Raw genomic sequence first — 56,022 nt, 5'->3', positions numbered from 1 at the left:
GGCGGCCCTGGCCAAGGGCGTCACCGTGGAAGGCGTGAACTACGGGCCGGTGGAGGCGAGCCTGGACCAGCAGACCGGCGCCAACGCCTGGCTGACCGTGGGCCTGCGCGAGGGCAAGAACCGCGAGGTGCGTAAGATCTGCGCCCACCTGGGCCTCGCCGTGAACCGCCTGATCCGCGTTTCCTACGGCCCCTTCACTCTCGGCAAGCTGCCGAACCGCGGCCTGGAAGAGGTGCCGGCGCAGCGCCTGCGCCAAGCGCTCGGCCTGGAGAAGAAGGAAAAGCAGAAACGCGGCAAGGGCTTCGCCAAGGCCAAGCCGAAGCCCAACCGCCCGGGATCGCGCCGCGGATTCAAGAAACCGGAGCATGGCGAAAGCGGCGACAGCGGGCCGCAGAGAAAAGGCGCCGCCGCCAAGAAGACGGGCACAAAGAAGACGGCTGCAAAGAAACCGGGAGCGAAGAAGGCGGTTTCGAAAGCGGGCGCAGGACGGCGCGGACCCAAAGCCGCCAAGTCCAAGTCGACTCAGCTGAAGTCGAAATCCTCAAAGCCCAAGTTTACCAAATCCAAGTCGGCCAAATCGAAATCGGCCAAGTCCAGGTCCGTAAAGGCCAGATCCAAGAGCCATGCGAATCGTCGCCGGCCGTCATAGGGGCCGCAGCCTCAAGACCCCCGCCGACCTTGCCGTGCGGCCGACCGCCGACCGCACCCGCGAGGCGCTGTTCAACATTCTGACCAGCGGTAAGCTGAGTGAAGAAGGTGGCCAGCGCCTGCCCGGGGCGCGGGTTCTGGACGCCTTCGCCGGCACCGGCGCCCTGGGGCTGGAAGCGCTTTCGCGCGGTGCCGCGCAGGTCACTTTCATGGAGAACTACGCCCCGGCCATCGAGATCTGCCGCGCGAACATCAAGGCACTGGGAGAAGAAGAGCGCGCGGACCTGCTGGCCTGCGACGTGCTGCACCCGGTCCGCCCGCCCGCGCCCTGCGACCTGGTCTTTCTCGATCCGCCCTACAATCAGGGGCTTGCCGAAAAGGCCCTTGTCGCCCTCGACAAGGCCGGCTGGATCGCCGGGGAGGCGCTGGTCTCCGTCGAGTTGATGAAGACCGAGGACTTCGCCCTTCCGCAGGGCTTCACCGAATTGGACAACCGCACCTACGGCAAGGCCCGCCTGGTGTTCCTGAAGTCCGACCCCGCACCGCCGCACGACTGACGCATTGAAAAGAACGCAGGAAGGACGGCAAGACGCATGGCGACCCTGGACCCCGCAACCATCGCACCCCCGGATCTGGGAGAGATCGAGGCCGCGGCGGAGCGGCTGAAGGGCCGCATCGTCGAAACGCCGGTGACGCCGCTGACCGCCGGGGTGCTGACGCCCTTCCTGCCCGCCGGCGCGGAGGTGCTGGGCAAGCTGGAGCTTTTCCAGCAGGCCGGGTCCTTCAAGGCGCGCGGCGCGCTCCTCAACCTTCTCGACTTCAGCGAAGACGAACGCGCCCACGGCGCGACGGCGGTCAGCGCCGGCAACCACGCGCTTGCGGTCTCCTGGGCCGCGGCTCAAAGGACCGTGCCCGCCAAGGTGGTGATGATGAAGTCCGCGGACCCGGTCCGGGTCGCGGGCTGCAAGGCGCTGGGCGCCGAGGTGGTGCTGGCGGACGACATCCACGGCGCCTTCGCCGAGGTCGACCGCATCGTCGAAACCGAGGGGCGGCGCTTCGTCCATCCATTCGAGAATCCGCTGACGGTCCTCGGCACCGCCACCTGCGGGCGCGAGTGCGCGCTGCAGATGCCCGACCTCGACGCCATGGTGATCCCCGTCGGCGGCGGCGGCCTGATCGCCGGCATGGCCCGCGCGATCAAGCTGCTGCAGCCCAAGTGCCGGGTCATCGGCGTGGAGCCGACCGGCGCCGACAGCCTGAGCCGCAGCTTCGCCGCCGGCAGCCCGCAGAGCCTGGAGCGGGTCGACACCATCGCTGACAGCCTGGGCGCGCCCAAGGCTCTGCCCTATTCGTTTTCTGTTGCCCGCGACCACGTGGACGAGATGGTGCTGATCGAGGACGCGGAGATGCTGCGCGCCATGGCGCTGATCTACGACGCCATGAAGCTGGCGCTGGAGCCGGCCGGCGCTGCCGCCACCGCCGCCGTCATGGGGCCCCTGCGCGATGCTTTGGCGGGCAAGCGGGTCGGCGTCATCTTCTGCGGCAGCACCATCGGCGAAGCGCGCTTCGCCGAACTCGTCGCCAAGGGGCGGGCGCTCTAGGCCCCCCTCACCCTCCCACGGACGCCACTCTGCATCCGTCCGCATCAGGCACGCACCGACACCAGCCTCACGCACTCCCCGTCATGCTCGGGCTTGACCCGAGCATCCATGGAACCGGCGATCCCGGGTCCCTCCGCCAAGGGTTCCAGCGGGCGGCTCGATGGACCCTCGGGTCAAGCCCGAGGGTGACAACCAAAGAGAAAGAGTCAGCTCCCCGGAGTTGTTCCGCAGTCCCTCTCCCCTGGTGGGAGAGGGTTGCCCAGGCTTGGTGAGCGCAGCGAGCCTAGCCGGAGCTGGGTGAGGGGGACATGCGTGCGATGCAGTTGCGGTTCATCGCAGTCTCAATCTTCCGGACAACGGCTCCCGGGAATCGGATAGCCGTTGCGGTCGATCAAGCATCCATCCGAACACACAACAACATACGGTCCCTGCTTCGCCGGAACAGGACTGGCAGGATCGCCCTTGTAGAACCGGACGCTGTTGCCGCTGTTCTGCGGGTCTTCCCAGCACCACCCATCGCCGCCGCGCAACGCGCGACCGCGCCAGGTTTCCGGTATCTGCGCAGGTCGGGACCTGCCGGTCCAAGGGTCGTCCATGCCGTTCAAAACCGTCCTTGCCAGCTCACCGCCGGCCGAAGAGCTTTTCGCCAGCGGCGAAATCCCAGATTGAACGTGAGCGTCGATCTGTCGCCCATATCGTCCCTCGGTTTTGCTAGCATCCAGCGAGAGCAAACCAAGTTTCGCATTTAGTTTAAACCAAGATAACTGTCGCCAAGTGGGACAAGAACCATGATCTACGTCCTTCGGGTCGCCATCGTACTCCTCAGCGCATTGGCTGCAACAAGCTACTCGCTTGGGCTCGCGAGTGATCGCCTTAACGAGCATCCCGATCCACTTATCGTCCTGATCGAACGAGATCCCTCGCTAATGGTCATCGGATCCGATTCTCCTACCTTCGCGCTCTACGCCGATGGCATGGTCATCTTCCGCGATGAGTCTTACGCATACTTCTCCGTCCACCTTGATGAGCAACAGAAGAATACGCTGCTCGCAGAGATCACTCCCAGATCGATCACGGGCCTCAGGGAATACTATCAGACGGTGTATGCGTTCGGCGTACCTACAAACGAGCTATATGTCTGGGTTGACGGCAGGCGAACGCGTGTCGACGTCTATGGCGTCCTCCGGTCAGACACAAATAACCCACGCTCCGATGAGTGGGCACCGTATCTGGACAGACCGCCGGCAGCCTATCTCCGGGCCTTCGATGCGATTGTAAGCTTCGCACCAGAAGCCTCCCCCTGGTTGCCGGAGCGAGTTGAGGTGATGATTTGGCCCTTCGAGTACTCGCGCGAAGAGCCTCTTGCCTGGCCGGCTGATTGGCCACCCTTCGAAAGTGCTGAGCGCGCAATTGGATCAGAGTTGCACCGGCTGTACTTGCCAGCCTCCGAGTTCCAAAGGCTCCAACGGCTCATCAAAGAGATGAGCCCCAGTCAGGCCGTCGAACTCGGCGGCAGGAAGTGGTCAATCGCATACCGCTTTCCATTCCCCAATGAGAGTACCTGGATGCGTTAAGGGGAAAAGCGCCGATAAGTCACCGCCGGCCGAAGAGCTTTTCGATGTCGGCCAGCTTCAGTTCCACGTAGGTGGGCCGGCCGTGGTTGCACTGGCCGGAATGGGGGGTCTCTTCCATCTGGCGCAGCAGGGCGTTCATCTCCTCGACGTTGAGAATGCGCCCGGCGCGCACCGAACCATGGCAGGCCAGGGTGCCGCAGACGTGTTCCAGGCGGTCGCGCAGCGCCAGCGCCTCGCCCAGCTCCGCCAATTCGTCGGCGAGGTCGCGCACGAGACCGGGCACGTCGACGGTGCCGAGCAGCGCCGGCACCTCGCGCACGACCACGGCGCCAGGGCCGAAGGCTTCCAGCACCAGACCGAGTTCCGCCAACTCCTCGGCGCGGGCGACCACACGCGCTGCCGCGGTCTCTTCCAGTTCCACCACCTCCGGCAGCAGCAGCATCTGCCGGGCCACGCCGGTCTCGCCGAGCTGTTCCTTCATGCGCTCGTAGACGAGGCGCTCGTGGGCGGCGTGCTGGTCGACGATGACGATGCCATCGCCGGTCTGCGCCACGACATAGGTGCCGTGCACCTGGGCGCGGGCGGCCCCGAGGGGAAAGCCGTCCCCCGACGGCTCCGTTTCTGCATCGCTGTGGAGGTCCGGCGCTGCCGCAACGGGCGCCTGCGGCAGACCCGGCAGAGTGCCAACCGACGGCGCCGCAGAGTTCAGAGGTGCCTGGTAGTGCGCCGTCGCTTCAGCCAGCCCCCTGGGCAGACGAGTCCCCTGCGGCTGTCCCCAGGACACGCCCCCAGTCGCCCCGCTGCCCATTCCACTGCCGATCCCACTGCCGGGACGCAGCGCGCCGAGCGCAAGGTCGGAGACCGAGGTGGATGCCCGATGGCCCGCCTCGGCGAGGGCGTGTTTGGCGGCGGAGACGATGAGGCCGCGCACCAGACCCGGATCTCGGAAGCGCACCTCGGCCTTCGTCGGGTGCACGTTCACGTCAACCTGCTCCGGCGGCAGGGTGACGAACAGCGCCACCAGCGGATGGCGGTCGCGGGCGAGGAAATCCTGGTAGGCGCCGCGCACGGCGCCGTAGAGCAGCTTGTCGCGCACCGGACGGCCGTTGACGAAGAGGTACTGCTGCTGGGCATTGCCGCGGTTCAAGGTCGGCAGGCCGATGTAGCCGGTCAGGCCGATCCCCTCCCGCTCGGCGGAGATCGGCAGGGCGTTGTCGGCGAAGTCTCGGCCCATGACGGCGGCCAGGCGCTTCAGGCGGGCATCGAACAGCGCCCCTTCCGCCGGCGCCAGAGAGATCAGCTTGCGCTCCCCGTCGCTGAGCGTGAAGCCCACCTCCGGATGGGCCATGGCGAGGCGGTTCAGCGTGTCCTGCGCGTGGGAAACTTCGGTACGCGCGGTCTTCAGGAACTTGAGGCGCGCCGGGGTGGCGAAGAAGAGGTCGCGCACTTCCACCCGCGTGCCCTTGGGGTGGGCCGCCGGCTGCGGTTCCCCCACGCGCCCACCTTCGACGGAGAGGGCCCAGGCCTCTTCGGCCTCGGGCGGGCGGCTGGTGACGCTGAGACGCGCCACCGCACCGATGGAGGGCAGCGCCTCGCCGCGGAACCCGAGGGAAGCGATGTGCACGAGGTCGTCGTCCGGCAGCTTGGAGGTGGCATGGCGCTCCACCGCCAGCAGCATCTCCTCCGGCGTCATGCCGCAGCCGTCGTCGGTGACGGCGATCAGCGCCCGCCCACCGTCGCGCAGCACCACGTCGATGTGGCGCGCGCCGGCATCGAGGGCGTTTTCCACCAGTTCCTTGACGGCCGCCGCCGGCCGCTCCACCACCTCGCCGGCGGCGATCTGGTTCACCAGGGTTTCGGGCAGACGGCGGATGGGCATAGGACGCAGGTCTTTCGGGCAATCATGGATTTGTGACGCCTGAAACCATACCAGACCCGGCCGAGTCGCGGGAAGGCGGAGCGCTCCGGGCGGATCCGCCAGGCCTCACGCGCGGCGGGCGTTTCGGCCGCTGCCGAAGCCTGCAGAAACGGGGCGTCCGAACAGCGCTGGACCACGGCCATTCCCGCCCGCGGAAGGTTCCGCGGGCGGGTCACGGCCATGCTTGTCCCCACGCTTGTACACGATTGCGGGAGATCACCCTTGCAGGGAAATCGAGCCCGCCAAGGACAAACGCCGGTTCCGGATGTTGCTAGTTCCGGGTGCCGTTCTGGGTGCCGTTCTGCCAGCTGCCGCGCTGGTACTTCTTCAGAACGGAGGGGTCGGGCAGCGGCGACTGCTCGACATGGCGCTTCAGGTAGGTGGGGTTGACCCGGTCTTCGCGGCCCATTTTGCAGTTCGAGCCACCTTCCATCATGCAGGATCCGTACTTCTGCACGGACTCGACCGTGGTATCGCTGGGGTAGAGCCAATCGCAGACCGCGTGAACGACCCCCCAACAGCCCGTGCCCGCGTATGCCGGGGTTGTGAAGCCGACGCCGAGAGCCAGGGCGGCAGCCAAGGCAAAGGATGCTCTGTTCATGGTGCTTTTCCTTCTGTGCACAAATCAAAGAAAGCGGCACCGCGGCGGTCTGCAGCGCCCACGTTGCTTTAGTGGGTTGCGCAGGCGGGAAGGTTCAATTCCATCCCGATCAGGATCGAACGCGGCCGGGGGGATACCCCTCATGAATGCGTGGGATACCCCTCATGGATAAGGTGCCCGCAGCAGCCGGCTCCGGCCCGGGCGTTCACGAAAGCCGTCGCGCAATCCCGGCTTCAGGCCGTGCGGAGATTGACGCGGATCAAGGCAGGGGATCCCCGCCCGCGATCAGACTGGCACCAACGATCCCCACCCCTGATGCGAGGTTACGATGGTCGAGCAATCCCACACCGCCGGCTGGTGGCCGCGGCTCTACGAACCCTTCCAGGCCATGGGGCAGAAAGTGGCCGACTGGGTCGCCCCGCGCTCCGACGCCTCGACCCTGGAGAACGCATACGAGATCAACGTCGAACTGCCCGGCGTCAATCCCGACGACGTCGACGTTTCGATCCACAACAACAACCTGATCGTCCGCGGCGAGAAGCGCCATACGCGCCAGGAGAAAGGCCGCACGTTCTTCTTCTCCGAGCGGGAGTACGGCCTGTTCCAGCGCTCTTTCCGGCTGCCGCCGGATGCCGATGCCGACAGCATCGACGCCAGCTTCAGCGACGGCGTGCTCTGCCTGAAGATCGCCAAGCAGTCTCCCTCCAAACCGGCCGGCAAAAAGATCGAGGTCCGCCGCGGCTAGCGGGAGCCAGTCCGACCTTCGGGCGCACCATCAGACACCGCGCCGCGCCGTCAGCGCGGCGGGACGAGGTGCTCGAAATAGGCGCTGGGCGGCACGCCGAGGGCTCTTTTGAACATGGTGGTGAAACTGCTGGGGGTGCGGTAGCCAAGATCGAGGGCCACCGTGGTGATCGCCTCGCCCGCCGCGAGGCGTTCCAGAGCCACCACCAGGCGGAGCTGCTGGCGCCAGGCCCCGAAAGACATGCCGGTGTCCAGGAGGAAGCGGCGCGCCAGCGTCCGCTCGCTGAGATGCACGGCCTCCGCCCAGCGGTCGAGCGGGCGGTTGTCGGCGGGGTTGGCGCGCAGGGCATGCATGACCTTGCGCACCTGGGCATCCTCACCCTCCGGCAGGCGCAATGGCGTCGCGGGCAGCGCGACCAACTGGTCCAGCAGAACCGTCATCAGGCGGTGTTCGCGGCCGTCGGGCGCATAGTCCCAAGGCAGGCGCGCGGCGGCATCGATCAACTCGCGGGTCAGCGGGTCGATCTGCATCACGGTGGTCTGGCCGGGAAGCCCGTGGCAGTGGTCCGGGGCGACGAAGAGGCCGCGAAAGGCAACTTCGCGCGGATAGTCGACGGCATGCGGCGTTTCAGGGGGCAGCCAGACGGCCCGGTGCGGCGGCACCACAAAGAGCGCATCGCGGGTCCGCACCGAGGCACAGCCGCGCAACGCGTAGACCAGTTGGCCGCGGCGATGGCTGTGCCAGGCAAGGCTGCGCGGGCCCGGGTCGTCCCAGTGCTCACCGACGATCGGCGCAGTGGCAAGGTCCGCCGGATGGTCCGCCAGGTCATAGTCTGAACCGTCGCGGTCTGAACCGTCGTGCATGGCTGTAAATCCAAAGACATTGACCGGTTCTCGAAAGCCAGATGGGGACCCCGCCCCCAGATTCAAGCGGAACGGCGCGGTCAAGCGCGATGACACCGCCGGCAGCGATCCGCCGGCAGATCTCAGGAGCGATCAAAGTGGGAGCGAACGGGATGACTGGGATTAAACAGAGCAAACGGATAACCGCCGGGGCTTCCGCTCTGGCGGTCTGGCTGGGGGCGGCCGCAGTCTCAGCACCGGCGGGCGCCCAGACAACAGCCGGCGACGCTGCCGCCGGCGAGCTCGTCTTTCGCCAGTGCGCGGCCTGCCACACGGTCGAACCCGACCGGCACAGGGCCGGTCCATCGCTCTATGGCGTCTTCGGCCAGCAGGCCGGAGCGGTGGAGGGCTTTCGCTATTCGCGGGCCATGCGGGAGGCCGACGTCGTCTGGGATGAAGAGACCCTGACCGCCTATCTGGCCGATCCGAACGGCTTCCTTCCCGGCACCTCCATGCGCATTGCCTTGCGCAACGCCGAGGACGCCCCCGATCTCATCGCCTACCTGCGGACTCTGGGCGCCGAGTAGCGGCCCACAAACCGGGAGACCACCATGATCGACCTCACCGTCAATGCGCGCCCCGTCCAGATCGACGCGTCGGAAGACACGGCGCTGCTGTGGGTCCTGCGCGAACACCTGGGCCTCACGGGCACCAAGTTCGGCTGCGGTGCCGGCATGTGCGGCGCCTGCACGGTCCATGTCGACGGCATTCCCACCTTTGCCTGCCTGACGGCCGTTGGCGACGTTGCCGGCGCCGCTGTGACAACGATCGAGGGCCTGGGCGCAGGTCAGGGCGCAGGTCAGGGCGAGGAACCGGAGGGAGAGGCGGATCATCCCCTGAAGCGGGCCTGGGTGGCCGAACAGGTGCCGCAGTGCGGCTATTGCCAGTCCGGCCAGATCATGCGGGCGGCGGCTCTGCTGGAGGAGAACCCCGATCCCAGCCGGCAGGAGATCCTCGAGTCCATGAGCACCAACCTCTGCCGCTGCGGCACCTACAACCGGATCGTCAAGGCGGTGCAGCGCGCCGCGCGGGAGGCCTGAGATGCGGCGCAATAACAACACAGAGACGGTCTCTGCAACGCCTGCACTGTCACGGCGCGGCTTTCTTGCCGGTACCGCCGCCCTCACCTTCGCGATCGGCAGCGGCGGGCTCGTCGCCGTCGCCCGGGCAACCGCCGCGGCAGCGGACAAGACGCTGAAGCCCAACGCCTGGCTCACCATCGCCGGCGACGAGACCGTCACCATCGTCTTCCCGTCCACGGAGATGGGTCAGGGCAGTTCGACCGCACTGCCGCTGATCCTCGCCGAGGAACTGGACGCGGACTGGGACCGGGTCGTGATCGACCAGCTCGACCGCGACGACCGCAACTTCGGCAACCCGATCTTCGGCGGCGTGCTCTACACCGCCGGCAGCACCGGGGTCTATGGATACTTCGATACCCTGCGCAAGGCGGGCGCCCAGGCACGGCGCCTGCTGATGCAGATCGCAGCGGATGCCTGGTCGGTGCCGCTGGACAGCGTCGCCACCGAACCGGGCGCCGTCATCCACAGCGCAAGCGGACGAAGGTTGAGCTACGGCGAGATCGCTGCCCTCAATGCGCCTCTGCCCGCCGTCGCCGAGATCGGCGAGGAGGATCTGAAGCCGCGCTCGGCCTATCGCCTGATCGGCCAGGACCTGCCGCGCCGCGACGTGCCGGCCAAGAGCAACGGAAGCGAGCGCTACGCCATCGACGTATGGGTGCCGGGCATGGCCTACGCCGCCGTGCTGCGCAGCCCGGTGGAAGGCGAGACCGCCGTTGAAGTCGACGATGCCGCCGCCCTGGCGGTATCAGGCGTCCTGCAGACGGTGCGCCTGCCCGACGGCATCGCCGTTGTTGCCGAACGCCTGGAGGCGGCGCTGGCCGCCAAGGCCCTGCTGGAGGTGACCTGGAGCGAAACCGCCGCGGCGCGCAGCTACGACAGCGCGGCCGACCTCTCCGGCTATGCGGCAGCCGCAGCGGACAGCGCCCGCGAAGGCGTCACCTGGGCCGCCAAGGGCGACGCGCCGGCGGCCATCGCCGGAGCCGCCCGAGTCGTCGAGGCCGACTATCGCTCCGACTATGCCTACCACGCCCAGATGGAACCGATGGCGGCAGTGGCCGCGGTCGATCCGGACGGCAGAGGCGCGGAGGTCTGGGTCGGAACCCAGACCCAGAGCTGGACAATGCGCACCATCACCGAAGTTCTGGACACGACCGCCGACCGCATTCGCCTGCATATGATGACCATGGGCGGCAGCTTCGGCCGGCGCACCGCCTTGACCCAGGAGTATCTGCGCGACGCGCTGCTGACCTCAAAGGCAGTGGGCAGGCCGGTCAAGGTGGTCTGGACCCGCGAGGATGACGTGAAGTTCGGATGGTTCCGCCCGGCGACCGCCCAGCGCCTGCGCGCCGGACTGACGGCGGAGGGGCGGCTGAGCGGCTGGCACCACCGTGTGGCGACACCCTCGGTCATCGCCTACTTCAATCCGCTGCGCTGGGATCAGGTCGAACCGAAGGACATCATTTCGATGCGCGGTTCGGAGAACAAATTCTACGGCATTGCCGATCTCCACGCCGAGCACGTGGTCACCGAAAGGCATGCGCGCCTGGCGCCCTGGCGCGCCATCGGCGCCAGTTACACCAGCTTCGCCGCCGAAGCCTTCATGGACGAACTGGCCGAGGCTGCCGGGAGCGATCCTCTGGACTTCCGCCTCGGCCTGCTGGACGACAATCCGCGCGGGCGCGAACTGTTGCAGCGCGTTGCCGGAATGGCCGGCTGGGGCCGCGCCCCAGGGGAGACCGCATTGGGTCTCGCCTTTGCCGGCTACGGCGACTCCATGGCCGCCGGCATCGCCGAGGTGTCGCTCGACCGCGACAGCGGGCGGCTTGCGGTGACGCGCTTTTGGGCGGCGGTGGACGCCGGGCTGATCGTGGCGCCGGACAACGCCCTGGCCCAGATCGAAGGCGGCATCGTCTTCGGGCTCAGCAGTGCGCTGAAGGAACGCATCACCGTTGAGGGTGGCGAGGTCGTGCAAAGCAACTACTACGACTACGAGATTCTGCGTGCCGACGAGGTGCCGGAGATCGATATCCAGCTCCAGGTGAGCGACGGGCCGCCGACCGGGATTGGCGAGGTCGGCACGCCCATGGTCGCCGCCGCCGTGGCCAACGCCTTCCACGCGCTGACCGGGCGGCGCCTGCGCCACCTGCCCTTCACGCCGGAACGGGTGCTGGAGGCGCTGGCTTAGCGTCCGGCGGTCTGGGCACAGTCAGTCAGGGCATCGCCGTCCAAGCGGTAAAAGACCTTATGCCGCAGTTGCTGGGCGCCCAGGCGGTCATAGAATGCCAGAGCTCCCGCATTGGCGTTGTCGGTCGTCCAGTCGAGCCGCTCGCACCCGCGGTCGACGGCGATCTGCGCCGTTGCTCTGAGAAGCAGTTCGCCGATTCCCCGGGAGCGAGCATCGGCAACGACGAAGATGTCCTTCATGAACAGCTCGGAGCCCACGCCATTGGCCGGCAGCAACATGGAGAAGGTGGCAAAGCCAAGCGGCACCTGCCGCTGAAGGGCAATCAGGATCTCGCATCCCGGCCAGGCTTCGACGATCGCGGCAACCTGATCACCTGCCTCGCCGGGAACACAAGCTCTCTGAGGGAAGTAGTGCTGCACCATGGCGGTGAAGAGGATGTCCAGAGCCTCGCGATCCTCATGCGGGCTCGCCAGACGAATCTCTACGTCGCTTCCCGTGTTCATATCCTAGGCGTTCCTTCCGATGTTTGCAGGATCGGCGGGAACGAAAGGGTAGCAGCAAAGACGACGCTACGCCCACCATCCGACTCATCGAACGGCGGGGCGCAGAGGCGCGGACGAACTCTTCTTTGAGCTCAACTGCCGCCGGTCGGCGCCTCGCGGGTTGCCTCGACGCCGGCAGGGGCGCCGACGACCACGACCGTCAGGTCGTCCGGGCGATAGACGCGCTTGGCCACCCGGCGGGCATCCTCCAGCGTCACCGCCTCAATGAAGCTGTTGCGCTGGTCGAGGTAGTCGATGCCCAGGTCCTCAAGCTGCATGCCGACCAGCATGCCGGCAATGCGCCCGGAGCTTGAGAAGCGCAAGGGGAAGGATCCGGTCAGGAAACGCTTTGCCGCATCGAGTTCCGCCTCGGTCGGCCCCGCGTCTGCCATGCGTGTCCATTCCTGACGGATCAGGTCCAGCGACTCGCCGACCCGCTCGTTCTGGGTCGCCACGCCGCCGGCGACCAGGGCGCCATGGTCGAGGGGGCTGAGATAGGAATAGACCGAGTAGGCCAGCCCGCGCTTCTCCCGCACCTCCTCCACGAGGCGCGAGGAAAAGCCGCCGCCGCCCAAGATATAGTTCACCACATAGGCCGCGTAGTAGTCAGGGTCGTCGCGCTTGATCCCGCCCTGGCCCAGCGACACCACCGACTGGGGGATGTTCTTCTCGATCACCACCAGATCGCCCGCATTGCCGATGGCCGCTTCCGGAATGGAGAAGGGCTCGGCCGCCGCAGGCAGCGGCAGGAAGGTGGAGTCGAGCAACGTCTCCAGTTCACTGGCGGTGATGTCGCCGACGACGCCTACAATCAGTTGGTCGCGGGCGAAGCGGTCGCGCACAAAGCCGCGCAGGTCTTCGACGGTGATCGACTGGATCGCGTCCTCCGTGCCCCTTGTCGGCCGGGCATAGGGATGGTCCGGGAACATCAGCTGCCTGAGCGTACGGCTGGCGATCATGTCCGGGTCTTCTGCTTCGCGGGACAGCCGCGCCAGGATCTGGCTGCGGATCCGGTCCACCGGCTCGGCGTCGAAGCGCGGCGCGGTGATCGCCAGGCGCAGTAGTTCGAACGCGCGATCACGGTTCTCAGTGAGCGTGGTCAGCGATCCGGTGAAATTGTCCAGGCCGGCTTGGAACCGCAGGCCGATGGAAAGATCGTCCAGCGTCCCCTGAAAGGCCTGGGAATCGAGCGGCCCTGCCCCTTCGTCGACCAGCCCCGAAACCATATAGGCCAGACCCGGCTTGCCTTCGGGGTCCAGCGACGCGCCGCCGCGGAACACCAGCTCCAGGGCGATGATCGGATTGCTGTGATCTTCGACCAGCCAGGCCTCGATTCCGCCCGGGCTGACAACCCTCTGCACCTCTACGGCACGGGCTTGAGCGGCAACAAGGAGCGTTGCCAGAGCCACCAGGCCAGCCACGGCTAAGGCAAACCAGGAGGGGCCGGCGGACGCTGCGACAAGAACCCGTGCCGCAGGCCGGTCCTGTGAGGGGTGCCGCCTGGCGGCCAGAAACGTCTGATGTCGGTGCATGGGCTTCGGCCTCGTCAGGTGGTCGGCTTCGGCAGGAGATAGCCGGTGACCGATTGCTCTTCGCGGAAAACACTCTCTAGCAGGCCGTTCACGTCCTCGGCGGTCACGGCGTCGATGCGCTCCGGCCAGGCCTCGATGTCTTCAAGGCTGCTACCGGTGGTGAGCGCCGTGCCGATGACGCGCGGCGCAGTGCTGAGGTTGTCACGTGCGTAGACGGCGCCGGCGACCAGACGCTTCTTCGCGGCCATGACCTCTTCCTCGCTGACGCCGCTCTCAAGCAGCGTGGCGATCGCTGCACGCAGCCCCTGCTCCACCGCATCGATGTCTCCGCCCGGCCGCGGGGAGCCATAAAACGTGAAGGTGGCATAGTCGTAGTTCATCGGGTTGTAGCCCGACCCGGCGGAGGCGGCGATGCCCTGCTCGACGACAAGGCTGCTGTAGAGCCGGCTGGTGGCGCCGCCGCCGAGGATCTCCGACAGCACCTGCAGGGCGTAGGCTTGCGGTCCCCCGGCCTGACGGTAACTGGGCGCCAGATAGCTGATCGAGAGGCTCGGTTGACGCACGCGCGGGCTGCGCAGCGTCACCTCGCGCGCACCGTTCTGGGGCGGTTCCGCCACCCGTTCGCGCGGCGGAAAGTCGCCGGCCGCAATCGGACCGTAATAGGTCTCCGCCAAGCGCCGCACTTCCTGCGGATCAACATCGCCGGCGACGATCAGAATGGCGTTGTTGGGCGCATACCAGCGCTTATAGAAGCGCAGCGCCGCTTCGGTGTTCAGCTGCTCGATCTCATGATCCCAGCCGATGATGGGAATGCGGTAGGGGTGGTTGAGGAACTGGGTCGCACGAATCATCTCGCCCAGCTGCCCGCGCGGCTCGTTGTCGATGCGGCTGCGCCGCTCCTCGCGCACCACATCGCGCTCCGGCGCCACCACGTCGTCGGTCAGCACCAGGTTGGCCATGCGATCGGCCTCGTGGCGCATCATGATCTCCAGGCGGTCGGCCGCGACGGTCTGGAAATAGCCGGTGTAGTCCCAGGACGTGAAGGCGTTCTCGCGACCGCCGTTGGCGGCGATGATGTCGGAAAACTCCCCGGGCGCCAGAGACTCGGTGCCTTTGAACATCAGGTGCTCGACAAAGTGGGCCAGGCCCGATTCGCCGGCCTGTTCGTCAGCCGCGCCGACGCGGTACCAGACCGAGTGGTGCACGATCGGTGCCCGCTGGTTCACCACCACGACCACCTGAAGGCCGTTGTCGAGCGTGAAGCTGACCGGATCGAAAACCTTGGCCTGAACCGCGGGAGCAGGCCCGCCGACCTGGACGGCAACAGCCAGAACGCCGATGACCAGCAGCCGATAAGCGTTTTTCAGGACCTTCATGAGCGCATGCCCCTCATCTGATGGCGAGCCTGGAACGGACCGTCATGAGCTTCTATATGGCGCGCAAGCAGAGGCCCGCAAGCAGCGGCACCGCCTGCGGACATGAACTTTCGGTCACAAAACCGTTCAGAAACCCCCTTCGGAGGCCACCCATCCGCTGACCGGCCCTTGGAGCCGGCCTCCTGATGACCGCCTGTGCCCGCCGTAAGCCAACAGTCTGGGAAGCAGGGCTTAAAAAAAGCCTTCCCTAAAAGATGCCCTCCAGGGGCGCCCGGCGGCGGCGCTCGATCTGCGGGGTCGGGCCGGTCGTCGGCGGCTGGCCGAGGGCTGCGTTTTCCTGCAGGCGGCGCAGCTCAGCCTGGGGATCGACGATGGTTCCGGCCGGCACCTGGTCGTTCCAGAAGACCAGCAGATCGACGAATCGCTCAGACTCTGCGTTGATCTGATTGGTTTCGCGATCAACGAGAAGGCGAATATTAGGCTCGGCGTTTTGCGCCCCTGCGGCACTCAGCAGCGACTGCTCGCCGGGGGAGCGGTTGGGGTTGATCGCGGTCTGGGTCACCACGGTCGGCTGACCGGCGGAATTGCGGAAGACCGCCCGCTCGGCCTGCTGCGCCGGCGTGCCTTCCTGCGGCCGCGGCGCGCCCGGCTCCGGCGGACGCAGCGAAAAGTCCGGCGGCACGGTCAACGGCGCCCGGGACACCACGCGGAATTCGTCAGGAGACTGCTTGGTCAGGCCCAGCTGCTCGCGGAACCCGCCACAGGCGGCCAAGCCCAGCATAAGACTGCCGACAACAAGTAAACGGAAAGTCATCGCTCGATCCATCGTTGACTACCTCCCTAACCCCGGCCCCCTATTTACTCTTCCTGCCCATTTCGAACAAGCCATCAACAACAATCAACGCTGCACCGCACACAATTGCACTGTCCGCAACATTGAACGCGGGCCAGTGCAACTCGGCCAAGTGGAAGTCCAGAAAGTCGACCACGCCGGGCTGGTGCATGCGGTCGATGACGTTGCCAATCGCGCCGCCGACGACGAGGCCGATCCCATAGGGCAGCAGGCCGACCGGCTGGCGCTTGACCCAGACCAGCAGGGCAGCCACCACCGCGAGGGCCAGGCCGGACAGCAGATAGGGGCCCCAGGGGGAGTCGTTCTGCAGCAGCCCGAAGCTGACGCCGGTGTTGTAGGTCAGGACCAGGTTAAAGAAGCCGGTCACCTCAACGACGCTGCCGGGGCCGGGCATGGTGGCGAGGATCGCCGCCTTGGTGATCTGGTCCAGTACCAGAATGACCGCCGCGAGGCCGAGGGTCCGCTGCATGGGCGCCGTGAATCCTGCGGTCCGCTACTGCGCCGCGGCGCCGAGGTATTGCACGGCGTCGGCGCAGCGCCGGCAGGTGCCGGGCGCTTCGGGGATGCTGCCCACCTCCGGCAGCACCTTCCAGCAGCGCTCGCACTTCTTGCCCTCGGCCAAACGCACTGCCACCGCAACCCCGGCAACCTCGTCCAGGCGAAAGGCGTCGGCGGGGCCTTCGCCCTCGGTGAGCGTAATCGCCGAGGTGATGGCGATATCAGCCATGTCGACCCCGGCCACGGCGGCCAGCAGGTCCGGCCGGGTGACGAAGACCTCCGGATGCGCTTGCAGGCTGGAGCCGAGGCGTTTGTCGGCGCGTTCCAGTTCCAAGGCGCCGGTGATCACCCGGCGCAGGTCGCGCACCTTGGACCACTTGGCCGCCAGATCCTCGTCGAGCCACTCGCCAGGCACCTCCGGGAAGGTGCGCAGATGAACGCTGGCCTCAGGCCCCTTGCCGCGGGTCCACCAGGCTTCCTCGGCGGTGAAACACAGGATCGGCGCCAGCCAGGCGGTGAGGCAGGAGAACACCTCGTCCAGCACCGTGCGGCAGGCCCGCCGCCTCAGCGAGTCCGGCCGGTCGCAGTAGAGCACGTCCTTGCGGACATCGAAGTAGAAGGCCGAAAGGTCGACGGCGCAGAAGGTGTAGACCGCCTGGTAGAGCGCGTGGAAGTGAAAGCCCTCCACATTCCGTCGGACCTGGCGGTCCAGCTCCGCCAGGCGATGCAGCACCCAGCGCTCGAGCTCCGGCATCTCCGCGGCATCCAGGCGCTCGCTCTCCTCGAAACCGTCGAGGTTGCCGAGTAGAAAGCGCAGGGTGTTGCGCAGACGGCGATAGGCGTCGCCCTGGTACTTCAGGATTTCCGGGCCGAAGCGCAGATCCTCCTCGTAGTTCGAGGCGACCACCCAGAGGCGCAGGATGTCGGCGCCCTGGTTGTCCACCACGTCCTGCGGGGAAAGAGCATTGCCCTTCGACTTCGACATCTTCTCCTTGCCCTGCTCCTCCAGGATGAAGCCATGGGTCAGCACGGCGTCATAGGGCGCGCGCCCGCGCGTGCCGGCGGATTCCAGCAGCGAGGTGTGGAACCAGCCGCGGTGCTGGTCGGAGCCTTCGAGATAGAGGTCGGCCGGCCACTTCAGTTCGGGTCGCGCCTCCAGGACAAAACTGTGGGTGGAGCCGGAGTCGAACCAAACCTCCACCACGTCGGTGATCTGCTCGTAGTCTTCGGCCTTGTACTCGTTGCCGAGGAAGCGCTGCGGATCGCTGGAGAACCAGGCGTCGCCCCCCTCTTCTTCGAAAGCGGAGGCGACCCGTTCGATCACCGCCGGGTCGCGCAGCGGCTCGCCGGTCTTCTTGTCGACGAAGATCGGCAGCGGTACGCCCCAGAGGCGCTGGCGCGAGATGCACCAGTCCGGGCGCTGTTCGATCATGGAGCGCAGGCGGTTGCGGCCGGTCACCGGCACGAAGCGGGTCTCGTCGATCGCCTTCAGCGCCTTTTCCCGCAGCTCGTTGGTCTCCATGGAGATGAACCACTGCGGGGTATTGCGGAAGATCAGCGGCGCCTTGGAGCGCCAGGAATGGGGGTAGCTGTGCTTCAGCCTGCCCCGGTGCAGCAGCCGGCCCGCTTCGGCCAGGGCCGCGATGACGCGCCCGTTGGCGTCGCCAGGCTTGCCGTTCTCGTCATAGACCACGGCGCCGCCGACCAGAGGCACGTGGTCGTAGAAGACGCCGGTGCCATCGACGGTCTGGGGGATCTCGATGCCGTGCTGCAGGCCGAGCGCCCAGTCGTCGGCGCCGTGCCCGGGCGCGATGTGGACGAAGCCCGTGCCCTGCTCTGTGGTGACGAACTCCCCGGCCAGCACCGGAACGTCGAAGTCGTAGCCGCCGGCCGCAGGCGCGAAACCGCGCCAGGGGTGAGCGCAGAGCGCGCCGGTCAGGTCTGCGGGCGAGAGATCGCCCAGATGCTTCCAGGACTCGATCTTCGCATCGGCCTTGACGGTTTCCGCCAGATCCTTGGCCAGCACCAGCTTCTCGCCGAGCTGGGCATGACTGTCCTCGCCCAGGGCTTCGACCTGCCATACGCCGTAGGCGATCTCCTCGCCGAAAGCGACGGCGCGGTTGCCGGGGATGGTCCAGGGCGTGGTGGTCCAGATCAGGACGCTGGCACCCTCCAGCAGCGGCGTCTCGCTCCGCACCACCGGGAAGCGCACCCAGATCGTCTGCGAGACGTGGTCGTGGTACTCGACCTCAGCATCGGCCAGGGCCGTGCGTTCCACCACCGACCAGAGCACCGGGCGCGAGCCCTTGTAGATGCCGCCGTTCTGCAGGAACTTGCCGATCTCCCGGACGATCTGCGCCTCGGCATCGAAGGACATGGTCAGATAGGGCCGCTCGAAGTCGCCCAGAACGCCGAGGCGCTTGAACTCCTCGGTCTGCACCTTCACCCACTTGTCGGCGAAGTCGCGGCACTCGCGTCGGAACTCCAGCGCCGGGACGCTGTCCTTGTCCTTCCCGGCGGCGCGGTACTGCTCTTCGATCTTCCACTCGATGGGCAGGCCGTGGCAGTCCCAGCCGGGCACGTAGTGCGCGTCCTTGCCCAGCATCTGATGGGCCCGGTTGATGACATCCTTCAGGATCTTGTTGAGCGCGTGGCCGATATGGAGATGGCCGTTGGCATAGGGAGGACCGTCGTGGAGGATGAACTTCTCCCGCCCCTCGGACTGCTTGCGCTGTTGCTCGAAGAGGTCCATCTCCTGCCAACGCGCCAGGGTCTCCGGCTCTTTCTTGGCCAGGCCCGCGCGCATGGGAAAGTCGGTCTTCGGCAAAAAGACTGTCGGTCGGTAATCAACGCTCATCGCGTGCTTCTTCTTCGTCGGTTCCAGGCCCAGGCTGCCGGCGCGCCGCGCCTCCGGGCCAATCGGTATGCGGCCCGCCTGCAGCGTCTGGCGCTGGGATGGGGCTCCGGCCAGGGCGGCCCGCGGTCAGTTCGGGCCGATCTGCCCCAGGACCGCGCGGGCCTGATCGCAATCGAGGGCGATTTGTGCCCGCAAAGCGTCAAGCCCGTCAAACTTCTTTTCCGGGCGCAGGTAGTCGATAAAGCGGACCCGCAGGGTTTCGCCGTAGAGATCGGCATCCTGGTCGAAGAGGTGAACCTCCAGACGCAGGTCCTCGCCGGCCACCGTGGGACGCCGGCCGAGGTTGGCAACGGCCGGAATCCACTGGGTTTCCGCACCGTGTTCCACCCCCGGATCGCGGCCAGCATAGACCGCATAGACCCCCAGTGCCGGGCAGAGATAGTCGCCGAGGGCGAGGTTCGCGGTGGGAAACCCGATCGTGCGGCCGCGCTGATCGCCCTTCTCCACCCGCCCCTCGATCTCCCAGGGCCGGCCGAGCAGCTCGGCGGCCCGGCGCGGAGCACCGTCCCGCAGGTGCTGGCGGATGATGGAGGAGGAATAGACCGCCCCCCCATGGGTCATGACCGGATCGACCGCCGTGACGCCGAAGCCGAGCTTGGCGCCCATCGATTTCAGCAGCGCGACGTTGCCCTGGCGCTTGTGGCCGAAGCAGAAGTCCCAGCCGACCACGACGTGCCGGGCGGCCAGATCCGCCACCAGCACCTGCTCCACGAAAGCCACGGCCGGCCGCAGGGAGAACGCCTTGTCGAAGTGCAGCACGAAGAGGTGATCGACCCCCTGCTCCTGCAGGGCGTGGGCCTTGGACCGCAGGGAAGTGAGACGGAAGGGCGGCTGGTCCGGCGCAAAGACGGACCGCGGGTGCGGCTCGAAGGTGAGAACCGCCAGAGGACAGGACAACGCCGCCGCCTGGTCGCCGGCGTCCGACAAAAGCGTCTGGTGACCGCGGTGCACCCCGTCAAAGTTGCCGATCACCACGACGCTGCCCCGGGCCTCGTCGGAAATCTCTGAGCTGTGTCGGAAAATCGCCATGAGCAGGCCGGACTGACGCCTTTTTTCGAGAAGCTTTGCGGTGCCGGAAAGGGTGGTCGAAGGACTCGGAAATCTACAGGGGCCGGGGTTGGATTGACGCGGCTTACCGCCGCCGGACGACGCAAACGGCAGGATCGGGAACTAAACGCAAATCTGCGGCCAGTCCAGCCGATTTACCGTCGCGCGGCGAAGATAGCGCGCGGAGGCTTTAGTGAACAGGCCGCGGAACGCGCCGCGCGCCGCCTCGCCCCAAGGCCTAGGAACCGGCCTGGGCCTCTGAGTTTGGTCTGGAAACTGCGGACTGACCCGGGCCGGCGGCAATCCGGCTGAAGGCGCTTACGTGGCCGCCTCTTACTCGGCCGCCTCTTACTCGGCTGCCTGGGTCTCCTCGGGTTCGGCCTCGGGCAGGTCCTTGCGGCTGGCCACCATCAAGGTCGCCTCCCCCTCCAGAACCACCGTATCGCCGACCGTGCAGACGGTGTCGAAGATGACCCGCTTCTTTTCAGACTGAATCTCCCGCACCGTCACACGGGCTTCAACCGTATCGCCCACCTTGACCGGCGCCTTGAAGCGCAGGTCCTGGCGCAGGTAGATGCAGCCCGGGCCCGGCAGACGGGTTCCGAACACCGTCGAGATGAAGCTTGCCGACAGCATGCCGTGGGCGATCCTGCCGGAAAACATCGTCTTCTCGGCAAAGCTTTCGTCCAGGTGAACCGGGTTGGTGTCCCCGGAAATACCGGCAAACATCGTGATATCGGCCTCGGTCACCGTCTTGGCGAACACCGCCGTCATCTTCGGCGACAGGTCTTCGATGAAGTAGCCGTGCTTCTCGCGCATCAGACTCTGAACCTCTGCCAATGAAATAATATTACTTATGCTACCATTTTTTGGTAACTTTATTCCTTCCACTTTAGTGGAACAGGCCCTTTTTCGCAAGTGCGAATTCGCGGATGCGAAGGCGACCAAAGTATGACGCCTGTTGGTAAAATTTGCCTTATTAGCGGGCTTTTTCGGCAATGCGTGGCCGCAGCCAAACCCATCGACTGCGACTGGGGTTTAGCGTCGGCGGCCCCGGCCGGTGGTCATGGCGGCGAGATCGCGGTCGCGGTGATCGCGGAAGGCATCAAGAGGCAGCGTCGCCGTGGCCGCGTTCATGGAGGTGGTCACCGGCACGCTGGGCCCCTGCTCGTCCACCGGCACCGCCGCCCGCCGGATCATGCGGTAGATGGCGAAGACCCCGATGGCGGCGTGGACAATGCCGACGAAGGTGAAGAACCCGTCCGGGCCGACCCGGCCCATAAGCTGCGAGACCACCAGCGGGCCGAAAATGGCGCCGCTTCCGTTGACCAGCATCAGGCTGCCGCTGGCGGCGACCATCTGCTTGGGCGTCAGGAAGTCGTTGGTGTGGGCCAGGCAGAGCGAATACATGGGAAAGCTCATGCCGCCGAGAAGAAAGGCGACGGCATAGAGCCCGATGCGGTTGTCGCCGGAAAACAGCGGTGCAGCAAGGCCGACGAGCGCGGCTGAGAAGGTTACGGCTGCCAGAACGCGGCGGCGGTCCAGCTTGTCGGAGAGGCGGCCGATGGGCCACTGAAAGGCCATGCCGCCGAAGATCAGCATGCTGACGAAAAAGGCGATCTCGGAGATCTCAAGCCCGGCCAGGCTGGCATAGACCGCACCCATGCCGAAAATCGCGCCGTTGGCGACGCCGGTGCCCAGGGAGCCGACAACGCCCAGAGGCGAGGCCCGGTAGAGCGCCCGGATGCCGACCGGGTTGGGAGCGGTGAAATCCGGCGCCGGCCCCACCGAGACCGAAATCGGCACAAGCGCCAGAGACACCAGCACCGACGCCAGAACGAAGAGGACGAAGCTGTTGGGGTCGGAGAGGTTCAGCAGGAACTGCCCGCCGGCGATACCGCCCAGCACCACCAGCATATAGACCGACAGCATCGACCCTCGGGTCTCGTTGGTCGAACGGTCGTTCAGCCAGGATTCGGCCACGATGTAGAGACCGGCGTAGCAGAACCCGGTGAGGAACCGCATGACGGTCCAGATCCAGGGGTCGACAAAGACCGCGTGCACCAGCGCCGCCGTCGAGGCGGTCGAGGCCAGGGCCGCGAAGACCCGCACGTGACCGACGTTGCCAACCGCCCGCGGCGTAACCAGGGCGCCGGCCAGAAAGCCGACGAAGTAGCCGGACATGACGAGACCGGTGGTCTCGGTCCCGAAGTTCTCCGCCGAGGCACGGATGCCCAGAAGCGAAGACTGCAGGCCGTTGCCCAGCATGATCATGCCAAGACCGACGAAGAGCGCCCAGGCGGAGCGAACAGCAGCGAACATGACCGATCCCGTCGTTTTCCCGGCAACCCTCGACGCCGACTGCCTTCAGCTTATGCCGGGGGCAGCGCGGGCACGCTATCGGAAAAACGCCAAAAGCCCGGCGCGGACGGGCGAATTGCCAGAGCACTCGGGAACGGCTTCCGCAGCCCGGCCAGCCCCGCACCGATCCGACAGCGCCCGGCAGACCGGCCCGACAGGAGGCTGCCCCGAAGACCCTCAGGGCCCGGCCAGAACCTCCCGCAACGCTGCCTGTTCGGTGGCCGAAAAGCCCACGACCAAGTGCTCACCGACGCGAATGACGGGACGCTTGATCAGGGTCGGATGAGCCCGCATCAGCCGTTCAGCGGCCGGGCCGTCCAACCCCTCCTTCTCTTCCGGGGGCAGGCCGCGCCAAGTGGTGCTGCGGCGGTTCAACAGGCGTTCCCAGCCCAGACGGGCAAGCCAGTCTTCCAGTTCCGCGGCCGGGACGCCGTCATCGCGCAGATCGTGCAGACGCACCGCGTCATGGTCGGATTCCAGCCAGGCCTTCGCCTTGCGGCAGCTGTCGCAGTTCTTCAGTCCGTAGATCGTGATCATCGCGCCCCTTTCGTTCCCTCCCGTTCTGTTGCCCTTGCTGCCCCTTCCCTGCGGCCGGAGCCTCCACCAGGTCCCCGGCCCGGCGGAACCGGCCGCCGCTCCCATTTGGCCGATGCGCCGCCCCACCGCAAGGTCCAATGCAGCGCCGGATGCAAGGCCGGGCGGCAATCTGTCGACCACCGCCATGCGTTGCAAAATAGGGAACAGAAATCAACCAATTGACAGACGGGCTCCAGATCGTTGGGGTAGGCCGATGACAAAGGCTGCGGACAGTGCTGGAAACAAAGCCGACCCGCCGCTCGGCGGCGAAACCATCGTCTTGTTCGAGGATGACGACCTCGTCCGGCGGGCAACCCAGCGCATGCTGCAGCGCCTGGGGGCCCAGGTTGTCGTTGGCAACACCAGCGCAGAGGCCGTCGCGCATCTGCGCGAGCAGGGTGCGACTCCGACCTGGATCATCGCGGACTACTGGTTCACACGGCAGGAAGACGGGCTTGTCGCCACCAAGGCCGTCCGCAACGCCGTCGGCGACCAGATCAGGGCGTTGATCATCACAGGCGATAGTTCGTCGGAGGTCGCGAATGCGGTTCGGAGCGCTGGACTCCACCTGCTGCGGAAACCGGTGAATACAGATCGCATCATCGAGATCCTTGCCGAAGACGCCTAGACAAAACGTCATTAGCGTGGCGGTACGGCCGGGCGGACCAAAACGGTTATCAATTTTCGGTTGTATATTGTCCAGACGAGATACGCGCTGTGTACGAACAAGATGGCCTCGCCGGCCCAGCGAAGATACCGGAGGCGGCCCCGGGAATCGCCCAGCGGATAGACGATTTCCAGTTGATAACTCTGCGAAAATTCGGACAATGGGCCGCCAGCAGCATTGCCGGATAGAATGTCTCTGCCAAATCGGCGGGCCTTTTAGTCTGGCGTGCCATAACACTAAGTTGCGGACGAGTAGGACCACGGGCCAACACAGACAGCGTAGCAATCGGTCCGTTCCGATCTCCTACAAAGATCAAATTAGGGTTCTCTAAATTATGAAAGTCCTCTATGCCGACGACCACTGGATCACGCGCAGTGCTGCCCGCCACCTGATCGACCGGCTGGAAAGCGGCAGCGAGCTTCTGGAGGCGGCTGACTTTCGCCAGGCGCTGGATCTCGCTTCAGCCAACCCGGATCTGGACCTGATTCTCCTGGATCTGCTGATGCCGGGCATGAAGCGCTTCGAAGGACTGCGCGCGATGCGGGAATGTTTGCCGCAAGTACCTGTGGTTGTGATGTCGGCCATCGAAGACCGTGACGAGATCCTGCGCTGCATCGAGGCCGGCGCCATGGGCTACATCCCTAAGTCGTCCCAGAGCGATGAGGTTGAGTCGGCCCTGCAGACCGTGCTCGCCGGCGGTGTCGCCTTCCCCCGGCGCCTGCTCGAGCAGCGGAGTTCCGCCAAGAAGCAGGCGGTCTACGCCTTCGGTAATGAGAAGTCGATCGAGGATGTTTCCGGGGCTCTGACCAAGCGTCAGTTCCAGGTCTACAAACTGCTCGGTCAAGGCATGTCCAACGCCCAGGTGGCCGAAGCGCTCGGCCTGTCCGAGCATACGGTGCGCGTCCACGTCTCGGCCATCGTCAAGCGGCTGAACCTGGACAGCCGGACCCAGGCGGCCATCAGCGCCGCGGCCCAGGCCCGCGCGATGGAAGACGAGGCGGAAGCCGCCAACTACTGAGCCTGACGGCACTGTTCGTCACCGAAGGGGCTTCGGCGCGCAGGCGGGACAGTCAAGCTGGACAGTCAGGCTGGACAGGCCGGCCGCGATACCGCTTCATCGCAGCATCGATTCATCAGAGAAGAACGCCGGAGCCCTGAGCGGAGACACCCGGTCGGGGCCTCACCTCTGCGCCAAGGCGTAGAGGCAAAGCGCCCTCAACTGTGCCGGCTTGACCGGTCGAAAGAGCACATGCACCGGCCCGGGCAAAACAGCGGCGCTGTCGTTCTTGCCCCGGTCGCTGAGCAGCACCACGGCGGGGGCCGGGGCGCCGCGCTGCCGGACGGCGGCCAACTGGTCATACCCTCCGGCGGCATCGAAGTCGGCCATATCGGCGATCACGAGCACCGGCGGGTCTTCCAGGGACTCGGCCAGCCCCTGCGCATCGATGGTGCCGCCCCGGACGTGCGCGCCCCAGCTCTGCAGATGGTCCCGAACGGCCTGCGCATCGGCATTGTCGAAGACCGCAACGTCAGCTTCCTGCAAAGGATTGAGCGGCATCTCGACGTCGCCAAAGGCAGCATCCGACGAAACGGCCCCGCCGAGATCTGTTGCGGCACCCTCACCCTTCCCGGGTTTGTTCCCCGGCGCTTTTCCGGATGCCTTCAAAGTCAGGGAAAACCGCGATCCGCGCCCCAGCTTCGAATCGACCTCAAGGCTGTCTCCGCAGAGTATTGCCATATGCCCTGCCAGGGTGAGGCCAAGGCCGAGACCGCGCTCACGCGGACGAACCTCGTTTTCCAGGCGGTAGAAGGGCCGGAAGATCCTGGACTGATCCTCGACGGGAATACCGAGGCCGGAGTCCACCACCTCGACCCGCGCAAAGCGGCCCCGGCGGCGACCGCCCAGGATCACCTTTCCCTCACGCGTGAACTTGGCGGCGTTATCCAGCAGCGCGCCGAGAATGCGGCGCAGCAGGACGGGATCGGCCTGGACGCTCAATCCGCTGTTAACGACACGGAACGCTATGCCCTGGGCGGCGAAACGCTCCGCGAAGTCGTCCTTCACGCGGGCGAAGACTTCGTCGAGCGCCAGCGTCCGCAGTTCCGGGCTTACCATGCCCCGGCTCAACTTCTCGAGCTCGACCAGGGCATCGAGCCAGCCGTTGCTGAGGCCGAGGGCATAGCGCAGGTCCTCGAGGATGGCGTCTCTCTCGTGGGCGGAGTCGGTCTGCGCAAGCTCCCCGATCAGAAGGCTGATCGCGTTCAGCGGCTGGCGTAGCTGATGCTCAGCGCCCAGGAGAAGACTCTGGCCCTGGTTTGGCCCTTGGTTTGCCTCTTGGTTTGAACGCGCCTGATCCAATCGGCCTCTCCCCTGGCGAAATACGGTCTTGGGTTTGCGTCAGGGCAGCATGAATTCCCAAACGCCTGTCATCAATGCTAGATGTACGAAGGCATGCATCGAGACGCCGTCCCGGCGCCACAGCGCCCCGCCGAACCCCACCGCGAGACAGCCGACATCAAGACATGAAGATAACCCGGATCGATATTCACCAGGTCGACCTGCCGCTCCACGAGGGGCGCTACAGCTGGGCCGGCGGCAAGTCGGTCGACGTCTTCGATTCGACCGTCGTGCGGATCACCTGCGATTCGGGCCTGATCGGTCACGGCGAGGTCTGCCCCCTGGGCCCGGCCTATCTGCCCAGCTTTGCCGCCGGCGTGCGCGCCGCCCTGGGCGCCTTGGCGCCCGATCTTCTGGGCTGCGACCCGCGCGCCATCGATGCCATCGGCGCGCAGATGGACGCCCAGTTGAAGGGCCAGCCAGCCGCCAAGTCGGCCGTCGATATGGCCTGCTGGGATTTGCTGGGCCAGGCCGCGGGACTGCCCGTCCATCTGCTGCTCGGCGGGCGCTTCGGGGACAGCGTCGCACTCTATCGGGCGATTTCCCAGGACACGCCGGCGGCCATGGCCGACCGTATCCGGCAGTATCGCAACGAAGGCTACCGCCGCTTCCAACTCAAGGTCGGCGGCGACCCGGACGAGGACATTGCGCGCATCGAGGCGGCGGCGGCGGAGCTGGAGGCGGGCGACGTTCTGATCGCCGATGCGAACACCGGCTGGCTGCCGCACCAGGCACGCCGCGTGGTGCGTGCCGTGCGGGCCCTGGACGTCTACATCGAGCAGCCTTGTCTCGGTTACGAGGAGTGCCTGACGGTGCGCCGCGCCTGCGACCATCCCTTTGTGCTGGACGAGTCCATCACCGATATCGACAGCCTGCTAAGGGCGCATAGGGACGGCGCCATGGACGCCATCAACATCAAGCTCAGCAAAGTCGGCGGCCTCAGCAGGGCGCGCCAGCTGCGCGACCTCTGCGTCCAGCTCGGGCTGGCCATGACCATCGAGGACAGCTGGGGCGGCGACATCGTGACCGCCGCCATTGCCGCCCTGGCACAGTCGACGCCGGCGCGTTTCCGCTTCACGGCAACCGACTTCAACAGCTACGTGACCCGGCGCATCGCCGAAGGCGCGCCGCAGCGCCGCGACGGCCGCTTTGCCGCCAGCGACGCCCCGGGCCTTGGCATCGCACCCCTGCCCGAAGCGCTCGGCGCAGCGGTGGCGAGCTTCGCCGCGTAAAACCACGGTCCGGCATCCGCGCGCCGACAACGCCCTCTATCTATCGATAGGCACGGGCGCCAGCGGAAGGGCGGACTAGTGGAGATAGCGGATCAGGTAGCGGCTGTTCTTGACCACATAGCCGCGGCCATATCCATCGTAGCACATCACGCCGCCGATCAGCGCCTTCCTGCCGTGCCGGAAGCCGACCTTGGTGACGTCATGGCAGCCTCGGCCGGCGAAGTGTCCATGATGCCGCCGCGGGTGCGCGTGACCGTAATGGCGATGGGGTCTGTAGCCGTGAAAGTGGTGCTTGCGATGATGGCGCTTCACGTGATGCCGCTTGAAGTGCCGGTGTTTCTTGAGATGCCGGTGTTTCTTGAAGTGGCGGGGCTTGAAGTGCCCGTGTCTTGAAAAGTGGCGGGGCTTGAAATGGTGATGGCTCCGGTGGTGCGCGAGGTGAAGCGTCGCGGCATCCGTCGGCGTGTACACGGCCGGCGCCCCGACCGGCGCCCCGACCGGCGTCGCGCCAAGCGAAGCCAAGGCATGTGCCGGAACCGGGGCGGCGGCCAAGGCCCCCGCCAGCGTCAGCGCGCCGGCAAGCAGGGCCCCAAGGCGGTAAGCACGGGGAATCGGTCTGATGTCAGCCATCGCAGCCTCCTTACGTCAGGTCTCTGCGCAACGTTGTGCGCGTCCGCAGGGGCTGCCGTGCAAAATCCCGCATCGAGCAGGACCTTGAGCCAATCCCTGCTTGGTGAACCCTACGCAGACAGATGGCCCGTCCTCCCCGGGGCGACCACAAAAGTCACATCACAAGCCAGTGAAGGGGCCGGCAAAGGGACCGGTGAAGGGATAGGTGAAGGGACCGGTGAAGGGGCGGCGGAAGACAGGGAATCAGGAAACGAACGGAGAATCAGAAAAGGCCGCACCCCGCAGCCGCCACGTCAGCCCGCCGGTGCACGGGCCAGGTGGTCGCCGCCATCCAGCCCGAGCATTTGCCCGGTCATGGAGCGTGCCTCCAGCAGGAACTGCAACGCGGCGCAGACCTCCTCCAGGCTGGGGCCCGCCTCCAGCAGCAGGCGGCTGCAGCGCTCGGCAAAGTCGGCATCGCTCTGGCCCTCCACCGGCAGGGTCGGACCCAGACCGATCCCGTTCACGCGGATACGCGGCGCCAGCGCCTGGGCCAGCGTCTGGGTCAGCGTCCAGAGCCCGGTCTTGGAGACGGTGTAGCTGAGGTAGCGCGGCGTCAGATTGAGAACACGGGTGTCGATCATGTTGACCGCCAGACCGACAGCCTCCCGCGGCAGCAGGGCGGCGAAGCGCTGGGTCAGCACCAGCGGCGCGCGCAGGTTGATATCCTGGTGGCGCTGCCAGGACTCCGCCTCGGCGCTGTCGGCATCGTCGTACTCGAAGATCGAGGCGTTGTTCACCAGCAGACCGAGCGGCCCGCAGGCTTCCGCGGCGCGGTCGACCAGCGGCTCCAGCGCGTGGGGATCGGCAAGGTCCGCCTGCAGCGCCACCGCATTGCCGCCGGCCGCCGCGATCGTCCGGCACAGGGCCTCGGCCTCGGCTCTTGAATCGCGGTAGTGCACCGCCACGGCCCAGCCCCTGGCGCCCAGATGGGAAGCCAGAGCCGCGCCGACCCGCCGCGCTGCGCCGGTAACGAGCGCGGCGCGCGGCAGCCGCGGGTCTTCGAGCGTTTGCGGCGCCTCGGTCATCGCGAAGGGATTTTCATGACGCGGGAAGGTAGGGCGAAGGAGGGCACGGTGGGGCGAAGGCAGAGCCCGCCCCAACCGCTGCTCACTTGCCGATCATGCCGAGGAATTCCTGGCGGGTTTTGGGATCGTTACGGAAGGCACCCAGCATGCGGCTGGTCACCATGGATGTGCCGGGCTTGTGGACGCCGCGGGTGGTCATGCACTGATGGGTCGCCTCGATCACCACCGCCACGCCGTGGGGCTGCAGCACCGCGTCGATGGTGTTGGCGATCTGGGCGGTCATCTTCTCCTGGATCTGCAGGCGCTTGGCGTAGACCTCCACGACCCGCGCCAGCTTGGAGATGCCGACCACCCGGTTGCGCGGGAAATAGCCGACATGGGCGACGCCGATGATCGGCACCATGTGGTGCTCGCAGTGGCTTTCGAAACGGATGTCGCGCAGCAGCACCATCTCGTCGTAGCCGTCGGTCTCCTCGAAGGTGCGCTGGAGCATGTCGACCGGGTCGACGAGGTAGCCACCGAAGAAGCCTTCGTAGGCGCGCACCACCCGCTCCGGCGTGCCGAGCAGGCCCTCGCGGTCGGGGTCGTCACCGGCCCAGCGCAGCAGCGTGCGCACCGCTTCCTCGGCCTCCGCGCGGTCGGGCTTGCGGGCTGCCGCCTCCTGGCGCTCCAGCGCCAGGATGTTGCTGACGTTCTCTGCCTTGCTGTTCATTTACGACCTCCAAAGTCCTTCGCAGACCATCAACTAGGCCACTTCCGGAGAATTCCAAGCCGCTGGCCGACCCCGAAGCGCACCATAAACACCTCCGGCCGCCCGTCAAATGGATGGGTCAAATGGACGGCAGGACGGCCGAGGCGGCGCTTAGGCCCGCGGAGCCGCCGCACGGAGATGCCGCAGTGAACGGCCGGCACCACCGAAGGGGGAAGCGATGGCGAGCGGCACGGGCTCCAAATCCATGGGGCACCGCCAGCAAGGGCCTATGGTTGCCCGAGGGTCAGGTCTTGCAGAAAGGTGCATTCGCGGGAAGTTGCGGTGGTGGTGCCCCTGGCCTGACTCGAACAGGCACTCCCTTGCGGGAAACAGATTTTGAGTCTGTCGCGTCTACCAATTCCGCCACAGGGGCCCTCACCCGTCGGCGACCTGGCGCCGGGAGGGGCGCCGCAGCCGCACAGCCATCGCGCGTGGCCGGGCGGCGGCATCATAGCGGGGCCCGGCATCTTGGCAAGGGGCCCCGGGCACGGGGCGCCTTGGCAAGGAGCGCCTTGGCAAGGAGCGCCTTGGCAAGGAGCGCCCTCATGGGCGGCCTCTGACGCCTCTAAGGGGTGGGATTAGCCCCACACTGAAGAGCCACCCCCTAGATGTTGTGGCCAGCCGGGCCGGCAGCCGCTGCGCGCCGAGGTTTTCTATGGAACTGGTTTTGGAGTCAGGCTTAAATGGATTGAGCATACGGTCGATACAGGTTGTCAGTCTACGAACCTTCATGGACGCAACTGCTAGCCGATGCGACCGTTTCGTTTGATGCGGCGATCCAAGTAGGGCACCGGTTTGTGTAGTACGGCGTTTGCAGGCCACCATCCGGCAGCAGACGCAGGGGTGCAGTTACCAGTGGGGAAGTTTGATACGAGGGCGTGCGGGCGCGGCCCGCATGCGGGAACGGGAAGATACCTGGCATCGCGATCATGCATGACCGTGGCTGAGACGCTGCGCGGCCGAATCGGCCGGCACGGCGCTTGGCCGCAGAGTTTGCGGATCGCCGGGGCGCACGGCTGAGAGATGAGAAGTGGGCCGGCGCGGCAAGCTGTTCTCTTCGCAAATCACTGCTGGGCAGATGGCTGCTGGGTGACACCCGGGAAACCCCGGGCAGTATTGGAGTTGCCGTAGTGATGAATGATCGTGATTTCGAGTCTCAGGAGATCACCCACCGCGAAGTGACCGCCGTGGTCAAGTGGTTCAATTCGACCAAGGGCTTCGGCTTCGTGCAGTTGAACGACGGATCGCCCGATGCCTTCCTCCACATCTCGGTGGTGGAACGCTCCGGCAACCGGGACTTTGCGGAAGGCACCACGATCGTCTGCGACCTCATGCAGGGCCGCAAGGGCCTGCAGGTGGCCGAGATCCATCGGGTCGAATCGGCGCCGGCGCCCAGCTTCCAGGCCGATCCGGGCCCGACGGAAGTCATCGAAGGCACGGTGAAGTTCTTCAACGCCGAAAAAGGCTTCGGCTTCGTCATCCCCGACAACGGCGGCAAGGACGTCTTCGTTTCCGGGCGCACGCTGGAGCGTTTCGGCATCGGCGCACTGGAGCCCAATCAAAGGGTGCGCATGCAGACCCGTATGGGCCAGAAAGGCCCCATGGCCGAGCACGTCGAACTGATCTGACCGGCTTCCTTTCCGGGCGTCCTGCCCGGTCTCGTTGCCCGGTCTCGTTGCCCGGTCTCGTTGCCCGGTCTCGTTGCCCAGCCTCTTTGCCCAGCCTCTTTACTCAGGCCCTTTGCCCGGCACTACTGAACGCTGCCGGGCTCCTCTTCCGGCAATTCCCCCGGCGGGGCGTTACAGGGCCCGGCCTGATGGTGCACCATCTTCCAGTCCGTTCCCTCGCGTATAAAGACGTTGGTCGCCACCAGAAGGTTGGAACCAATGAGCTCGTAGCAGGTCACGAAGGCGCTTTCGCCGGTCCGATAGGCCCGCGCGCCGCGGCAGGTGATGGCCGGTGCCTGCTCATTGGAAAGGATCGCCGCCCAGCTCTGCATCACCTCTTCGCGCCCGGCAATGGCCGGCCAGCCCGGATGAATGCAGGCGACCGCCGTACGCTCGGACCAGAGGCGGTCCATCGCCTCCAGATCGCGCATCTGAAACGCGAAATAGAAGGTATCGTTGGCAAACAAGACGTCGGCGTGTTCCTGCATGGCCTCCACCCGCACCCAGGCGCAAAGGCATGCCGATCCGGCGGCCCCTGATTGGCACAACCCTGATGCAGGCTAGCACTTTCCCCGGCCCCTTGCCCGTGGTAACTCAGCCGGCGAGAAGGCTTGTTTTAAGGGTTTGTTTTTTAAGTTCTGTTTCTGAGTTTGTTTCTGGGGTCCGTTTCCAGACAGAGAGCGCCCGGGGCGCCCTGAGCCAGTGGTCCTGAAGGATGTTCGGATCCAGGGGCATGTGGCTTTCGGTGCGTTGATTTCTGATGGCGTTGGGCTCTTGGGCGGGCAAGCGGGGCGACGGTGCTGCGGCGACTCTACGACTGGACGATGGAACTGGCCGGCCACCGCCATGCCCTGGCGGCCCTGGCCGTGGTCTCCTTCGCCGAGTCCTCTTTCTTCCCGATCCCGCCGGACATCCTCATCATCCCCATGGTCTTGGCAGCCCGGCACCGTGCCTGGCTGATCGCCACAGTCTGCACCCTGGCCTCGGTCGCCGGGGGCCTTGCGGGCTACGCCATCGGTGCCCTGCTCTACGATACCCTGGGCCAGCCGATCGTCTCCTTCTACGGCTACGGCGCCCAATACGAACAGTTCCAGCAGGACTACGAGGCCTGGGGTGCCTGGATCGTCGCCGGGGCGGGTTTCACGCCCTTCCCGTACAAAGTGATCACCATCACCTCCGGCGTCATGAACCTGGACCTCATGGTCTTCATGATCGCCTCGGTGATCTCCCGCGGGGCGCGCTTCTTCATTCTCGCGGCCCTGCTGTGGCAGTTCGGGCCGCCGATCCGCGGCTTCATCGAACGTCACCTGCCGTTGCTGGCGACGTTGTTCTTCGTCCTGCTGTTCGGCGGCTTCGTGGCCATCCGCTACCTGTTCTGATCCGTAAGCGTCTGGTGCGTCCGGCGGCCCGCCGCGACAGGGCGTCGCCCCGCCTTGGCCTGGATGCCCTCCGGCAGTAAGCTGCTCACGCCGTGCAACCCCGCGCGTGTAAACCCGCGCCGTGCAACAAAGACGGACCCTGACTTGTGACGACTCTCAGCGCCGCGCAGAGCGAGACTCCCTGGCTTTGGCCCGCCTTGCTGGCGGCAGCCTGCGTCGGCGCCCTGGGAACCGCCTTTGCATCCCAGTACTGGGGCGGCCTCTACCCCTGCGCGCTCTGTGTCTACCAGCGCTATGCCTACGGCGCCGCCCTGGCGGTTGCCCTTGGCGCCCTTGCCGTGGCCGGGCGGCCGGCCTGGCGGCGCGGTGCCTTGCTGGCGACGGCCCTGGCCTTCCTGGGCGGGGCCGCGATTGCGGGCTTTCACGTCGGCGTGGAGCAGAAGTGGTGGGAGGGCCTGGCCTCCTGCGCCGCGCCCAGCCTGCCGAGCGACGCCAGTGTCGAGGAGATGCGCGAGCTTCTTCTCAACCAGCCGTTTGCGCCCTGCGATGCCGTGCCCTGGTCGCTGTTCGGCATTTCGATCGCCGGCTACAATGTGATCGCTTCCGTGGTCCTGGCCGCGCTCGCGCTGCGGGCGGGCTTGAACGGTGCGGCGCAGAAAGCGGAACGCAACCGCGAGGAAGGAGTCGCCCGATGAGCAGCGAGGACCGGACCGTCAGCCCGGCAGCGGGCGGTGCAGAAGCAGGGGGCACAGAAGACGGGCGGCCGAAGGCCGCCCCGGGGACCTACCTGCCCGGGGACCTGGACCGGGAGGCGCGCCTGGCGCGCATGCTGCGGGTCGACCACGCCGGGGAATACGGCGCACGGCGTATCTACGAAGGCCAGTTGGCGGTGCTCGGCCGCAGCGCCGCCGGCCCGACGATCCGCCACATGCACGAACAGGAAGCCAAGCATCTGGAGACCTTCGAACGGCTGATCGTCGAGAACCGCGTACGACCGACCGCTCTTCAGCCTGTCTGGCATATCGCCGGTTTCGCCCTGGGCGCCGCCACGGCCCTGATGGGCGAGAAGGCCGCCATGGCCTGTACGGTTGCGGTCGAGGAGGTTATCGACGAGCACTATGCCCGCCAGGCCGAACAGCTCGAAGAGGATCAGGCCGAGCTGAAGGAAACCATCGAAACCTTTCGCGCAGAGGAGCTGGAGCACCGCGATATCGGCCTGGAGCACGGCGCCGAGGAGACCGCCGGCTACGAGACCCTGAGCGGCGCCATCAAAGCGGGATCGCGTCTGGCGATCTGGCTGTCGGAGCGTTTCTAGAAGCGATCGCCGGCGCCGAGGCCGCCACGGGCGTAAGGGTCCGCAAGAGCGGCAGGAGACGCTGTCAGGTCTCCAGTTCGCTGTCCCAATAAAGAAAATCCCGCCAACTCTCGTGAAGGAAATTTGGCGGGAACGAACGACCACTCTCTTGGAGTTGGTATGTGGTCGGCTCTTTCACCGGTCTCAACAGGCTCAAGCCTGTCTCCTCCAGCAAGCGGTTGCCCTTCATCAGGTTGCAGTCCTGACAGGCTGTGACGACATTCTCCCACGAGGTCCGGCCCCCGCGCGAACGCGGGATGATGTGATCGAAGGTCAGATCCTCCGCCGGCAGGCTTTCCGCGCAGTACTGGCACTGAAAATGGTCGCGCAGGAAAACGTTGAAGCGTGTGAAGGCCGGACGGCGGTCGAGGCTGACGTACTGTTTCAGCGCGATCACGCTGGGCAGCTTCATCTCGAAGCTGGGCGAGCGCACGATCGTGTCGTACTCGGAGACGATGTTCACCCGGTCGAGGAAGACGGCTTTGATGGAGTCCTGCCAGGACCACAGCGACAGCGGGAAGTAACTCAACGGACGGAAGTCTGCGTTGAGAACCAGCGCCGGATAGGTCTGAACTGCACCGGTCATGCTCCGGTCCGTCCTTCCTCTGCTGCATCTCCACGGCTGATCGCCAGGCCACGGACGCGCCATAGATACTAAATGCCGCTGCGACATACAAGATATAGGGATTCCGGCCCCTTAAGTCTTCATCGAAGTTTCATGTTCTCGGATTGGCCGCCACTCATTGCTGCCCGGACGCTGCCCGGACCGCCTTTCTCGGCGGCCCCGCGGCAAGCGATAAATTAGAGAATGCTAATTCTATTGATAAGCTGTTTTAAACGATTTGATGCAAATTTCGCCCGAGAAGAGCGTCCGCGGGGGTCTCTCGCGTGACGGCTGCAGACCCTGCGAACCTGGGACGACTCCCATGTCAAATACGGCAAAGAACGGCACCCAGCGGCGCGGCGGCCTCGCCATCGCCCGCAAGCTGCCCCTCGTTATCCTCGCTGCTGCCCTGGCATCGGCCATCGCCGTCGGCGTCAGCAGCTACCTTATCGCGGCCAGCGGGCTGCGGGCGGAGGCCGAGCAAAAGCTCACGGCTCTGCGCGAGGTGCGGACGGCTGCGCTGGCCGACTATCTGGACTCCATCCGCCAGGATCTGCGTATCGTTGCCGGCAACGCGACCGTGCGCCAGGCGCTGGGCGACTTCACCGTCGCCTGGCGCCAGCTCGGCCCGGAAGCCGAAAGCGAACTGCAGCGGCTCTACATCACCGACAACCCGAACCCCACCGGCCAGAAGGACGATCTGGACCAGGCGGCGGACAACTCTCTCTACAGCGCCTATCACGGCCGCTATCACCCCTGGCTGCGCGGCTTCCTGCGCGAACGGGGCTACTACGACATCTTCCTGTTCGACACCGAAGGCAACCTGATCTACTCGGTGTTCAAGGAGCTGGACTACGCGACCAACCTGAATACCGGCGAGTACAAAGACAGCGATCTGGGCAATGCCTTCCGCGCCGCCGCTCAGAACCCGACTGCCGATGCTCAGGTCTTCTTCGACTTCAAGCCCTATGCGCCCAGCCACGGCGCGCCGGCGAGCTTCATCTCGACCCCGATGCTGGACAGCAACGGCCAGCTCGAAGGGGTCCTGGTTTTCCAGATGCCCATCGATAACCTGAACAACGTGATGCTGAATGCCGCGGGCCTGGGCGAGACGGGAGAGTCCTTCATCGTCGGCGAGGACATGCTGATGCGCAGCACCTCCCGGTTCAGCGAAGAGTCGACGATCCTGGTGCAGAGCGTGGACAACGACGCCGTCGCCAAGGCACTGAGCGGCGAAGCCGGCGTCATGGAGATCGAGAACTATCGCAACCGCCAAGCCACCGTCGCTTACGGACCGCTCGACTTTATGGGAACGCGCTGGGCCCTGGTTGCCGAAGCCGAGTCCAGTGAGGTCTTCGCGGCTGTGGCAGACCTGCGCAACACCGCCCTGATCGTCACCTTCATCGCCCTGGCCCTGGTTTCGGGCCTGGGCTACCTGATCTCGCTTTCGATCGTCCGGCCGCTGACTGCTATGACCAACGCCATGCGGACCCTGGCCGAAGGCAACCAGGACGTCGTGGTGCCGGCCACCGGGCGCCGCGACGAGCTGGGGGCCATGGCGGCGGCCGTGCAGGTCTTCAAGGAGCAGGGCGTTGCGGCGGAGAAGATGGCCGAGGAGCAGGCCGCCCGCGACCGGCGCGCCGCCAAGGACAAGCAGCAGGAAACCCTGAAGATGGCCGACGATCTGGAGACCAGCATCAAGTCGGTCGTCGATGCGGTCTCCTCCGCCGCGGCGCAGTTGCAGGACACAGCCACCAGCATGAGCCGGTCGGCGCAGACCACCGACAGCCAGGCGAACGAAGTCTCCACCGCCGCCGAGGAGGCTTCCGCCAGCGTGCAGACCGTCGCGTCGGCCTCAGAGGAGCTCTCGAGCTCGATCCAGGAAATCAGCCGCCAGGTCTCGCAGTCGACGGAGATCTCCAAGGACGCCGTCGCCCAGGCTGACGAGACCGCGCAGACGGTGCAGAGCCTCACGGAGGGCGCACAGAAGATCGGAGACGTGATCTCCCTGATCAACGACATTGCCGAGCAGACGAACCTGCTGGCCCTCAACGCGACCATCGAGGCGGCGCGTGCCGGCGAAGCCGGTAAGGGCTTCGCCGTCGTCGCCAACGAGGTGAAGTCCCTGGCCAACCAGACCGCCAAGGCAACGGACGAAATCTCCGCCCAGATCAGCGGCATGCAGACGGCCACCGGCGACACGGTGAAGGCCATCGAAGGCGTGCGTCAGGCCATCAACCGCATCAGCGAGGTGAGCTCCGGCATCGCCTCGGCGGTGGAGGAACAGAACGCCGCCACCATGGAGATCTCGCGCAACGTCCAGCAGGCCTCGCAAGGCACGCAACGCGTCACCAACAGCATCCGCAGCGTCAGCCAGACCGCCGCCGAGACCGGCCAGTCGGCCGGCCAGGTCACCGGCGCAACCGAAGAACTCTCAGTCCAGGCCAAGCAGCTGCGCAAGTCCGTCGAGGGCATTCTCGCATCGCTGCGCGCGTCCTAGAACAGACTCACCGGGCTTGATGGATCGCTTCTGCGGTTCCAACAAACCCGGATCTGCTCCAACTCCGCGGCTTGGCGTGGATCAGCGGCAACGCGACAACGCCGTCTTTGCGCCCAAAGCCGCCGAACTCAGGCGGCCTTCGCCGCTTCCCGACGCCTTTGGTCGGCCTCCAGTTCGTCGAAGAGATCGATAGGCGGGATCTGCAGGATGTGCCGGATGTCCTCCCGGCTCATCCAGACCGTCCAGGTCTCCAGCGGACGCTGCTGACCCGAGACGGACCAGTAGAGACTGCCGGGCTCGGTGTGCATGTAGCCCTCGCGCGCAGCAAGGCCCTTGCAGGCGGCCAGCGGAAACATGAACCCGAAGACGTAGTCCGGAGCCCATTTCAGCAGCGCCTTCACGAGGGCCAAACGGGCCAGCACTGCGGTCAGGCCAGCCCCCCGAAATCCACCCGGCCCGCCTTTCAGCCAGAGCTCGCCGTGGTAGCAGACCTTTCCCGCAATCATCCGGGAGCCCGGAGCCCCCCGATAGCGGGAGCGGGGAAAGTCGATGGCATAACCGGCGGGAGTGAAATCGCGGAAATACTCGTCCAAGTAGCCCGACAGGGTCCGTCCCCCCAGATCGACGGTACGCATGGCCTGGGTGTGGACGACTTCCCCTGTCCTGCTCCGTCCCAGGACCCAGAATCCTGTCGATTCATTAATCGCGCTGACCTCCGGGTCGAAGCGCGGCGCCAGGCACTGCCTTTCGGGCTGGGCCTTCAGGGCCTCCCGCAGGGCATTGAAATCCGACCCGACCTCCAGCGTAATCCCTTGATTTTTCACTAGATTCTTGATGACCGTCACGAAACGGCTACCGGAAAGAACTTCCTGCGTGGTCACTTTCCACTCCTGTGTTAGATTGCAACACAGGGAGGATAAGCTTGAGATCTGTGATTATTCTTGAGCTTCGATTGAATTTGGCTCGAATGCCATCAACAGACTCTCCGGCATAGTCCGTATCCGCTCCTCTCCGACGCCGGCGATTGTCAGCTTGTAGGTCCGGTCGACGAGCAGGGCGAGGGCGAACTCGCCATCCGGAAAGGTGCAGCCAAGCAAGAGGCGCTGGAAGCTTACCGGCACGCAGGGGCCGTCCCGCTCCCGCGGCATTTCCGTGTGCATGTGATCCAGCCGCACGGAATGACCTTCGAAGACGCTCTGATAGGCCTGGGAAATGAAGCGGGCGTAGCCGGCACCCGCAGGCATCTCCTGAACGGTTCGCCCGACATTGCTCTTTGCCCAGGCCCATCCGAACCAGGAAGCGTAGGACGACTTCTCGCCGATCTCTACGCAGAGCCAGCCCTGCCCGTGACGGCGATAGACGACGAGATAGGGTCGGATCATCGCCAGCTCGTCAGATTCGATCGCGGCATTGGCGTTGGCCCAGCAGCGCAACCCGCACTGCAGCAGCGGCGACTGATCAACCCAGAGACGGCTGACGCGGTGCTGCTGGGCGAACAGCGCCGGTCCGTCTTCCCCCGCATCGCGCACCAGCGGCAGACCGTCAGAATCGGCCAGGCCGCCGGCCAGCCACGCCTCGCCACGCGCAAGAATGGACTCGGCCTCTTTGAGCGAGCGCAAGCCTGCCTCGGTCAGGCAGTACTGCCGGTTCCGCATCTCGAAGAGCTTCTCGCCCCTGATTTCCTCCAGCGTACCGATATGGCGCCTGACCGTCTGGCGGGTGCTCCCCAGCATCTCGACGGCCTCGGAGAGATTGCGGGTATGGGCGAGGGCGGTATAGGACCGCAGCATTTCAAACAGGATTGTCCGGCTGGACTGTACCGAGATGTGCACGACACCTTCCCTGATCGCAGTTTTGCCCTGATCGCAGTTTTGTTTGCACGCCCGACTCCCCCCAACCTGAAAAGGTTAACGCACCGGGCGCGCTCTTTATGATGACCGCAACTTGGGATGGTAGTCGGCCTTGCCGGAGGCTGCAACCGTCAGAGGCTGAGAATCGGTCGTTCGTGCAGGGTTTCAGGCAGCGCGTGGCGGATTGGCCGCCTTCGCGCAAAGGGCGAGACGGCCACAGACAGATCGTGCATGCCCCTGAATGCAACCGTACATTTTGTTCCGGGCTCTTCGATTCGAGTGGGTCTGGCCGAGCGCATCTGCTCGATTGGACCTAAGTGCCGGAGGGGCCGTCCCCATCCGAGACCGAGTCTCCGTCTGCGTCCGCGTCTGGGTCCTCGCCTGCCATCAAGTATTGCCTGAGGGCAGCCGCGGCAAACTCCAGGCCTTCCTGGTCGATGCCGTGCCCGAGCCCCGGCCGCGCCAGAGCCTGGACGGGAACCTGGTTGGCGCGGAGGGCACTTTCCGCCGCCGCCATCGCGGGAAACGGCACGACCGGGTCGGCATCGCCGTGGACCAGAAACACCGGCGGCCGGCTCACGACTTCCTCTGCCAGCAGTTCGGGCCTGACCAGCGCACCGGAGAACCCGACCAGCAGCGCACAGGGCCGCGGGCGGCGCAACGCCGCATGCAGCGCCATCATGGTCCCCTGGGAAAAGCCGATCAGCGCCATCTGCTCGTCCTTGAGCCCGTGGCGGGCAAGCTCGGCATCAAGGAAGGCGTTCAAGACCGGCGTCGCTGTCACGGCACCGGCGTGCATGGCAGCGGGGGAGTAGTCCTGCAGGCTGAACCACTGGCGCCCCATCGGCGCCATGTCGCAGGGAAAGGGCGCGTGGGGCGAAACGAAGGCTGTGCCCGGCAGCAGCGGGGCAAGCAGAGGGCCCAGAGAAATCAGGTCGTTGCCGTCCGCCCCCAGGCCATGCAGGAAGACGACGAGCCGCGAGACCGGCACGCCCTCCGCCGGTCCGTGGCGCGGGCCATCGATGCTTTGGCCGCCGGAGTGCTGGCCGTCGGGGTTTTGGCCGTCGGGGTTTTGGCCGTCGGGGTTCTGAACATCCACGGGGTCAAGGTCTCCTGTCTTCGATCCGGGCGGATCAGGCGGTCCGCTTCACGCCGCGGCCGAGGGCGACCCCCGGATGGCGGTAGAGATGCCACAGAAAGCGGGCGGCGGTGCTGCGGAAAGGACGCCATGGCTCGCCCAGAGTCAACATCGCCTTGCGGCCGGGGCGGGCGTCCAGCGACTTCAGGTGCTGTACCGCGATGCAGAGCGCCAGATCGTCCACCGGCCAGACATCGGGCCGCCCGAGCGCAAAAAGCAGATAGATTTCCGCCGTCCAGGGACCGATGCCCTTCACGCTGGTCAGCGCGGCAATTGCCGCCGCATCCTCCATCTCGGCCAGGCCGTCGATATCCAGGCGGCCGTTGACAATCTCCTCCGCCAGCAGGCCTCCGTAGCGCATCTTGGAGCGGCTGAAGCCGATGGCCTTCAGGTCGTCCTCATCGAGCTGCAGGAAGCCCTCCGCCGTCAGAGGGGCGACCCGTTCCTCCAGCCGCCCGACGATGGCCCGGGCCGACTGGACCGAGACCTGCTGCCCGGCGATCATGCGGATGAGGCCCGCAAAGCCCGGCTCGCTGCTGCGTTCGGGCGGCAGGCCGCAGCGCCGGTAGGCCGCGGCCATGTCGGGGTCTTGCTGCGCCAGGGCTTCCATCGCCGGGCGCAGCCGCTCGTCGGGTACTGCTTCGGGGATCATGACTGGACTTTAGCCGCTTGAGGGCTTAGGGCCAATCGCATGACGACTCCCAAGGTCTCCGCTTCCACGCCAGCGCCGGGTTCCGTGCCGGGCGGCGAGACCACCCGCTTCGCGCCCTCGCCCAGCGGCTACCTGCATCTGGGCCATGCCTTTTCGGCGTTCTTTGCCGCGCGCGCCGCCGGGGCAGGAGGTAGGGCAGCAGGCGGCGCGCGGGATGGCGCCGGGGGCCGCTTCCTGCTGCGCATCGAGGACATCGACGGCAGTCGCGCAAGGCCGGAGTACGAGGCCGCCATCCTGGAAGACCTGGCCTGGCTCGGTCTGCAGTGGGAGGAGCCGCTGCGCCGCCAGTCGGACTGTACGGCGGACTACGCCGCCGCGCTGCAGCGGCTGGAGGCGCGGGGGGTGCTTTATCCCTGCTTTTGCACGCGCAAGGAAATCGCCGCCGAGATCGCCCGCGCCGGGGCCGCCCCCCATGGCCCGCCTGGCCGAGGGGAAGCCATCTACCCCGGCATCTGCCGCGGGCTCACAAACGCCGAACGCCGGCAGCGCAGCAGCGCCGGGGAGCGCTATGCCCTGCGCCTGAACATGACCCGCGCGCTGGCGGAAGCCGAGGCGGAGCACGGCGGCCCCCTCACCTGGCACGACCGCGCCCGCGGACAACAGGTCTGCGACCCCCGACCCCAGGGCGACGTGGTGCTCGCGCGCAAGGACGCGGCCGCCAGCTACCATCTGGCCGTGGTGGTCGATGACGCGGCCCAGGGTGTCACCCTGGTCACCCGCGGCGAGGACCTCTTCGCGGCAAGCCACGTGCATCGCCTGCTGCAGGCCCTGCTTGACCTGCCGGTGCCGGAGTATCATCACCACGGCCTGGTCGGCGACGAAGCGGGCCGGCGCCTGGCCAAACGCCACGACGGGCTGTCGATCCGCCACCTCCGCGAGGCCGGCCGGAGCGCCGGCGAGGTCATCGCCCTGGCGGAGAACGCCCTCCTGCCATCCACTGCCGAAAGGCGGAAAGACCCATGATGGACGATAAGTCAGACGACGCCAGCGAGACGGGTGCGGGCGAGAAGCAATCCTTCGCCAGCTTCTTTGCCGAAGCGATCGCCCCCGGCCTGCCTGCCCTGGAAGAGGCGCGCAAGGAGCGGCTGCGCGCCACCTACGTGCGCGCCGCCGGGCTCGCCTTCGTGATCGCCCTAGTAACCGGCATCGCCGTCGCCTGGAGCGGCGAGGTCATCGTCGGCTTTCCGGTCGTCTTTCTCGGCCTCGTGCTGGGCTACCTCTGGATCCGCATTCCCGGGCGCCGCCATCGCAACGCCGTGCGCACACTGGTGGTCGAGCCGCTGCGGCAGTACTTGGGCGGACTAGAGTATCACCGCAAGCCCGGCGACCGCTTCGACCTCGATCGCTTTCGGCGCAGCGGCATCGTCGCCGGCTTCAACCGGGCGAAGCTGGAAGACCTGCTGATCGGACGCTACCGCGACACCGACTACCGCGTCGTCGAGGCGCGGCTCCGGCGGCGCCGCAAGCAAGGATCGAAAGAGCGGGTGAAGATGACCTTTGCCGGCCTGCTCTGCGAGGTTTCGGTTCCGCGCCCCTTCTCCTGCACCGTCGTGCTGCTGGGGGACAAAGGCGCCCTCGGCAACTGGGCCATCGACCTGCTGCGCAGCAAGCTGACCAACCTCTCGCCGGTGCCCCTCGATCATGCCGACTTCGAAGCGCGCTATCAGGTCTACAGCGACGATCCGCAGGAGGCAGGAGGCCTGCTGCAACCGGCCTTTCTGGATTCCCTGCTGGCGATTTCCGATGCCGCCGGTCAGGGGTCGCTGAACTGTGCTTTCATCGACAATCGCTTCCTCATCGCCATTCCCCAGCGCCGCAACCTCTTCGAGATCGGCCGGCTGCACCGGTCGCTGGAGCACGCCGAAGAGGACGTGCGCCGCATGGCCGCGGAATTCACCCTGCCGCAGCGGCTGATCGACACCCTGCACGGCGACCGTCCGCCGCTCGCGCTCTGACCGGGCATTCTGAACAGGCGCTTTGAGCCGGGTTGCTTGACCCCCGGCGCTCAGGCCTCGCTGAGGGCGGCCAACTGGGCGGCGGCTTCCCGCAGCACCGGCACGTGGGCGCGGGCCTGCTCGATGCTCATGCGCACGACCGGGGCATGAACCGCCAGGGTGGCGAAGAGCCGCCCGGCAGAGTCCGTGACCGGCACGGCCACGGCGACCATGCCCTCGAGAAACTCCTCGTTGTCGGTGCCGATCCCGGTCTCCCGGATCTGGTCCAGCGCCGTACGCAGGGACTCCACATCGGTGATCGTGTTCTCCGTGCGCCGCTGCAGGGCGAGGCTGGCCAGCAGCGGTTTCAGGGCAGCCGGGCCGAGGCTGCTGAGGAACAGCTTGCCGCTGGCCGTACAGTGCAGCGGGACCCGCGTACCGGTGGGGAGCTGAAGGCGCAGCGGCCACTCCGACTCCACGCGGTCGAGATAGATCATCTCGCTGCCGTCCGGCACGGTCAGATTGCAGGTTTCGCCGATCCGCCGCGCCGCGGACGCCAGGATCGCGTGGCGGGCAGCCGCGTGGCTTGAACCGCCCAGCAGCGTATGCGCCAGCGCCAGCAGACGCGGCCCCGCAACCAGGCCCCGCCCGCCCATCTCGCGCCGCAGGAAGCCGTCGGCCTCCAGCATTGCGCAGATGCGGTAGGCCGTGGCCTTCGGCAGTCCGGACTGTTCGGTGATCTCCTGCACCGAGGCCGGGCCGTCCTGGCGCGCGATCAGCTCGAGCAGCTGCAGGACCCGTGCCGAGCGCGTCTTCGCGGCCGCCGTCTTGGGTCTTTCCTTCAGGTCCTGCATCGCCTTCGTTCCATCGCTGTCTGGCCTATTGCACCTGGAACACGCCGGCACCCTTGTGCACCAGAAGCGCGGTCGAAAGATCGGGAATGAAGGCGATAAACAGCCAGGCGATCATCAACGCGAGCAGATAAGGCAGCGTGTAGCGCAGTAATCGGAAGTAAGGGATGCCGGTAATGCCGCTGGCCACGTAGAGATTCAGTCCATAAGGCGGCGTGATGAAACCGATGGCGTCCCCGACCAGGAAGATCACCGCGAAGTGGATGGGGTCGACGCCGATGCTGGCGGCGATGGGGGCCAGGATGGGCGCCAGAATGATGGTGTTGGGCAGACTCTCCAGGACCGTGCCGGCCAGAAGCACGATGAACATGCAGGCCAGCAGGATCGCGTAGTAGCCGCCGAGCGCCCCGAGGGCATCGGTGACGAAGGCCTTGGCCCCCAGCAGCGAGAGGATCTGCTGCATCACCACCGAGACGGCGATCAGCGGCGCCAGCAGGCCGGTAATCTGGCCCGAGCGCATGATGATCGACGGCAGTTCCCTGAGGCTGAAGCCGGGAATGATGATGCGTTCCAGAACGCCGGCATGGTCGGGCAGAGCGCCGCTGTCATCCGCCTCGGGCCCGTGGAAGCGCCGCGAGAAGGGGCGCATGATGAGGCCGGCGAAGAGGCAGAAGCCAGCGGTCACCCCCGCCGCCTCGGTGGGCGAGAAAGCGCCGGCGTAGATGCCCCAGATCACCAGCAGAATGGCGAAGAAGCCGAGCCAGGCCCCCAGCGCGGTCTTGATGATGCGCCCGAGGCGAAGCTGGATCAGGTGGCCCCAGCCGTTGCGCTGGCAGACGTACCAGCAGGCCAGCTGCATCGAGATCACCATCAGCAGACCGGGCAGCAGGCCGCCGATGAAGAGGTCACTGATGGAGAGGTTCATCAGGAAACCGTAGACGATGAAGATGATGCTGGGCGGGATGATGATACCGACCGTGCCGCCGGCCGCCGCCGTGGCAGCAGCGAAGTTGGGGTCGTAGCCGCCCTTGGTCATCTCCGGATGCATGATGGAGCCGATGGTGGCCGTGGTCGCCGAGTTGGAGCCGGAGATCGCGGCGAAGAGGCCGCAGGCGCCGAGCGAGGCCATGGCAAGGCCGCCGCGCAGCCAGCCGAGAATCGAATAGGCGAAGTCGGAGAGCCGCTTGGCAATGCCCGCCGACTTGATGAGATCGCCGGTCATGATGAACAGCGGCAGCGCCAGCAGGCCGAAGAAGTTCAGCCCCTCGTAAAGCGTGACGCCGATGTTGGCCAGGGTGAAGTCGATCACCAGGCTGACGCCGACCACCCAGAAGCCGATGACCAGGAAGATCGGCACCCCCAGCACGAAGAGCACGGTGACGCCGAGGGAGATGAGAATGATCCAGAGCGTATCCACCGGCCTAGTCCCCGAAGATGTTGGTTTTGATCTGCAGGGGCTCGCCGCTGAGGTAGGCGCGGAGATCATGGGCGAAGTTCTGTAGCACCCGAATCACCAGCACCGCCCAGGCAAAGGGCGTCGCCAGGTAGAACCACCACTGCATAACGTTGTCGGTGCCCTGAACGATCGCGAAGTTGTCGTAAGACAGCCAGACCTGCTCGGTCGAATAGACGATGACGATGATGGAAAAGATGATCCAGAGAGCGCCGTCCAGGCAGAGGCAGGCGAACTGCCCGCCGCGCGAAAGCCGGTGACGCAGTTCGTCGAATCGCAAATGGGCGCGGATCTTCACGTTGTAGGCGCAGCCGACCCAGACGATCCAGAGAAAGAGGTAGATCGGCACCGTGGTGCTCCAGGCGACCTGCTCGTTGAAGACGAACCGGCGGATCACCTCAACGAAGATGATCCCCGCCATCGCCACATAGCAAACAAGGATGATGATCTTTTCGACGTTCTCGTCGATCCAGCGAAGTGCAGCCATGGCCGCTATGCCCCCAGGTTCCGAAGCCCCAACCGGGCAGGCCGCAGCACCGCATCCCCCGCGACAATCTTTGCCGCCGCCTGCCTGATCAGGAGTCTAGCACAAGCATTGAACGAAACGGCGGGGAGGACGCCATGAGCCGGCCCCTCCCCGCAGCAGGTTTCGTGATCAGCCCTTCCACCAGCGCCGCGGCTCGACGTTCTCGGCAAGGGTGTCCTTGGGAATCTCGCGGGCGATGTCGTAGATGAACTTGTAGGTGTCCATCCCCTCGGCCCAGCCGTTGAGCCGGTCGCGCCACTGTTCCCATTCCGCCGGGTGGAACTCCGGCGAGCACATCTCTTCGGCTTCGCGCTTCGCCGCATCGTCGAGCATCGACACGCGGGTGCCGTTCTGGGCGAAGATGGTCCCGGGCATCTGCGGATCGGAATAGCCGACGGTGTTGACCAGGGCCGCTTCGTTGGCCGCCTGGACGTGGACCTGGGTCAGATAGGCCGACTCCATGACCGCGTCCTGCAGCTCGCCGCCGAGGCTGTCGAAAACCTTGGTGCTCATCGCCGTGTGCTCGGTGCCGCAGAAGAATTCCAGGTTGATCACCTGGGAGACCACCGGCGACATGTTGGCGTAGGCCACCGCGGAGGCCCAGGTCTCGGCCCCGTCGATCAGGCCCTGCTTCAGGCCGTCCAGCGTCTCTTCCCAGGCGATCGGCGTGGGATTGAGGTTCATCAGGTTCATGGCGATGCGGCCAAGCTGGGTGCCGGTCACGCGGTTCTTGGTGCCGGCCAGCTCGGTGACGCTGGTCACCAGCGGCTTGTCCTGCCATTTCAGGCCGAGCTGGATGCCGCGCAGCTCGGCGTGGCTGAACAGGAACTCCACGTTGTGGCGCCTGCGCATCGGCTCGCGCAGCACCTTCACGCTGCCGGGGTGATAGAGGAAGTAGTACTGCGCCGCCCGGCTCGGGAACATGTAGGCGTAGTCGAGCACGTTCAGATAAGGCGCGCCGCCGGCTGAGTTCTGGGTCGAGGCGGCGTACATGTCGATGATGCCCTGCTGCGTCTTCTTCACGCAGTTGAGCTGGCCGCAGATCTGGTTGTTGCCGATAAACTCGATGCGGATGGCACCGTCGGTGCGCTCTTCGATATCGTTCACGAACTGCAGGCAGCCGGCCCGCTCGATCAGAAGGTTGCGCTCGTTGAAGCCGGCCGCGCCGAACTTCAGGGTGAACTTCGGTTCGGTCTTGAACCGCTTCTCATAGGTCGAGTTGGCGGCCTCGGCCAGGCGGGTGGTTGTGACGAACCCGGTCAGGGAACCGGCCGCCAAGAGGGTCGACGTGATGCCGTACTGCTTTGTCAGGCGCAGCAAGTCGCGGCGCGATACGTGCTTCAGTTTATCGCTAAGCATGGTTCCTCCCATTCCCCGAGGGCTTGGCCCTGGGCCGCAGTTTGGTAGCGGAGTTTTCTCATTTAACGAGACTTATCGTCTCATTATTGCGATTGCATGTGCGGAAGGCAAGCGATATGTAATATTCGTACCCCAATAAGCATCACCGGGTACGAAAGTTATTGTGTCAAACAGGAGGGGTCGGCCGGTGAAGCCGGGACAGCACTCTGGTGGACAGCACTCTGGTGGCCAGCACTCTGGGGAGCGACAGGCGGAGGCCGCGGCCGGCGCCAAGGGCGCACTCCTGGCACACGACCCGGCGGCCTATGACTACATCATCGTCGGCGCCGGCTCCGCCGGCTGCGTGCTGGCCAACCGGCTCTCGGCCGACCCGGCCAAGCGGGTGCTGCTGCTGGAGGCCGGCGGGCGCGACTGGAACCCCTGGATCCACGTCCCGGTCGGCTACTTCAAAACCATGCACAACCCGAACACCGACTGGTGTTACCGCACCGAACCGGACAAGGGGTTGAACGGCCGCAGTCTGGACTGGCCGCGCGGCAAGGTGCTGGGCGGCTCCTCCTCCATCAACGGCCTGCTCTACGTGCGCGGCCAGAAGGAGGACTACGACCACTGGCGCCAGCTCGGCAATGCCGGCTGGTCCTACGACGACGTGCTGCCTTACTTCAAGCGCTCCGAGGATCAGGAGCGCGGCGCCGACGACTATCACGGCACCGGCGGCCCGCTTGCGGTCTCCAACATGCGCATCCGCCGCGAACTCTGCGACCGCTTCATCGAGGCTGCCGTCGAGCTGGGCATTCCGGCCCGCGACGACTTCAACGGCGCTGAGCAGGAAGGCGCCGGTTACTTCCAGCTCACCGCGCGCAACGGCCGGCGCTGCAGCACGGCAGTGGGCTACCTTCACCCGGTGCGTCACCGCGCCAACCTGGAGGTCGTCACCCATGCCCAGGTGGAGCGGCTGGTGTTCGACGGCCGCCGTGCTGCGGCCGTCGCCTACCGCCGCAAGGGCGAGGCCTTTCAGGCAAGCTGCCGCGGCGAGATCGTGCTGGCCGCCGGCGCCATCGGCTCGCCGCAAGTCCTCATGCTCTCCGGCATCGGACCCGGCAGCCATCTGCAGGAGCTTGCCATTCCCGTGGTCCACGACCTGCCGGGCGTCGGCGGCAATCTGCAGGACCATCTGCAGGTGCGCATGGTCTTCCAGACCAAGCGCCCGATCACCATGAACGACCAGGTGCGCAACCCGGCCAAGAAGGCGCTGATGGGCCTGGAGTATCTGGTGAAGCGCAGCGGGCCGCTGACCATGGGGGCCAGCCAGGTCTGCGTCTTCGCACGCACCTCCGAGGAGGCGGCGACGCCGGACATTCAGTTTCACCTGCAGCCGCTGAGTGCAGACAAACCCGGCGAAGGCCTGCACAAATTCTCCGCCTTCACCTCCTCCACCTGCCAGCTGCGTCCGGAAAGCACAGGCCGCATCGCCCTGCGCAGCCCCGACGCGGAGGATCACCCGGCCATCCATCCCAACTACCTGGACACAGTCAAGGACCAGGCGGTGACGGTTGCAGGCATGAAGATGTCGCGGCGATTCGCGGCGACACAGGTAATGGCGCCGCTGATCGAGAAGGAGTTGCTGCCCGGACCGGGGGTCGTCAGCGACGAAGACCTTCTGGATGCCGCGCGCAACATCAGCCAGACCATCTATCACCCGGTGGGCACCTGCAAGATGGGCCGCGACCCTGGCGCCGTCGTCGACGAGCGGCTCGCGGTCCATGGGCTTCAAGGCCTCAGGGTGGTCGACGCCTCCATCATGCCGGCGATCGTCTCCGGCAACACCAACGCGCCCACCATCATGATCGCGGAAAAAGCCAGCGACATGATCCTGGCCGACGCGCGGGGGTGACGCACGGGCGGTGACGCGCGCGGCCTCTCGCCCCTCACCCAGCTTCGGCTAGGCTCGCCTTATCGGCTTGCCAAGCCTTCTCAACCCTCTCCCCACCGGGGAGAGGGAGGGACCCGCGTAAGCGGGAGGGTGAGGGGCGAGAGGCCGCGCGGACAGCTACTCGGCGAAACGGCCGGCCAGGCCTTCGACAATGGCCTGGTAATCGGGCTCACTGTCCGGCGACAGCACCCCGTGTCGGACGGCAAAGTGGAGGATCACCAGCGCGACGTTGAACTTGAAGTCGGTGGTCTCGCGCAGGCGTTCCAGAACCTGGGCTATGGGCCAGCGCTCGAAGGACTCGACCTCGCCGTCGGTGTTTTCAGGCCGGAAGCCGGCGGGCAGGTCCAGGTCGAAGCAAAACGCCACGTCGTTGCGCAGACCCTCCGTCCTGGTACAGCGATAACGCAGCGCGCCCACCGGAACCGCCTTGGCTGCAAGGTCTGCGGGGATGCCCGCCTCCTCCGCGCACTCCTTGATGACGTTCTCCGTCAGACCCAGGCCGTAGGGCTGGCCGCCGGCGGTGATGTGATCGAGTTTGCCGGGCGCGGTCTGCTTGCTGCGGGCGCGCTTGCCGATCCACATTTCCAGGCCTTGCGGTCCGCGCAGAATTCCATTCACGTGAACGCCGTAGGCCGGCAGGCCGAAACGCGGCACTGCGGCCCGTTCCATGCGAAACAGCGGCGGCCTGCCCCAGGTGGCGGCGACGGGATAGTCCTCCCCCCGCCAGTTGGGAAAGGCGCCCTCGGTGCGCAACGCCGCCGTCACCTCAGCCAAAGCCGCGCTGCGGGCATCGAAACTGTCCAACGCCGGCGCCAGCGCCACGTGGTCGGCAGCGATCGTGAAGACTCCCGGGAAGGCGGTCAGGCGCTCCCGGAACGCATGCTCTACCGCACCCAGCGCAACGCCATCCACCAGAAACGGCAGATAGTCGGCGGGGGTCCAGCGGTGACAGCTGCGGATGCGGTCGAGATAGCTCACGATGCGGCCAGGGTGCTTACAGCCTGACCCTATCATCGGCGTTACCGGAAACCATGCCTTTTGCGAGGCCGCGTCCTTTGGACACACAGCTCGTCTGTCCAACAGCGTCCGCTAAAGAATTTGCAGGGCAAGCGTCGCGACGCCACATGCACGGAGAACAGGGGACGCGCCCGCAAGGACGATCCGATTGGCACAAGCGACTGCGGACTGGTTCCGAACAGCACAATCGATTGTTCTGCGGACCGCTCTGGCGGTTGTAGAGGGCGCAAAACAGGAGACACGAAGCCTACGATGGTCGAAACATCCACACTCGAGCCCGCCGGCAACCAGACCAGCGCCTACACCCGCCGGGCCCAGATCTTTCCCACCCTCAATCAGGAACAGATCGACCGCGCGCTGCCTTTCGGCGTCCGCGAACCTCTGGCCAAGGGCACGGTGCTGTTTTCCCGCGGCGACCGCAGCGTCGACTGCTTCATCATCCTCAAGGGCTGCATCGAGATCACCGACCCGCTCAGCGACGGCGAAGCGGTGATCACCGTCCACGGGGCCCACAACTTCACCGGCGAGTTGGACCTCTTCAACGGCCGCAAGATCCTGGTCGGCGGACGCATGGGCGAGGACGGCGAGGTGCTGCGCCTCAACCGCACGGCCCTGCGCCGGCTGCTGACCGCAGAGCCGGACATCGGCGAGATCATCACCCGCGCCCTCATCCTGCGGCGCGTCGGCCTGATCCAGGAGACCCAGGGCGGCGCCACCGTCGTCGGCCATCGGCGCGAGCGCGACACCCTGCGCATCGCCCGATTTCTGCGCCGCAACGGCTACCCGCACCGGGTGCTGGATGTCGACGAGGACGACGAGGCCCAGGCCTTGCTGAAGCAGCACGGCTGCGATCCCGGGCAGTTGCCGATGGTCTTCAGTGCCGGCGAAGACCGGCAGCACAATCCCTCGAACCTGGATCTCTCCAAACGCCTCGGCCTGTTCGAGGAACCGGACGGCGCCAACCCCTGTGACGTGGTCGTCGTCGGCGCCGGCCCATCGGGCCTTGCCGCGGCGGTCTATGCCGCCTCAGAAGGCCTGAACACCCTGGTGCTGGAGGGCGAGGCGCCGGGCGGTCAGGCCGGTACCAGCTCAAAGATCGAGAACTTTCTCGGCTTCCCCACCGGCATTTCCGGCCAGGCCCTGGCCGCGCGCGCGCAGGTGCAGGCGCAGAAGTTCGGCGCGGTCATCTCCCTGCCGCGCCGGGTCGTGTCCCTCGACTGCAGCGAACGGCCCTACAGCCTGCGCATGGAGGATGGCGGCACCTTCCGCTGCTGGAGCGTTGTGGTGGCCTCCGGCGCCACCTATCGCCGCCTGAACCTGGACAACCTCGCCGACTACGAAGGCGCGGGCGTGCACTATGCCGCCACGGCGCTGGAGGCCGATCTCTGCCGGGACGAGGAGGTGGTGGTGGTCGGCGGCGGCAACTCCGCCGGGCAGGCGGCGGTCTTCCTGTCGCGCTACGCCGCCCATGTGCACATGCTGATCCGCAGCGACAGCCTGGCGGCCAGCATGTCGGACTATCTGGTCGGGCGCATCGACGCCTCCCCGCGCATCACGCTCCACCGCAACACGGAGATCACCAAGCTGGAGGGCGCGCGCTACCTGGAGCAGGTGACCTGGCGCAACACCCTTGACGGCAATGAGGAGACGCACAGGATCTCCAACCTCTTTCTGATGATCGGCGCGAGCCCCAACACGGACTGGCTGCAAAGCTGTGTGCGCCTGGACGACAAGGGCTTCGTCTGCACCGGGCCGGACACCGGCGGCGACTGGCCGCTGGAGCGCGAACCCAACATCCTGGAAACCAGTCAGCCCGGCGTCTTCGCCGTCGGCGATGCGCGCGCCGGATCGGTGAAGCGCGTCGCCTCGGCAGTCGGCGAAGGGTCGATCTCGGTGCAGTTCCTGCACCGCGTGCTGCCGGAACTGACCCCGGACTGACGGGAGAGGCGCCTTTGAGAACGAGCAGAGCAAAGGAGGACCGAGCAGATGAACCTGAATGATTTGCCGAAGATCGGCGAACCGGGCAGCGCCGCGCCCTTCCAACTGGAACGCTTGAAGGGATGGGGACTGGAAGACCTGGCCTCCGCCTGCACCACGCGCGAGCAGGCTCTGCTGGCCCACCACTGTGCGCTTTACGTGCGCATGGTCTGGCAGGACCTCTTCGGCGAGACGAGCGAGCCGCCGGTCGCGGCCCTGCGCCACTGCGTCGGCGAACTGATCGGCCGGCCCGGCATGCTGGAGCGGGCCGACCGGGGCGCCCATCTGGAAACCGGCGTCGACTACCGCGCCAGTGCCGCCGACGAAGACCCGGCGCTCTACCAGGCCGTCGCCGAAGCGCTGAAGAGCCACAAGCCGGGCTAGCCGACGCCGGGCCTTCAGAGCGGCCCGAACCATTTAGTCGACGGAGCGCCTGCGGGCCAGTAGAGATGGTCCGGCCATGAAACTGCGTTCCCTCACCCTGCTGCTGCTCGCCGAGCTGGCGGCCATGTCGCTGTGGTTCGTCTCCGCCGCCGTGCTGCCGGACATGCTGCGCGAAGCGGCGGTCTCGCCCTTCCGCCAGGCGGCGCTGTCGAGCGGCGTTCAGGGCGGTTTCGTCGTCGGCTCCCTGATCTCCGCCATCCTCAACATTCCCGACCGCTACGACCCGCGCCGGGTGCTCGCCGCCTCGGCCATCGCCGCCGGCGGGGTGAACGCCCTGCTGCTGCTGGTGGCGCCCGGCAGCCTGACGGCCATTGCCGCGCGCTTTGCCACGGGCGCCCTGCTGGCCGGGGTCTATCCGGTGGGCATGAAGATCGCCGTCGGCTGGGGCGAGCGCGACCGCGGCTTCCTGGTCGGCGCCCTGGTGGGGGCGCTGGCGCTGGGCTCTGCCTCGCCCTACCTGATCGCCTTCGGCGGCGGCGCCGAGTGGCGCCTGACCGTGGCCGCCGCCTCCCTCGCGTCGCTCTTCGCCGGGCTCCTCAGCCTGGGCGTCGGCCTCGGCCCCTACCACCGCACGGCCCAGCGCTTCGATCCCAGGGTGATCGTCACCGCCTGGACCAACCGCCGGGTCCGTCTGGCCTACGCCGGCTACCTCGGCCATATGTGGGAACTCTACGCCATGTGGGCCTGGGTCGCCGCGGCGACCGCGGTGTCCTACGGCGCCACCCTGCCCGCCGCGGAGGCCGAGCGGCTCTCCAAGCTCACGGCCTTCCTCGCCATCGGCGCCGGGGCCATCGCCTGCGTCCCCGCTGGCTTCGCCGCCGACCGCATCGGCAAGGCGCGGGTCGCCATGCTGGCCATGATCGTCAGCGGCGCGGCGGCCATCGCGACGGCCGCCACCTTCGGCGGCCCGGTCTGGCTGACCTTTGCCATCGTCATCGTCTGGGGCATCAGCATCATCCCGGATTCCGCGCAGTTCTCCGCCCTGGTCGCCGATGCGGCGCCGCCGGCCCAGGCCGGCAGCCTGATGACCTTCCAGACCGCGCTCGGCTTCGCCCTCACCTTCGTCACCGTACAGGTGACGCCGGTGCTGGCGGAGACCTTCGGCTGGTCCACCGTGCTCTTCGGCCTCGCCCTCGGCCCTGCCTTCGGCATCGCCGCCATGGCCAGGCTTCAGGCCATGCGGTAAGGCAAGTTTTCAGTCCCGCCCTGTCAACATCGCATCGAAGCGGCGCTGGATCTCTTCCGGTTCGAGAGTCTCGATGGAGTGGCCGATCAGCCAGTCATAACCAAAGGGATCGCGCACCGTGCCGGAGCGTTCGCCATAGAAATGATCCTCAGGCGGTCGCAGCAGTTTCGCGCCGGCCGCCACGGCGCGGTCGATCAAGGCATCGGCATCGTCCACATGAAGGTGGATGACGAAGGAGATCGGACCGCCATCGTGCTCCTGGGCATGGATGCCGAACTCCGGATACGCGTCCGACAGCATCAGGGTTGTCCCGCCAAGCAGGAGCTGCGCATGGCCGACCCGCCCGTCCCTGTCGGAGAGGCGGAACTTCTCGGTCGCGCCGAAGACGCTCTTGTAGAATTCGATCGCCTCCCCCGCCGGCTTCGGGCGCAGGTAGGCGAAGAGCTCATGGATCGCCATGGGGGCATCCCTCCTCTTTCCAGCGTTGCTTATCAGGCTTCACTGTCCGTCAAGGCCGCCTCGGCGTCTTGAAGGTTTTTGACCCCGATGCCGATCTGCTGGCGGGCCCGCCCTCAGAGCGCGACATGGCGGGCAAAGGCCGGCGCCAAGCGGCGATAGCAGCCGGGCGTCAGACCGGAGAACTGACGGAACTCGCGGACGAAGTGGGCCTGGTCGGCATAGCCATGCCATGCCGCCAGATCCGCCAGGGACGGCGCGGCCCCCGCCGCTGCGGCGCCCTTTGCCAAGGGATCCAGGGCACGGCCGAAGCGCTGCAGCCGGGCATAGGTCTTCGGCTTTAAGCCGACGGCCGCCGCGAAGCGCCTCGTGAAGGTGCGATGGCTGTACCCGCTCTCCGTCACAACGGCACCGACCGGCGCTCCGGCATCAAACCCGGCCAGCGCCTGGGCGACCAGCGGATCGAGTCCCGTGACCTTCGGCAGCCGCACAACGAGGGCGGCTTCGAAGATGGCGAGCCGCTGCGCCGCCGAGCCGGCCTCCCAAAGGGCCGCGCGCAGGACAGCCACCGGCGCCGCGCCCCAGACATCCTCCAGCGGCAGGTGCCGGCCCACGAAGGTTCCGGCGGGCGCGCCGATCAGAAGCCCGGCCACACCCGGCCGCAGCGCAGCCCCGACCGTCGGCACGGGCCGGGAGACGTCTTTCAGGTAGGGCGCCAGGCGGGGGCCGCCGATCACCGCCGTACTCACGGCGTATCCTTCGAGGTCGTCACGGTGACGGAAGACCCGCAACGGCTGCTCTGCCAGACGAATGACCAGCTGGGTGGACACGGAAGGCAGCACCGCCTCGCGGCCGCTGCCGGAGGGCGCTCCAGGCGGCGCATCGGAAGGATCCGACGCCCAGAGCTGCTGGACGAAGGGCCTCAAAACGTCACGTGGCTGGCGTACAAGCGGCACGGCAACCTCCGGCTGGCAGTCCCGGCACCACATTAGGCGACAGCGGCGGCCTTGAGGAGACTTTCGGCTCGATTTCCCGCAGACAAGCGGCTAAGCACTGGCAGAGGGCGCGCATTCGCGTTTCTTTCGCCCGACCGTCCTCATCGACCCCAACGGTGGCATCCTCATGACAAGCGTGGATCTGAACTGGCGTGCGGAAGAGGCCTGCATGAGCGCCTGGCCCTCGCCGCGGCAGATGCTGTTGAGCGGCTGGCTGCTGCGCGCCGCCGGCGGCTCCACCCGGCGGACCAACTCGGTGAACCCGCTGCGCGACGGCCCGCGCGATCCGGCGGCCATTCTGGCTGCCGCCGAAGCCACCTACGCCGCGCTCGATCAAGCGGCGCTGTTTCGCGTCCCCTCCATCGCGGCGGAGATGGACGGGCCGCTGGCGGTCGGCGGCTACACGGCGGAGGGCGAGACCCTGACGCTCTTCAACGACCTCTCCGCATGGCCGCAGACGCAAGGCACGGCGACGCGCCTGACCGCGGAGACCGACGGCGACTGGCTGCAGGCCCGCGCGGCCCTGAGCCCCGCCGACACAGCCGACAGCGCGGTCTTCGAAACGATGGTCCGCACCATCATGCTGCCGCGGGTCTTTGCCGCGACACACCACGAAGGATTGGTGGTCGCCCTGGCCTATGGCGTGCTGCACGACGGCCTGGCCGTGGTCGAAGCGGTCGTGACCGATGCCCGCTGGCGCCAGCGCGGCTTTGGCCGCCAGACGGTCGGCGCGGTCCTGAACTGGGCTGTAACCGCGGGGGCCGGGGCCGCCTGCCTGCAGGTGGTGGCCGACAATCCCGCGGCCCTTGCGCTTTACCGCTCCCTCGGCTTCACGACGGAGCTCTACCGCTACCACTACCGCCGCAAATCCCTGCCGCTCTGAAGCTGTGACTCGGCGCTAGAAGAATTTCGACTTACGTCGAAGCAGTTCCAGCCCGCTCCCCCTCCCGGCCACCCATAGGATACTGGTGTTGGGTGGCCGGG

53 protein-coding genes and 1 tRNA gene (1 of these 54 only partly in view) are annotated in these 56,022 nt (G+C 66.5%); 23 read left to right on the top strand and 31 right to left on the bottom strand.

Going from position 1 to position 56,022, the window contains the following annotated elements:
• The 4 genes from Q0982_RS15450 to Q0982_RS15435 all read left to right on the top strand — a co-directional run.
• On the top strand, positions 1 to 649 hold the 3' portion of the coding sequence (locus tag Q0982_RS15450) for a pseudouridine synthase (RefSeq protein WP_299396996.1). It extends 455 nt beyond the left edge of the window; the window shows 649 of its 1,104 coding nt (coding positions 456-1,104); its start codon lies beyond the left edge, outside the window; the stop codon is at positions 647 to 649.
• On the top strand, positions 624 to 1,205 hold the full coding sequence (gene rsmD / locus Q0982_RS15445; RefSeq protein WP_299396994.1) for a 16S rRNA (guanine(966)-N(2))-methyltransferase RsmD: 582 nt from the start codon (positions 624 to 626) through the stop codon (positions 1,203 to 1,205). The genes Q0982_RS15450 and rsmD overlap by 26 nt, the downstream gene beginning before the upstream one ends.
• A 36-nt stretch (positions 1,206 to 1,241) precedes the next feature.
• Positions 1,242 to 2,249: a threonine/serine dehydratase gene (locus tag Q0982_RS15440; protein ID WP_299396993.1), complete on the top strand. Its 1,008-nt coding sequence runs from the start codon at positions 1,242 to 1,244 to the stop codon at positions 2,247 to 2,249.
• 788 nt (positions 2,250 to 3,037) lie between these two features.
• Positions 3,038 to 3,823 (top strand): hypothetical protein, encoded by a 786-nt coding sequence (locus tag Q0982_RS15435; protein ID WP_299396991.1) that lies wholly within the window; start codon positions 3,038 to 3,040, stop codon positions 3,821 to 3,823.
• Between the two features lie 19 nt (positions 3,824 to 3,842).
• On the opposite strand, the gene mutL is transcribed toward Q0982_RS15435, so the two are convergent.
• Together mutL and Q0982_RS15425 are read right to left on the bottom strand one after the other, a co-directional pair.
• The gene (gene mutL, locus Q0982_RS15430; protein WP_299396990.1) at positions 3,843 to 5,702 is read right to left on the bottom strand and encodes a DNA mismatch repair endonuclease MutL; all 1,860 of its coding nucleotides are present in this window, start codon (positions 5,700 to 5,702) and stop codon (positions 3,843 to 3,845) included.
• A gap of 310 nt (positions 5,703 to 6,012) precedes the next feature.
• On the bottom strand, positions 6,013 to 6,342 hold the full coding sequence (locus tag Q0982_RS15425; RefSeq protein WP_299396988.1) for a hypothetical protein: 330 nt from the start codon (positions 6,340 to 6,342) through the stop codon (positions 6,013 to 6,015).
• A gap of 328 nt (positions 6,343 to 6,670) precedes the next feature.
• Between Q0982_RS15425 and Q0982_RS15420 the strand changes: the two genes are divergently transcribed.
• Entirely contained in the window at positions 6,671 to 7,087 is a 417-nt protein-coding gene (locus Q0982_RS15420; protein WP_299396987.1) for an Hsp20/alpha crystallin family protein, read from the top strand.
• A gap of 50 nt (positions 7,088 to 7,137) precedes the next feature.
• Here the strand turns inward: Q0982_RS15420 and Q0982_RS15415 are convergent, their stop codons facing one another.
• Entirely contained in the window at positions 7,138 to 7,950 is an 813-nt protein-coding gene (locus Q0982_RS15415) for a helix-turn-helix domain-containing protein (RefSeq protein WP_299396985.1), read from the bottom strand.
• Between the two features lie 152 nt (positions 7,951 to 8,102).
• Here Q0982_RS15415 and Q0982_RS15410 point away from each other — a divergent pair, with 152 nt between their 5' ends.
• The 3 genes from Q0982_RS15410 to Q0982_RS15400 are packed head-to-tail and all read left to right on the top strand — an operon-like array spanning position 8,103 to position 11,256.
• Entirely contained in the window at positions 8,103 to 8,516 is a 414-nt protein-coding gene (locus Q0982_RS15410) for a cytochrome c family protein (protein ID WP_299396983.1), read from the top strand.
• Positions 8,517 to 8,540: 24 nt separating this feature from the next.
• Positions 8,541 to 9,029, top strand: coding sequence for a (2Fe-2S)-binding protein (locus tag Q0982_RS15405; RefSeq protein ID WP_299396982.1), 489 nt, complete (start codon positions 8,541 to 8,543; stop codon positions 9,027 to 9,029).
• A 1-nt stretch (position 9,030) separates the two neighbouring features.
• Positions 9,031 to 11,256 (top strand): xanthine dehydrogenase family protein molybdopterin-binding subunit, encoded by a 2,226-nt coding sequence (locus Q0982_RS15400; RefSeq protein WP_299396980.1) that lies wholly within the window; start codon positions 9,031 to 9,033, stop codon positions 11,254 to 11,256.
• Here the strand turns inward: Q0982_RS15400 and Q0982_RS15395 are convergent.
• The 10 genes from Q0982_RS15395 to Q0982_RS15350 all read right to left on the bottom strand — a co-directional run bounded on the left by Q0982_RS15395 (position 11,253) and on the right by Q0982_RS15350 (position 22,919).
• On the bottom strand, positions 11,253 to 11,759 hold the full coding sequence (locus Q0982_RS15395; protein WP_299396978.1) for a GNAT family N-acetyltransferase: 507 nt from the start codon (positions 11,757 to 11,759) through the stop codon (positions 11,253 to 11,255). The two genes, Q0982_RS15400 and Q0982_RS15395, sit on opposite strands and share 4 nt — an antisense overlap.
• 131 nt (positions 11,760 to 11,890) lie before the next feature.
• A complete protein-coding gene (locus Q0982_RS15390) occupies positions 11,891 to 13,207 on the bottom strand; it encodes a pitrilysin family protein (protein WP_299396977.1) in 1,317 nt (438 codons plus the stop codon).
• 137 nt (positions 13,208 to 13,344) lie between these two features.
• Positions 13,345 to 14,706 (bottom strand): pitrilysin family protein, encoded by a 1,362-nt coding sequence (locus Q0982_RS15385; RefSeq protein WP_299396975.1) that lies wholly within the window; start codon positions 14,704 to 14,706, stop codon positions 13,345 to 13,347.
• Between the two features lie 247 nt (positions 14,707 to 14,953).
• Positions 14,954 to 15,520 carry a DUF3035 domain-containing protein gene (locus tag Q0982_RS15380; protein WP_299396974.1) on the bottom strand — a complete coding sequence of 189 codons (567 nt, stop codon included), beginning with the start codon at positions 15,518 to 15,520 and terminating at the stop codon, positions 14,954 to 14,956.
• Between the two features lie 40 nt (positions 15,521 to 15,560).
• Complete coding sequence (gene lspA, locus Q0982_RS15375) at positions 15,561 to 16,028, bottom strand: signal peptidase II (protein ID WP_299396972.1); 468 nt, start codon at positions 16,026 to 16,028, stop codon at positions 15,561 to 15,563.
• A gap of 24 nt (positions 16,029 to 16,052) precedes the next feature.
• Positions 16,053 to 18,914: an isoleucine--tRNA ligase gene (gene ileS, locus Q0982_RS15370; protein WP_299396970.1), complete on the bottom strand. Its 2,862-nt coding sequence runs from the start codon at positions 18,912 to 18,914 to the stop codon at positions 16,053 to 16,055.
• A 126-nt stretch (positions 18,915 to 19,040) separates the two neighbouring features.
• The gene (locus tag Q0982_RS15365; protein WP_299396968.1) at positions 19,041 to 20,003 is read right to left on the bottom strand and encodes a bifunctional riboflavin kinase/FAD synthetase; all 963 of its coding nucleotides are present in this window, start codon (positions 20,001 to 20,003) and stop codon (positions 19,041 to 19,043) included.
• A gap of 366 nt (positions 20,004 to 20,369) precedes the next feature.
• The gene (locus tag Q0982_RS15360; RefSeq protein ID WP_299396967.1) at positions 20,370 to 20,840 is read right to left on the bottom strand and encodes a MaoC family dehydratase; all 471 of its coding nucleotides are present in this window, start codon (positions 20,838 to 20,840) and stop codon (positions 20,370 to 20,372) included.
• A gap of 219 nt (positions 20,841 to 21,059) precedes the next feature.
• A complete protein-coding gene (locus Q0982_RS15355) occupies positions 21,060 to 22,343 on the bottom strand; it encodes an MFS transporter (protein ID WP_299396965.1) in 1,284 nt (427 codons plus the stop codon).
• Between the two features lie 216 nt (positions 22,344 to 22,559).
• A complete protein-coding gene (locus Q0982_RS15350) occupies positions 22,560 to 22,919 on the bottom strand; it encodes an arsenate reductase (RefSeq protein WP_299396964.1) in 360 nt (119 codons plus the stop codon).
• 253 nt (positions 22,920 to 23,172) lie between these two features.
• On the opposite strand from Q0982_RS15350, the gene Q0982_RS15345 reads away from it, so the two are divergent.
• Positions 23,173 to 23,586: a response regulator gene (locus Q0982_RS15345; protein ID WP_299396962.1), complete on the top strand. Its 414-nt coding sequence runs from the start codon at positions 23,173 to 23,175 to the stop codon at positions 23,584 to 23,586.
• 373 nt (positions 23,587 to 23,959) lie between these two features.
• Positions 23,960 to 24,643: a response regulator transcription factor gene (locus tag Q0982_RS15340; protein WP_299396961.1), complete on the top strand. Its 684-nt coding sequence runs from the start codon at positions 23,960 to 23,962 to the stop codon at positions 24,641 to 24,643.
• A gap of 162 nt (positions 24,644 to 24,805) precedes the next feature.
• Here Q0982_RS15340 and Q0982_RS15335 read toward each other — a convergent pair whose 3' ends face one another.
• Positions 24,806 to 25,984, bottom strand: coding sequence for a HAMP domain-containing sensor histidine kinase (locus Q0982_RS15335; RefSeq protein ID WP_299396959.1), 1,179 nt, complete (start codon positions 25,982 to 25,984; stop codon positions 24,806 to 24,808).
• 164 nt (positions 25,985 to 26,148) lie between these two features.
• Here Q0982_RS15335 and Q0982_RS15330 point away from each other — a divergent pair, with 164 nt between their 5' ends.
• Complete coding sequence (locus Q0982_RS15330) at positions 26,149 to 27,255, top strand: cis-3-hydroxy-L-proline dehydratase (protein WP_299396958.1); 1,107 nt, start codon at positions 26,149 to 26,151, stop codon at positions 27,253 to 27,255.
• A gap of 75 nt (positions 27,256 to 27,330) precedes the next feature.
• Here Q0982_RS15330 and Q0982_RS15325 read toward each other — a convergent pair whose 3' ends face one another.
• The 4 genes from Q0982_RS15325 to Q0982_RS15310 form a co-directional block, all read right to left on the bottom strand.
• Positions 27,331 to 27,885 (bottom strand): hypothetical protein, encoded by a 555-nt coding sequence (locus Q0982_RS15325; protein ID WP_299396956.1) that lies wholly within the window; start codon positions 27,883 to 27,885, stop codon positions 27,331 to 27,333.
• A gap of 293 nt (positions 27,886 to 28,178) precedes the next feature.
• Positions 28,179 to 28,952 carry an SDR family oxidoreductase gene (locus Q0982_RS15320; protein ID WP_299396954.1) on the bottom strand — a complete coding sequence of 258 codons (774 nt, stop codon included), beginning with the start codon at positions 28,950 to 28,952 and terminating at the stop codon, positions 28,179 to 28,181.
• Between the two features lie 82 nt (positions 28,953 to 29,034).
• Complete coding sequence (gene folE / locus Q0982_RS15315; RefSeq protein WP_299396952.1) at positions 29,035 to 29,664, bottom strand: GTP cyclohydrolase I FolE; 630 nt, start codon at positions 29,662 to 29,664, stop codon at positions 29,035 to 29,037.
• Between the two features lie 325 nt (positions 29,665 to 29,989).
• A tRNA-Leu gene (locus Q0982_RS15310) sits at positions 29,990 to 30,076 on the bottom strand.
• Positions 30,077 to 30,836: 760 nt separating this feature from the next.
• Here Q0982_RS15310 and Q0982_RS15305 point away from each other — a divergent pair.
• On the top strand, positions 30,837 to 31,331 hold the full coding sequence (locus Q0982_RS15305) for a cold-shock protein (protein WP_299396951.1): 495 nt from the start codon (positions 30,837 to 30,839) through the stop codon (positions 31,329 to 31,331).
• Between the two features lie 122 nt (positions 31,332 to 31,453).
• On the opposite strand, the gene Q0982_RS15300 is transcribed toward Q0982_RS15305, so the two are convergent.
• Complete coding sequence (locus Q0982_RS15300) at positions 31,454 to 31,858, bottom strand: nuclear transport factor 2 family protein (protein WP_299396949.1); 405 nt, start codon at positions 31,856 to 31,858, stop codon at positions 31,454 to 31,456.
• A 309-nt stretch (positions 31,859 to 32,167) separates the two neighbouring features.
• Here Q0982_RS15300 and Q0982_RS15295 point away from each other — a divergent pair, with 309 nt between their 5' ends.
• The 3 genes from Q0982_RS15295 to Q0982_RS15285 all read left to right on the top strand — a co-directional run bounded on the left by Q0982_RS15295 (position 32,168) and on the right by Q0982_RS15285 (position 34,064).
• Positions 32,168 to 32,749: a YqaA family protein gene (locus Q0982_RS15295; RefSeq protein ID WP_299396948.1), complete on the top strand. Its 582-nt coding sequence runs from the start codon at positions 32,168 to 32,170 to the stop codon at positions 32,747 to 32,749.
• A gap of 146 nt (positions 32,750 to 32,895) precedes the next feature.
• Positions 32,896 to 33,444 carry a disulfide bond formation protein B gene (locus Q0982_RS15290; RefSeq protein WP_299396946.1) on the top strand — a complete coding sequence of 183 codons (549 nt, stop codon included), beginning with the start codon at positions 32,896 to 32,898 and terminating at the stop codon, positions 33,442 to 33,444.
• A gap of 131 nt (positions 33,445 to 33,575) precedes the next feature.
• Positions 33,576 to 34,064 (top strand): demethoxyubiquinone hydroxylase family protein, encoded by a 489-nt coding sequence (locus tag Q0982_RS15285; protein ID WP_322097043.1) that lies wholly within the window; start codon positions 33,576 to 33,578, stop codon positions 34,062 to 34,064.
• 64 nt (positions 34,065 to 34,128) lie between these two features.
• Here the strand turns inward: Q0982_RS15285 and Q0982_RS15280 are convergent, their stop codons facing one another.
• A complete protein-coding gene (locus Q0982_RS15280; protein ID WP_299396943.1) occupies positions 34,129 to 34,689 on the bottom strand; it encodes an HNH endonuclease in 561 nt (186 codons plus the stop codon).
• A 340-nt stretch (positions 34,690 to 35,029) separates the two neighbouring features.
• Between Q0982_RS15280 and Q0982_RS15275 the strand changes: the two genes are divergently transcribed.
• Positions 35,030 to 37,207: a methyl-accepting chemotaxis protein gene (locus Q0982_RS15275; RefSeq protein ID WP_299396941.1), complete on the top strand. Its 2,178-nt coding sequence runs from the start codon at positions 35,030 to 35,032 to the stop codon at positions 37,205 to 37,207.
• A gap of 128 nt (positions 37,208 to 37,335) precedes the next feature.
• Here Q0982_RS15275 and Q0982_RS15270 read toward each other — a convergent pair whose 3' ends face one another.
• From Q0982_RS15270 to Q0982_RS15255, 4 genes are all read right to left on the bottom strand, one after another.
• Complete coding sequence (locus tag Q0982_RS15270) at positions 37,336 to 38,088, bottom strand: hypothetical protein (protein WP_299396940.1); 753 nt, start codon at positions 38,086 to 38,088, stop codon at positions 37,336 to 37,338.
• Between the two features lie 54 nt (positions 38,089 to 38,142).
• Positions 38,143 to 39,039 (bottom strand): LysR family transcriptional regulator, encoded by an 897-nt coding sequence (locus Q0982_RS15265; protein ID WP_299396938.1) that lies wholly within the window; start codon positions 39,037 to 39,039, stop codon positions 38,143 to 38,145.
• 331 nt (positions 39,040 to 39,370) lie between these two features.
• Positions 39,371 to 40,156, bottom strand: a complete 786-nt coding sequence (locus Q0982_RS15260) for an alpha/beta hydrolase (RefSeq protein ID WP_299396937.1) — start codon at positions 40,154 to 40,156, stop codon at positions 39,371 to 39,373.
• A gap of 34 nt (positions 40,157 to 40,190) precedes the next feature.
• A complete protein-coding gene (locus tag Q0982_RS15255; RefSeq protein ID WP_299396935.1) occupies positions 40,191 to 40,847 on the bottom strand; it encodes a DNA-3-methyladenine glycosylase in 657 nt (218 codons plus the stop codon).
• A 39-nt stretch (positions 40,848 to 40,886) separates the two neighbouring features.
• Here Q0982_RS15255 and gluQRS point away from each other — a divergent pair, with 39 nt between their 5' ends.
• Together gluQRS and Q0982_RS15245 are read left to right on the top strand one after the other, a co-directional pair.
• Positions 40,887 to 41,870, top strand: a complete 984-nt coding sequence (gene gluQRS / locus Q0982_RS15250; protein ID WP_299396933.1) for a tRNA glutamyl-Q(34) synthetase GluQRS — start codon at positions 40,887 to 40,889, stop codon at positions 41,868 to 41,870.
• Entirely contained in the window at positions 41,867 to 42,862 is a 996-nt protein-coding gene (locus Q0982_RS15245) for a DUF3137 domain-containing protein (RefSeq protein WP_299396932.1), read from the top strand. Before gluQRS ends, Q0982_RS15245 begins: the two co-directional genes overlap by 4 nt.
• Before the next feature lie 50 nt (positions 42,863 to 42,912).
• Here the strand turns inward: Q0982_RS15245 and Q0982_RS15240 are convergent, their stop codons facing one another.
• The 4 genes from Q0982_RS15240 to Q0982_RS15225 form a co-directional block, all read right to left on the bottom strand.
• Positions 42,913 to 43,695 (bottom strand): IclR family transcriptional regulator, encoded by a 783-nt coding sequence (locus Q0982_RS15240; protein WP_299396930.1) that lies wholly within the window; start codon positions 43,693 to 43,695, stop codon positions 42,913 to 42,915.
• Positions 43,696 to 43,720: 25 nt separating this feature from the next.
• Complete coding sequence (locus Q0982_RS15235) at positions 43,721 to 45,109, bottom strand: TRAP transporter large permease (protein WP_299396929.1); 1,389 nt, start codon at positions 45,107 to 45,109, stop codon at positions 43,721 to 43,723.
• A gap of 4 nt (positions 45,110 to 45,113) precedes the next feature.
• Positions 45,114 to 45,632 (bottom strand): TRAP transporter small permease, encoded by a 519-nt coding sequence (locus tag Q0982_RS15230; RefSeq protein WP_299396927.1) that lies wholly within the window; start codon positions 45,630 to 45,632, stop codon positions 45,114 to 45,116.
• Between the two features lie 168 nt (positions 45,633 to 45,800).
• Positions 45,801 to 47,030 carry a TRAP transporter substrate-binding protein gene (locus Q0982_RS15225; protein ID WP_299396925.1) on the bottom strand — a complete coding sequence of 410 codons (1,230 nt, stop codon included), beginning with the start codon at positions 47,028 to 47,030 and terminating at the stop codon, positions 45,801 to 45,803.
• Positions 47,031 to 47,217: 187 nt separating this feature from the next.
• Between Q0982_RS15225 and Q0982_RS15220 the strand changes: the two genes are divergently transcribed.
• The gene (locus tag Q0982_RS15220) at positions 47,218 to 48,924 is read left to right on the top strand and encodes a choline dehydrogenase (RefSeq protein ID WP_322097040.1); all 1,707 of its coding nucleotides are present in this window, start codon (positions 47,218 to 47,220) and stop codon (positions 48,922 to 48,924) included.
• A gap of 156 nt (positions 48,925 to 49,080) precedes the next feature.
• On the opposite strand, the gene Q0982_RS15215 is transcribed toward Q0982_RS15220, so the two are convergent.
• Entirely contained in the window at positions 49,081 to 49,941 is an 861-nt protein-coding gene (locus tag Q0982_RS15215; protein WP_299396924.1) for a DUF4743 domain-containing protein, read from the bottom strand.
• A 291-nt stretch (positions 49,942 to 50,232) separates the two neighbouring features.
• On the opposite strand from Q0982_RS15215, the gene Q0982_RS15210 reads away from it, so the two are divergent.
• The 3 genes from Q0982_RS15210 (at position 50,233) to Q0982_RS15200 (ending at position 53,587) form a co-directional block, all read left to right on the top strand.
• On the top strand, positions 50,233 to 51,918 hold the full coding sequence (locus Q0982_RS15210) for an FAD-dependent oxidoreductase (protein WP_299396922.1): 1,686 nt from the start codon (positions 50,233 to 50,235) through the stop codon (positions 51,916 to 51,918).
• Positions 51,919 to 51,966: 48 nt separating this feature from the next.
• A complete protein-coding gene (locus tag Q0982_RS15205) occupies positions 51,967 to 52,341 on the top strand; it encodes a hypothetical protein (RefSeq protein ID WP_299396921.1) in 375 nt (124 codons plus the stop codon).
• Positions 52,342 to 52,417: 76 nt separating this feature from the next.
• Positions 52,418 to 53,587 (top strand): MFS transporter, encoded by a 1,170-nt coding sequence (locus tag Q0982_RS15200; RefSeq protein WP_299396919.1) that lies wholly within the window; start codon positions 52,418 to 52,420, stop codon positions 53,585 to 53,587.
• Positions 53,588 to 53,596: 9 nt separating this feature from the next.
• On the opposite strand, the gene Q0982_RS15195 is transcribed toward Q0982_RS15200, so the two are convergent.
• Both Q0982_RS15195 and Q0982_RS15190 read right to left on the bottom strand, forming a co-directional pair.
• Positions 53,597 to 54,046: a VOC family protein gene (locus Q0982_RS15195; protein WP_299396918.1), complete on the bottom strand. Its 450-nt coding sequence runs from the start codon at positions 54,044 to 54,046 to the stop codon at positions 53,597 to 53,599.
• Between the two features lie 113 nt (positions 54,047 to 54,159).
• Entirely contained in the window at positions 54,160 to 54,999 is an 840-nt protein-coding gene (locus Q0982_RS15190) for an AraC family transcriptional regulator (protein ID WP_299396916.1), read from the bottom strand.
• A 166-nt stretch (positions 55,000 to 55,165) separates the two neighbouring features.
• Between Q0982_RS15190 and Q0982_RS15185 the strand changes: the two genes are divergently transcribed.
• The gene (locus tag Q0982_RS15185; RefSeq protein ID WP_299396915.1) at positions 55,166 to 55,921 is read left to right on the top strand and encodes a GNAT family N-acetyltransferase; all 756 of its coding nucleotides are present in this window, start codon (positions 55,166 to 55,168) and stop codon (positions 55,919 to 55,921) included.
• Positions 55,922 to 56,022: the final 101 nt, after the last annotated feature.

This window comes from Pelagibius sp., assembly GCF_028281305.1.
Classification (GTDB): domain Bacteria; phylum Pseudomonadota; class Alphaproteobacteria; order Kiloniellales; family Kiloniellaceae; genus Pelagibius.
The sequence above is the reverse complement of the archived record's forward strand: the minus strand, read 5'-3'. Positions and strand labels throughout refer to the sequence as shown.

Bases quoted from the DNA above. Each gene is read 5' to 3' on its own strand.
- Q0982_RS15345 (WP_299396962.1), top strand. From the start codon at position 23,173: ATGACAAAGGCTGCGGACAGTGCTGGAAACAAAGCCGACCCGCCGCTC.
- Q0982_RS15355 (WP_299396965.1), bottom strand. From the start codon at position 22,343: ATGTTCGCTGCTGTTCGCTCCGCCTGGGCGCTCTTCGTCGGTCTTGGC.
- gluQRS (WP_299396933.1), top strand. From the start codon at position 40,887: ATGACGACTCCCAAGGTCTCCGCTTCCACGCCAGCGCCGGGTTCCGTG.
- Q0982_RS15225 (WP_299396925.1), bottom strand. From the start codon at position 47,030: ATGCTTAGCGATAAACTGAAGCACGTATCGCGCCGCGACTTGCTGCGC.
- Q0982_RS15185 (WP_299396915.1), top strand. From the start codon at position 55,166: ATGACAAGCGTGGATCTGAACTGGCGTGCGGAAGAGGCCTGCATGAGC.
- Q0982_RS15285 (WP_322097043.1), top strand. From the start codon at position 33,576: ATGCTGCGGGTCGACCACGCCGGGGAATACGGCGCACGGCGTATCTAC.
- Q0982_RS15300 (WP_299396949.1), bottom strand. From the start codon at position 31,858: ATGCAGGAACACGCCGACGTCTTGTTTGCCAACGATACCTTCTATTTC.
- Q0982_RS15405 (WP_299396982.1), top strand. From the start codon at position 8,541: ATGATCGACCTCACCGTCAATGCGCGCCCCGTCCAGATCGACGCGTCG.
- Q0982_RS15210 (WP_299396922.1), top strand. From the start codon at position 50,233: ATGGTCGAAACATCCACACTCGAGCCCGCCGGCAACCAGACCAGCGCC.
- Q0982_RS15440 (WP_299396993.1), top strand. From the start codon at position 1,242: ATGGCGACCCTGGACCCCGCAACCATCGCACCCCCGGATCTGGGAGAG.
- Q0982_RS15195 (WP_299396918.1), bottom strand. From the start codon at position 54,046: ATGGCGATCCATGAGCTCTTCGCCTACCTGCGCCCGAAGCCGGCGGGG.
- folE (WP_299396952.1), bottom strand. From the start codon at position 29,664: ATGAACAGCAAGGCAGAGAACGTCAGCAACATCCTGGCGCTGGAGCGC.
- Q0982_RS15200 (WP_299396919.1), top strand. From the start codon at position 52,418: ATGAAACTGCGTTCCCTCACCCTGCTGCTGCTCGCCGAGCTGGCGGCC.
- Q0982_RS15420 (WP_299396987.1), top strand. From the start codon at position 6,671: ATGGTCGAGCAATCCCACACCGCCGGCTGGTGGCCGCGGCTCTACGAA.
- Q0982_RS15415 (WP_299396985.1), bottom strand. From the start codon at position 7,950: ATGCACGACGGTTCAGACCGCGACGGTTCAGACTATGACCTGGCGGAC.
- Q0982_RS15255 (WP_299396935.1), bottom strand. From the start codon at position 40,847: ATGATCCCCGAAGCAGTACCCGACGAGCGGCTGCGCCCGGCGATGGAA.
- Q0982_RS15330 (WP_299396958.1), top strand. From the start codon at position 26,149: ATGAAGATAACCCGGATCGATATTCACCAGGTCGACCTGCCGCTCCAC.
- Q0982_RS15365 (WP_299396968.1), bottom strand. From the start codon at position 20,003: ATGGCGATTTTCCGACACAGCTCAGAGATTTCCGACGAGGCCCGGGGC.
- Q0982_RS15320 (WP_299396954.1), bottom strand. From the start codon at position 28,952: ATGACCGAGGCGCCGCAAACGCTCGAAGACCCGCGGCTGCCGCGCGCC.
- Q0982_RS15205 (WP_299396921.1), top strand. From the start codon at position 51,967: ATGAACCTGAATGATTTGCCGAAGATCGGCGAACCGGGCAGCGCCGCG.
- Q0982_RS15245 (WP_299396932.1), top strand. From the start codon at position 41,867: ATGATGGACGATAAGTCAGACGACGCCAGCGAGACGGGTGCGGGCGAG.
- Q0982_RS15350 (WP_299396964.1), bottom strand. From the start codon at position 22,919: ATGATCACGATCTACGGACTGAAGAACTGCGACAGCTGCCGCAAGGCG.
- Q0982_RS15425 (WP_299396988.1), bottom strand. From the start codon at position 6,342: ATGAACAGAGCATCCTTTGCCTTGGCTGCCGCCCTGGCTCTCGGCGTC.
- Q0982_RS15380 (WP_299396974.1), bottom strand. From the start codon at position 15,520: ATGACTTTCCGTTTACTTGTTGTCGGCAGTCTTATGCTGGGCTTGGCC.
- Q0982_RS15275 (WP_299396941.1), top strand. From the start codon at position 35,030: ATGTCAAATACGGCAAAGAACGGCACCCAGCGGCGCGGCGGCCTCGCC.
- Q0982_RS15325 (WP_299396956.1), bottom strand. From the start codon at position 27,885: ATGGCTGACATCAGACCGATTCCCCGTGCTTACCGCCTTGGGGCCCTG.
- Q0982_RS15400 (WP_299396980.1), top strand. From the start codon at position 9,031: ATGCGGCGCAATAACAACACAGAGACGGTCTCTGCAACGCCTGCACTG.
- Q0982_RS15385 (WP_299396975.1), bottom strand. From the start codon at position 14,706: ATGAAGGTCCTGAAAAACGCTTATCGGCTGCTGGTCATCGGCGTTCTG.
- Q0982_RS15360 (WP_299396967.1), bottom strand. From the start codon at position 20,840: ATGCGCGAGAAGCACGGCTACTTCATCGAAGACCTGTCGCCGAAGATG.
- Q0982_RS15435 (WP_299396991.1), top strand. From the start codon at position 3,038: ATGATCTACGTCCTTCGGGTCGCCATCGTACTCCTCAGCGCATTGGCT.
- lspA (WP_299396972.1), bottom strand. From the start codon at position 16,028: ATGCAGCGGACCCTCGGCCTCGCGGCGGTCATTCTGGTACTGGACCAG.
- mutL (WP_299396990.1), bottom strand. From the start codon at position 5,702: ATGCCCATCCGCCGTCTGCCCGAAACCCTGGTGAACCAGATCGCCGCC.
- Q0982_RS15230 (WP_299396927.1), bottom strand. From the start codon at position 45,632: ATGGCTGCACTTCGCTGGATCGACGAGAACGTCGAAAAGATCATCATC.
- ileS (WP_299396970.1), bottom strand. From the start codon at position 18,914: ATGAGCGTTGATTACCGACCGACAGTCTTTTTGCCGAAGACCGACTTT.
- Q0982_RS15305 (WP_299396951.1), top strand. From the start codon at position 30,837: ATGAATGATCGTGATTTCGAGTCTCAGGAGATCACCCACCGCGAAGTG.
- Q0982_RS15280 (WP_299396943.1), bottom strand. From the start codon at position 34,689: ATGACCGGTGCAGTTCAGACCTATCCGGCGCTGGTTCTCAACGCAGAC.
- rsmD (WP_299396994.1), top strand. From the start codon at position 624: ATGCGAATCGTCGCCGGCCGTCATAGGGGCCGCAGCCTCAAGACCCCC.
- Q0982_RS15395 (WP_299396978.1), bottom strand. From the start codon at position 11,759: ATGAACACGGGAAGCGACGTAGAGATTCGTCTGGCGAGCCCGCATGAG.
- Q0982_RS15410 (WP_299396983.1), top strand. From the start codon at position 8,103: ATGACTGGGATTAAACAGAGCAAACGGATAACCGCCGGGGCTTCCGCT.
- Q0982_RS15240 (WP_299396930.1), bottom strand. From the start codon at position 43,695: ATGCAGGACCTGAAGGAAAGACCCAAGACGGCGGCCGCGAAGACGCGC.
- Q0982_RS15340 (WP_299396961.1), top strand. From the start codon at position 23,960: ATGAAAGTCCTCTATGCCGACGACCACTGGATCACGCGCAGTGCTGCC.